Source organism: Candidatus Paralachnospira sp. LCP21S3_A2 (assembly GCF_052118925.1).
Taxonomy (GTDB): Bacteria; Bacillota; Clostridia; order Lachnospirales; family Lachnospiraceae; genus Lientehia.
On record NZ_JBQKGG010000011.1, the window covers coordinates 1 to 55,485 of the forward strand.

Consider the following 55,485-nt stretch of genomic DNA (forward strand, 5'->3'; position numbering starts at 1 on the left):
TTGGATAAAGCATTACGCGAGTAAACTCGCATATTTATTGTGGCTCACTCCGTCTGGACAGGTGGCTCACGTTACACTGGACAGGCGGCTCTGCCGCACAAGAATATTCATGTATTGGGAGTTATTTCTAATATTATTATTGTGGGACATCTGCAAAAGGCAAATAGACAGGCAGTGCATAAAATTGCCAAACTTGAATCAGAGAAAGAGCAGCAGGAGAAAATAGGGGAACTTAATGCGACGACAGTTGCCCTTTCTGATATTTATACAGGGGTATTTCTAATTAACCTTGTAACAGATACTTTTGTACCTATAAAAGCAGAAGATGCAGTTATTAAAATTCTTGATGGTTACTCATCTTCTCAACAGGCTATTTCCATAGCAATAAAAAAGACCGCAAATGTGAAAAATCAGCAAGATATATTAAAATTTGTTGATTTAAATACGCTGCCACAGCGTATGGATTCGCAACGATATTTAAGTAAGGAGTACAGAGGTGTTTTTTCCGGCTGGGTGAGGGGAAGTTTTGTTGAGGTTTCAAGAGATGACAGAGGTAGCTTGACACAAGTACTCTACACATATCAAGTTATTGATGAAGAAAAGAAAAAAGAACTTGAACAGCAAGAAATGCTCCGTAAGGCAGTGATTGCAGCAGATACTGCAAATCGGGCGAAATCTAAATTCCTTCTTAATATGAGTCATGATATTCGCACACCACTCAATGGAATTATTGGTCTATTGAAAATCAATGTGGCACATAGTGATGATGAGAAACTTGTACGTGAAAATTACAAAAAGATGGAAAAGGCGGCAAATCACTTATTGTCCTTGATTAATGATGTTTTACAGATGAGTAAATTAGAGGATGGAAGAGAAGAATTCTCATCAGAATTGGTCTGTTTATCTGATGTTTTTTGTGATATTTAGGCTATTATAGAAGGAAATGCCTCGGATAAGGAAATTTCATGGGATTTTTCAGGAGATGTTGCTTTTGTACATCCGTATGTCATAGCAAGTCCGTTGCATTTGCGACAAATATTCTTGAATATATATGGAAACAGTATTAAATTTACAAATCCTGGTGGAAAAATTTCAACAAAACAGGAATGTATAGAGGAAAAGGATAATGTGATTACTTATCGCTGGACAATTTCTGATACAGGAATTGGCATGAGTGAAGAATTTCTGCAACATATTTTTGAACCTTTTTCACAAGAACAAGCGGATGCCCGCAGCGTTTATCATGGAACCGGACTTGGTATGTCTATTGTGAAAAAACTGGTTGATAAAATGGGTGGTATGATTTCTGTTACCAGTGAAATTGGAAAGGGATCAACCTTTGTAATTGAACTGCCTTTTGAGATAGCATCTGCACCAGAAAAAGCTAAGAAGGAAGAGACTGATAAGAAGAATAATATTCATGGTTTGAATCTTATGTTAGTCGAGGACAATGAGTTGAATGCCGAGATTGCAGAAATGCTTTTGGAAGATGAAGGTGCAATTATTACAATGGCCAATGATGGGCAGCAGGCTGTTGAATTATTCAATAATAATCCAGTGGGAACATTCGATGCAATTCTTATGGATATCATGATGCCGGTAATGGATGGACTAGCAGCTACTAAAGCGATTCGATCATTAAATCGACCAGATGCAGGCACAGTTCCGATCATTGCAATGACCGCCAATGCTTTTGAGGAAGATGTACAGAAATGTTTAGATGTAGGAATGAATGCACATTTAGCAAAACCTTTGGATATTGAAAAAGTGAAAAAAACTATTTGTGAACAGATAAAAATAGATTGTATAAAAAATAATAAATGTCTGTGATTGCTTTGCTATTAAATTGACACAGGTTTGCTGTAGAGTATAATTACTGTTACAGACACTGAAAAATATAAAAACGGAGGTATCGTATGAAGGCACATAAATACTGGTCACTAGGAGCGTTAATTACAATGCTTGGTACTTTTTATACAGGACAAAAAGGTTCAAAATCAAATCATAAATATTTTGCAGTGGGTTCTCTTTTGTGCATGATAATGGCTATATATACAGGGCATAAAATGATTTCCGGAAATAGGAAAGCAAAGGTTAATAAAGAGAAAGCGGCAAAGACGGAGGAGTAAAGAATGCTTGAAGTAGGAATAAAGGCACCAGATTTTGAGTTACCAGATCAGAATGGAAAAATCCATAGATTATCCGATTATGCAGGAAAGAAAGTGATTTTATATTTTTATCCAAAGGACAATACAGCAGGATGTACGAAGCAGGCATGTGGTTTTTCAGAAAGATATCCTCAATTCATGGAAAAGGGGGTGGTCATTCTTGGGGTTAGTAAAGATTCCGTAGCATCTCATAAAAGATTTGAAGAAAAATACGGACTTGCATTTACACTTTTAGCTGATCCGGAACGTAAAGTTATTGAAGCGTATGATGTCTGGAAAGAAAAGAAAAACTATGGAAAAGTTTCTATGGGTGTGGTAAGAACTACATATCTTATTGATGAGTGTGGAATCATTATAAAAGCAAATGATAAAGTCAGGGCGGCGAATGATCCTGAAAACATGCTTAAGGAATTGGCATAATGAAGATTATATTATCACCTGCAAAAAAAATGATTACCGATACAGATAGTATAGCACCAGTTGGACTGCCAGAATTTATTGACAGGACAGCAGAGATATTGAACTGGATGAAAAGCAGATCAAAAGAAGAATTAAAAGCTATCTGGAAATGTAATGACAAGATTGCAGAACAAAATTTCAACAGATTAGAAAATATGGATCTTTATAATATGCTTACACCGGCTGTTTTATCGTATGAGGGAATCGCATTTCAGTATATGGCACCATCTGTGTTTGAAAACCAGCAGTTTGATTATATACAAAATCATTTGAGGATACTGTCTGCGTTTTATGGTGTTCTAAAACCGATGGATGGTGTGACCCCTTATCGCCTGGAGATGCAGGCGAAAGCTGAAATAGAAGATACAAAAAATCTATATGACTATTGGGGTGAAAGATTATATCGTTCAGTGCTTGATGACAGCAGGATTATCATTAATCTTGCATCAAAAGAATACTCGAAATGTATAGAAAAATATTTATCAGATAAAGACAAATATATTACGGTTACGTTTTGTGAACAATCAGGGGATAAACTGGTAACAAAAGGTACATATGCTAAGATGGCTCGTGGTGAGATGGTCAGATATATGGCAGAAAAAGAAATTGAAAATCCTGCAGACGTACAAACGTTTGACAGACTTGGATACAATTTTAGAAGAGATTTATCATCTGAAATGGAATATGTTTTTGAACGAAAAATTATGGAATAAGATTGTGCGAAAAAGGGATATTTACAAAGTGCTATCATCATTTTAAAAATAGTAATTATTACTAATTTAATGTTGACATTTTAAAACTTCTGATATATACTTCTAATTAAGAACAAATCCTAATAAGGAGGACAAATGACTAACAGAAGAAATACAATTCAGAAAGATCTTGTGAAAAATGCCGTATATGAAATGAAAAGGCATGTTACAGCAAATGAAGTATATGAATTTCTAAAGATGGAATATCCTACCATTGGAAAAGGAACGGTATATAGAAATCTTGATATACTGTCAGAAGAAGGGGCTCTGAGAAAGGTTGAAGTGCCAGATGGAGCAAACCGGTTCGATATCACATTGAAAAATCATTATCATGTGAGATGCATAAAATGTGGTGAGGTATCGGATGTAGATATGGAGGAAATACCGGATTTAATGAAAAGAATTCATGATACGCATGGAATTGATTTTTTGGAATATGATATTTCCTTTAAAGGCATTTGTCCGAGATGCAGGGAGAAGATGAAGGAGGAGCAGAATGGATAAAAAAGCAATGTATAAGCTGAGTTATGGATTATTTGTACTGACTGCCAGAGAAGCCCAAAAGGATAATGGCTGTATCATTAACACTGCGATCCAGGCGGCATCGGAACCAAATCAATTAAGTATCTGTGTAAATAAGGCAAATTATACACATGAAATGATCCAAAGGACCGGAAAATTCACAGTGTCAGTATTAAGCCAGAGTGCCCAGTTTGAATTATTTAAACATTTTGGTTTTCAATCCGGGCGGGATATGAATAAGTTTGAAATATTTGAAAAATGTGCAAGGGGCGAAAATGGCATTTACTATATCACAGAAGGAACAAATGCGTATATTTCTGTAAGTGTTAATAAAACAGAAGATCTGGGTTCCCATACGATGTTTATTGGCGAAATAACAGATATGGAAGTCTTAAGTGATATCCCTTCTGTAACATATGAGTATTATCAGAATCACATAAAACCTAAGCCACAGGCAGTAGGAAAAACAGAAGATGGTCAGACAATATGGCGCTGCAGGATCTGTGGATATGAGTATGTAGGAGAAGAATTACCGGATGATTTTGTATGTCCTTTGTGCAAACATCCGGCATCAGATTTTGAAAAAGTGATAAAGAAAGCGGAGGTAAAGGAAATGGCAGTAAACAAATACGCAGGAACACAGACAGAGAAAAATTTACAGGAGGCATTTGCAGGAGAGTCACAGGCAAGAAATAAATATACTTATTTTGCTTCTGTTGCAAAAAAGGAAGGCTATGAGCAGATGTCAGCATTGTTCTTAAAAACAGCCGATAATGAGAAAGAACATGCAAAAATGTGGTTCAAGGAGCTGGCTGGAATTGGTGACACAAAAGAAAATTTAGCTGCTGCTGCAGAAGGTGAAAACTACGAGTGGACAGATATGTATGAAGGATTTGCCAAAACAGCAGAGGAAGAAGGTTTTCCGGAACTTGCTGCAAAATTCAGAGCGGTAGGAGAGATTGAGAAACATCATGAAGAAAGATACCGTGCACTTCTTAAAAATATCGAAACTGCACAGGTATTTGAAAAGAGTGAAGTGAAAGTTTGGGAATGCCGTAACTGCGGACATATTGTAGTAGGAACAAAAGCACCGGAAGTATGCCCGGTATGCAATCACCCGCAGAGTTATTTTGAAGTACATGCAGAAAATTATTAATGTGAATTGCAGATATGAATATGGGTATGTCTGTTATACGATACAATGAGGAACGGAAATGAACAAACTGAAAATATTATCCGGAGCACAATTAAAGTATATCGCATTTACAACTATGCTCATAGATCATGTAAATAAGGCTCTGATTTATCCTAATTTGAATGGAGGAATATTGCTTGTGATAAGTGATATTTTTGACATATTAGGAAGAATAGCTTTCCCGATCTTTATATTTTTATTGATAGAAGGTTATTTCAGAACGACAAACAGGTGGAAATATTTAGGTATGCTTCTTTTGTTTGGAATAATCTCAGAAATTCCATATGACATGTTTACAACGGCATCCTATTTTGAGCCAAATGGAAATAATATTATGTTCACATTGGCTTTGGTACTCGTTATCATTTGGATCATAGATACATTAAAAGAAAAAATAGGAGTACGCTGGCGTATATTATGGTATTTCATTTCCGCTGTAATCGTGGGAGCCGGATGCCTGAGTGCGATGATATTGGGATTGGATTATGAGTATCATGCAGTCTTAATTGGGTATTTTTTATATATTTTTCATGAAAAACCTGTTTGGGCAATTCCATTTTGCTTTTTGGCTATGTATAAAGAACCGTGGGCATTATTGGGATTTGGATTAACCCTTACATATAATGGAGAACGGGGAAGGCAGAATAAGATTGTAAATTATTTGTTTTATCCAGTACATCTCTTCGTTCTGGGTATGATAAAAATGTATTTTGGATTTTAATAATACTTAAGAAAATCAGAATTAGGAGGATTAACTAATGAAATACGTATGTGATGTTTGCGGATGGGAGTATGATGAAGAGGAAGGATATCCAGAAGGTGGTATCGCACCGGGAACAAAATGGGAAGATGTTCTGGAAGATTTTGAATGTCCGTTATGTTCCGTAGGAAAAGATCAGTTCTCAGAAGTATAAATAAATTATGATGGGATTATATCAATGAAAAAAGAGCAACTTGCTATAGATATTGTCGGACTGGCAGGAGCCTGCTCATATGCCTTGGATTGTATTGAAGCAGAACTGGTAAATATCAAAAATAAACATGGGAAAAGAGTTGCATATATAAGTGTGCGTATGGCTGAATACTGGGCAATCCAAAGTGATGCGCTGCAAGATTTAGCCATATGTGCATTGTTACATGATAACGCTCTGACACAATATATTTCTGAAGAATTGAAAAATAATTCGGATATTGATTTATCAGAAGAAAAACGAATCTCCATTGCATTTATGGTGAGAAAAATATTTCAAAAATTCCATTTAAAACAGATGTTTCAAATGTCATATTATATCACCATGAACATGCTGATGGAACGGGTCCATTTCAGAAGACATGGCAGGAAACACCATTATTTGCAAGAATTATTCATCTTGCTGATATGATTGATATCATTGGAAACAGTAAGGATTTTAATGAGCAGAGATGGGACTTTATATGCCAGTATCTTTCAAAAAACAAGGATCGGTTATTTGATTCCGAATGTGTGGATGCTTTTCTTAAAGCATTCTCAAAAGAATCCTTCCAGGATTTAAGGGATGATTCTTTTGAATCAGAGCTATGGAAAATCATCCCAAGGGAAAAACAAGATCTTGACTGGGAAACGTGTAAAAATGTTGCAGATTTCTTTGCAAAGATTGTAGATTATAAATCGCCTTTTACCAGTATGCATTCTATAGGGGTGGCTGAAAAAGCGGCTCTCTTTTCCAAATACATAGGGTTTGATTCAATAAGTGTACAGAAAATGTATCTGGCAGGTGCTTTGCACGATATCGGAAAAATGGCAATTGGTAATGAAATTTTGGAAAAACCGGATAAACTTACGGATGATGAATTTTCAAAAATGAAAAATCATGCTGGTTATACATATCTCATATTGTCGGAAGTTAATGATTTTGAGGAAATACGAGACTGGGCGGCTCTTCATCATGAAAAGTTAAATGGAAAAGGATATCCTTTTGGAAAAACTGCTGATGAATTAAATGAGCCAGAACGTATTATGGCGTGCATTGATATTTATCAGGCACTTACCGAAGACAGACCTTATAAGAAGGGTTTGTCACATGACAAAGCGTGTGGGATACTTGATGATATGGCACAGAAAGGCTTTGTTGATTCTGATATTTCAAACAAGATTAGAGAGTGCTTCAAATAAGCGTGTTAAAGCGTGTGATTTTATTCAATAAAATTGCAATTTATACTTAATCTGACAAATTTGAAATACAATATAAAATAGAGTGTATGGAAAATTTCATATGCTCTATTTTTTTGCCCATTTTTGGGAAAAAGTGATTAAAAAACTATTGACATTTTGTTACTGGAAAAACTGCCAAATCTATCTTAATTAGCTGTGGTGCCAGATTAGCCCCATTTGATATTGCAGAGCTTCGCGAGCTGACACGATACGATGAGATGGAGCTTGACATGCTGGGAGACCAGAAGACAGCCATGTTTGTCATTATCAGTGATACAGATGACACCTTCAACTTTATTGTTGCTATCATGTACACCCAGCTTTTCAATCTGCTTTGCGATAAAGCAGATGATGAGCATGGAGGAAGATTGCCTTATCATGTCCGTCTGTTGTTGGATGAGTTCAGTAATATCGGGCAGATTCCAAAATTCGACAAGCTGATTGCTACGATCCGAAGCCGCGAAATATCGGCTTCTATTATTTTGCAGTCACAGTCCCAGCTAAAAACAATCTATAAGGATGCGGCAGAAACCATCATAGGCAACTGTGATACGGTCTTATTTCTTGGTGGAAAAGAAAGTTCTACCCTAAAGGAGATATCCGAGACACTGGGGAAAGAGACCATTGATCTGTATAACACATCAGATACCAGAGGGAATAACCGCTCCTATGGACTGAATTATCAGAAGACAGGAAAAGATCTGATGAGCCGGGATGAGCTGGCAGTCATGGATGGCAATAAGTGTATCCTGCAGCTTCGGGGTGTTCGTCCGTTTTTCAGTGACAAATATGATATTACGAAGCACAGAAGGTATAAGGAACTTTCTGATTACAACAGGAAAAATGAGTTCGATATCGAAAAGTATCTGGAACACAAGCTGGTTATTTCCAGGGATACAGCATTTGAAATGCATGAATACGAAATAACGAAAGAAGACATTGCAGCCATAGAGGCTGAGGAAGGAGAACGATATGTGGATTAGAACAATGAGACGCAGGGGGAGAAGTGAATCCCTCTTTGTATTTGAATTTACTTCTATTGAAGAGGATTATATTCCGTTTATCTTTCACATGGAGAAGATTGCAGCATTGATCCCCACGGAAAAGTGTAAAGCATATTGCAAAAAAGCAGTATGGTGTTCCTGCTTTATCTTGTGCATGGAGTAGGATAACTGAGTATGATGAATACCTGAATTATGAAAGAAAGCTTATGGAAGTCATTGATGAAGTACCATTGGATTGGGAATTTTCAAAATGGGTTGAATCTGCCAGACAACAGAAATCTTTAAAGGCCAAATGATTATTTTGGAGGAACAATATGCAAATACATTATTTTCAAAGATATCACTCAAAAGAAAATGTTGATACATCCAACACGATGTTGATGCTATCCCGCTTGTATAATTATAATGCGGATAAATTTTTCTCTATGTTAAATTCACTCATTCTTGGAGGCGATGAAAGTCCGGAAATTACTTTTGATCTGCAGGTGGCCGGAGATGAAAGTGTACCAGATGCTGTAATTAGTCAAAAAAGCTTTAAGATAGTTGTAGAGACTAAATTATATAATCAATTTGATAAACAACAACTTTTGAATCATCTGAAACAATTTGGGACAGAGGATATCAAGGTGTTACTAACCATTGATCCCAAACCAATGAAACGACAATTATTTGATGGAATGTCTGTAGAATTGAAAAAATTCAATTGTGAAAACATGGAAAAACTTATTCATCCTATAAAGCACGTGAATCTTACTTTTGAACAGCTTGTGGAAGCAATGGAAGACGTTATTGATGATAGAGATACGGAGATAGTATCTGTCTTGGACGATTTCAAAAAATATTGTTTTGACGAACAACTAATTCCTGACAGTTATAAATGGATGAGGGCAATTGTGGCAGGAACAACTTTTCAGGATAATATGGATTTGAATTTGTTTTATGATCAGGAATCTCGGAAATATTCAGAACATGGATATGTAGGATTATATAAGGACAAAAGTATTCGAGCGATTGGAAAATTAATAAAGACAATTCTTGCGGTAGAGATCGATGGTAATATGGAATATAAATCTGAAAATGATGATCCTGTAACGCAAGATGAAATGGATCGAATTAATGAAGCAATCTATCGGGCGAAAGACTATGGATACAATCTTCGAACAATCTGTCATAGGTATTTTATGGTTGAAAAGTTTTATCCGATAGATTTTAGAAAAAGCAGTAAGAATCCAATTCAGAAAAGTAAATTCTTTAATCTTGCAGATATGTTTGGATATAATATTATGCCTGATACAAAGAAGATTGCAGAAGATTTAAATGGTAGAACCTGGGAAGAATTTTAGTTTATTTATAGAACATATTTCATTTGTGATGAAGTTTTTAAGGAGTTTTATATGATCGCTGAAATTTATCATAAATTTACTACATATCTGGAGGATAAGTTGACAGGAGATTTTTTTGGAACAATGAGATATTTGCCTTTTAACAGAGGGTTGAACCAGATTTTTAAGAATCATGCGGTTAGCGAAGACCCTCAGGTAAATCAAATTCTGGCTGGCCTTTCGGACGAAGAGTTTGATATTGAGTTCTGGAAACGATCAGAAAATGGTTTAGTCGAGATTGATGGATATATACCCTTATCCAGTGTAGGAATTGGGATTGAAGTAAAATATCAAAGTGGATTATCCGGAGAGAATCAATTAGAGAAGATTTGAAGTTTTTGGAGGTGTGGAATGCAAGAATTGTCAAGAGATAAATATATTAGTGAAATTAAGTATTGTTATGAAAATAGTCGTTGGGAATTTTCATTTTATGCAGTGCTATATTTGTTTTTTTGCCAGTTTAGAAATGAGCAAATTAAGTTAGTACATTGTGCGGATTGGAAATCTCGTGGTGCAAATACTAGTCCGTCTATGATTAAGAATCTTGAAAACTGTTCTATAAAGTTTATTGGTAAGGATGGTAAAGAGCATATTGGTGGAATACCAGATTTTCAATTTGTTCCATCGCAATATTCCTACGAAAAACCTTGCAAAGCAAATGCATTTGTAGAATTCAAATGCCCCCTATTTTCTGATGAAGGTGTCTATGTACCTTTGAAGTATAAGAAGACTCCTGAAATTGAACATGAATTTGAGAAATGTGACAAAATAATATTTACTGATGGAATTTCTTGGTATTTTTTAGAAAAACAGCAGATTGATGTTCCAGAGAATCCAGTTATTCTGGTTGATAATTCTGGTAATTGGAATATTCTAAAAGACAAAATTGCAAATTTTATAAATAGGAATTGAGGAACAACAGAAAATTTGTATCAGTTTATTGAGTAGGTGAAACTTCCAGTTTGTTGATTTTTTAAGAAACAATATATGTTCTGTTTTTAATAATTGTATGAATACCTTTACACCTTCGTATGATTCATTTCATACGGAGGTTTCTTTATGCCCTTTTTCTCATCTTGACATTTTTTTACTGAAACATGTTGTATAAGACCCTCTGAAAAGTTGGATAGATAGAAGGAATTTTATTTGACCTTCTATATTAATGAAATGTGAGGTAATGACATATGGCAGAAAAAAGATGTTATACAGTAAAAGAGTTACAGGAGATCCTTGGTGTCAGCAGACCGACAATATACAACCTTCTGAAGAAAAATGAATTCCGGTGGATCCAGCTGGATGGCGGAAAGTACCGTATTTCCAAAAAGAGCTTTGATGACTGGCTGGATAAACTGCCGGAATCCGCCCACTAATCTCCTATCCGGATAAAAATCGACATCCTAAAATTTTTTGAAAAAGTGCGGTATGGTATGGGAAGAAGGAGGAAAGCTTCATGGATGAGAAGGAAAGAATGAATGCCGAGGAATATGAGGAACTGGTAAAAGAAGTGGAAGCAAACAGCCCATACAAAAGGCTGCGTTCTGCGAAAAAGAAATGGATGAGCGTTTCTGAAATGGGGGCGCTCCTGGGTCTTAAGAAAACGGACCGCTATTGGCTGGTACATAAAAATTATTTTGAGACGAAAGAATTGGCTGGAAAGATGCGGGTCAATATTGAGAGCTTTGAAAAGTGGTATGCAAATCAGATTAAATACCATAAAGTCACCGGCGAAGAACCGGGAAAGGAATTGAAAAAATGGTCCTATTCTGTTCCGGAGCTTGCAGAAATGCTGGAGCTTACGGATGGTGTTGTTTATGACCTGATCAAGCGGAATAATATCGAGGTCGTGATTGTGGATTACTGGAAACGCGTGCCAAAATCTGCATTTCAGAAATGGTATGACGGACAGTCCAGATACCGGACGAAGGAAGACAAAAAGAAGGATGCGGAAATGGAAGCTGCAACTCTCACCATGCCGGAAATGGCCAGACAGTTGGGAATCACCAGACATCAGGTATATAGTATCCTGAATAGTCAAAAGTATAAGCATTTCTTTGAGTTCGTCACAATTGCTGACCGAAAAAGGATCACGAAGGAAAGTTTCCAAAAGTTTTTGGATGGGCAGGATGAATATCATCTGGATCCGGCGAACGATTATGAAGAACTGGCACTGGAAGAAAATGCAGCACTGGCGGATTTTCGGAGCAAGAAACTTGTACAGACCGGGGACCGTGGACGGAATGGCAATCTGCAGTATCTTACCATAGATGAAGCTGCCTTTATGGCAAAGGTCAGCCGGTCCATGATAAATCACTGGTGTACCAAAGGATATTTTCCGGTTGTAAAGGTAAGAACCCATGTGCGGATTAAACGAAAAGAATTTGAAGCGTGGCTGGAAAAGAGAAATACAGAAAGGAGCTGTTAGATTATGGCGTCGATCAGAGAACGAAATGGAAAATTTAATGTGATCTATTCCTATACGGATGCAGACGGAAAACGGAAGCAGAAATGGGAGACTTATGCTACAAAGGCAGAAGCAAAGAAACGTAAGAAAGAAATCGAATATAAAGAAGAAATGGGAAGTTAGCAATAAAACATTACGCGAGTAAACTCGCATAAGATGATTTCCACTTCCCAGACATCTGATTTCCAGATTTCCGGAAGTGCGATTTCATCGCACAAGAATATTCAAATTGTTTTTGGAATTAGGCATTCGTTAAAAAAGGCTGCACACAATTTTGTATGCAGCCGAATCTATATGAAGAGGTGCCTTTTTTCCTCCTTGGCAATGTTATTTTTTGTTATATTTTACATCCAGAAGCGATTGGAAAAGCATCCACGCATGACAGATACAATACCCTGTAGGATCAGGAAAAATCCGATTACCCAGGCCATAGCTGCAATACTTGCAAATGGATGTGTGAATGACAGAAAACCAATCACAGTCAGAAGGATTCCAAGTACTGTAAACCAGCCCCAGCCCTTTACTCCCAGTTTTTGAAGGTCAAAGGAATTAACCAGTTTGGTGATACCTGAAAAAATCAGCCACATTCCTAAAATAAAGGAAATAGTCATTGCTGTAAACCATCCATTTCCCAAAATGAATAAAGACATCAGTACGGTTAGAATGCCGTCAGCAAGAAACCAGCCAGATCCTGCCATATAATCATGACCGGCTGCAAATATCACAATATCTATAATGCCGGAAAACATCATGGCAACTCCAAAGATAATGGGAAGACCATAAAGAATTTTTCCGGGATTCCTCAAACATCCGATCCCGGTTATAATCAGAAAGATTCCGGCTAAAATCCATAATACTCTTGATGTCGTTTTACTCATATCAAAAACCTCTTTTCCGATTGCATTTGGCTTTTAAAACAGGCAGGGGTTTTATTCCCTGCCCGTTTGAGATTAACCTTCGATGGAAATATAATGTGAGTTGTTTTCTACTGCCTTCTGCTCTTTTGGAACAGTAAAGGAAAGAATACCATTTTCAAATTTCGGATGGATGTCTTCTCTCTGAACATTATTTCCTACATAAAAGCTTCTGCTTACATTTCCGGTATAACGCTCGCGGCGGATATATTTTCCTTCCTTATCTTTTTCATCTTTATCCAGACCTTTTGCTGCACTTACAGTTACATAACCGTTTTCAAGCTGGATCTGAATCTCGTCTTTCTTAAATCCAGGAAGATCAATTGCCACTTCGTAAGCGTTGTCTTTTTCCTTCACATCAGTCTTCATGATATGGGGAGCATGTTTTCCATACAATTTTTTATCGATGTCCGGAAAAGCAAAATCATCCATAAAATCATCAAATAAATTTTCTCCAAAAATACTAGGCATTAACATAAGTCATATCTCCTTTCATGACATAAACTAAAGTTTGCACTATCGGAGAAACCCGAAGTGTTGATTTATGAATATCAGGAAGAAAAATCATATTCTCTTTCTTTGTTCTATGTGTAATATAACATATGAATTAGCACTCGTCAATAGAGAGTGCTAATAATTGTGTGAAGATTTTGTGAACTTTGCGAAATAAAATAATTACTGATATTAGATTCAGCGGAATAGATTCCAGATGTTAATCATTAATTAAGAGGAAACAAAAAAGTCGTTTAAAATTAAATGGTGACGAATTATTAAACTTGTGATAGAATGAAAAAAACATTGAAAGAAGCTGAACTAAATGGATACACAAATTGATATCATATTGCAGGGAGGACAATTTAAAAAGCTGTTAGAGGAACAGAGCGTTGAATTACGAGAAAAATATGATATGAAAAGAGCAGAACTGGAGATATTATACTTCCTGTCAAAATGCGGAACACATAATACCTCTACGGATATCCACCATCAGTTGATGATGAACCGTGGACATATTTCGCAGGCAGTTGACAGTCTCTGCAGGAGAAATTATCTTATTGCGATACCGGATAAGAATGATAGAAGATATATTCATTATGAAATATCTGATTATGCGAAGGATCTGGTAACAGAAATGACGAAGAGAAGGGAAGCAATGAACGGGATGATTTTAAAAGGTGTGTCGGAAGAAGAATTGAAGGTTTTTCGGGAAGTATCGGAAAAAATCAGGAAAAATATAAGTGAATTAATTTAGATGATCAAAAGATGCAAAGTAATGGTTAAGGTGCTTCGCATCTTTTTTAAATTATTTTGGAAACCTATTGACAAGAGAAATACAGGTGATATAATACTTTAAAAATAAATAATTTAAAAATAAAACATGTTTCGCGAGAAACATATTTTTTGCGAAACACGATGGCACTCAACAAGCAAGAGTGCTAACAAAAGAAAGGCAGGTTATTCATATGAAATTAAAACCATTGGGTGACAAAGTAGTTCTTCAGTATCAGGATGTTGAAGAAAAGACAGAATCAGGAATCATTCTGCCAGACAGCGCAAAAGAGAAACCGCAGGAAGCTGTAGTAATTGCAGTTGGTCCGGGAAAATGTAAAGACGGACAGAGGGTTGCCATGCAGGTAAAAGAAGGAGATAAAGTCATTATTTCTGAATACGGCGGCACAGAAGTAAAAATTGGCGACGAAGAATATAAAATTGTAATCCAGGATGACATTCTGGCAATTGTCGAGTAATAGAAACAGTAGAAAGAAGGAAATTATCATGGCAAAAGAGATTAGTTTTGATATTGATGTTCGAAAAAAAATGGAAGCCGGCGTAGACAGACTGGCAGATACAGTAAAGGTAACATTGGGGCCAAAAGGAAGAAATGTTGTACTGGATAAATCTTACGGTGCACCATTAATTACAAACGATGGTGTGACCATTGCAAAAGAGATCGAACTGGAAGATCGTTTTGAAAATATGGGCGCACAGCTTGTAAAAGAGGTGGCTACCAAGACAAACGACATTGCGGGAGATGGAACAACAACAGCTACAGTTCTGGCACAGGCACTTGTAAAAGAAGGAATGAAAAATATCGCAGCAGGTGCAAATGCCATTGTTTTAAGAAAAGGAATGAAGAAGGCAGCAGATGTGGCTGTACAGGCAATTGAAGAAATGAGCCATCCTGTTACTGGGAAGGATCATATTGCAAAAGTAGCTGCAATCTCTTCCGGTAATGAAGAAGTCGGTGAGATGATTGCCGATGCAATGGAAAAAGTCGGAGAGAACGGCGTTATTACGATTGAAGAATCAAAGACCATGAAGACGGAGATCGACGTAGTCGAAGGTATGCAGTTCGATAATGGATATCTTTCCGGATACATGTGTGATGATAAAGAAAAAATGATCGCCAACATGGAGGATCCTTATATCCTCATGACTGATAAGAAGATTTCAAATATCCAGGACATCCTTCCCATTTTGGAAAATGTGATGAGAGAGAGGAAAGAACTCCTCATCATTGCAGAAGATGTGGAGGGAGAGGCACTTACCACATTGATTGTCAACAGACTGAGAGGTACCCTGAAGGTCGTTGCTGTAAAGGCACCGGGATATGGTGACAGCAGAAAGGCAATGCTTGAAGATATCGCAACACTTACCGGCGGTCAGGTGATCATGGAAGATCTTGGCCTTGAACTTAAAGATACCACGATGGATATGCTTGGCCGTGCAAAATCTGTAAAGGTTACAAAGGAAAATACCACGATCGTAGACGGTGCCGGGAACAAGGAAGACATTGATGCACGCATCGCCAGCCTGAAGAGACAGATGGCTGAAACAACATCCGATTTTGATAAAGATAAACTCATGGACCGTATCGCGAAGATGGGCGGAGGCGTTGCAGTGATCCGTGTCGGCGCGGCAACAGAAACAGAAATGAAAGAGGCTAAATACCGCATGGAAGATGCCATGAACGCAACAAAAGCAGCCGTATCGGAAGGCATTATCTGCGGTGGCGGATCTGCATATATCCATGCACAGAAAAAGGTAGAGGAACTGTTAGCAGCCCTGGAGGGTGATGAGAAGACCGGAGCCAGAATCGTAGCAAAGGCACTGGAAGCACCACTGTATACGATTGTGGAAAATGCAGGTCTGGAAGGCCCGGTTATCGTAGACAAGGTAAAGAAGAGTGAGCCTGGCATGGGATTTGATGCAGCCTCAGAAACCTTTGTGGATATGATGAAACAGGGTATTATTGATCCGGTGAAGGTAACAAAGAATGCATTAATGAATGCGGTAAGTGTGGCAGCTACACTTCTTACTACAGAAGCTGCGGTAGCGGACATTAAGGAAAATACACCTGCGCCGCAGCCACAGCCGGAAATGTATTAAAGAGAACAGGTAAAATCAAATCATTGGCGAGCAACAAAATGGGGAGATGGCTGGTACATCTCCTCTTTTTGTTCGCTTCTGTTTTTATGTGAAATGAGGTCCATTATGAAATATGCAGTTATATATCAGTCAAAAAGTGGCAATACACGTTTAATAGCAGAAAAGATCTATGGTGCTTTAAATACAGAGGATAAAACAATTGTAGATATTGATACAGAGCAGGATATACCTGCGGCGGATGTCTATCTGATCGGGTTTGGAATTCATGGTTATTCCTGCAGCATGGATATCTCAGATGTATTTGAGCAGATTACAGGCGGAAAATATGCAGTGTTCGTTACCTGCGGTTATGTGCCGACAGACCAATATAAAGAAAAGCTTGAAAAAAATCTTGAAGTCTGGTACCCGGACGAGGGAGAGTATCTGGGAATGTTTCTCTGTCAGGGGAATGTGGAGTCTGATAGAAGGAAAATTATGATCAGCCAGATGCCAAGTAAAGAAAAAGAGATGCAGCAGATGTTTCGACTGGGAAATACCCATCCGGATGAAGAAGATCTGGAAAATGCGGTTGATTTTGCCATTAAAATTCAGGCAGAAATTGGGGATTAAATAAGAAAATAACATGTATTGATGTAAATAAAAAGAGAGGAGCGGTTGAAGATGCCAGAGCAGAGAGAAATATTGAATGCAAATGAAATCAGAAAGTTTACAAATGAATTAACCTATCGTCGGTATCTGATGAACAAAGGAAAAATACAGGAACTGTTTCGTAAAATGACACTTCAGGAGTATATTGCTTTGTATACTATAGAATCTGAGAGAGAAAATTCTCCAAATAATAATGGGAGAACGTATTTAAAGGATTTATCAGAAAAGATGCAGCTGACAATACGGCAGACATCAAAAATGGTAGAAAAGCTGAAAGATCGTGGACTGGTACTGTGGTCTTATGAAGGAAGCGGAAGTGAAGGAACATATGTGACTGTTACAGAAACGGGACAGAAACTGTTTAAGGGTCAGGAAATGATTCTGAGAGAATGCTATGGAAAAGTGATCAACAAATTCGGAAAAGATAATTTGATCATGTTATTAAAAATGATGAAACAACTGGATAACCTGATGTGCAGCGAAATAAAAGGGATGGGAGAGGTCGATTCGTATGGGAGAGCTGATGAAGCGGATGAATGATTATGCTGTGCAGAATGAAGCTATCTGCCGGAAAAATGATCATATTGATCCTAGATTGTATGAAGAGTTTGGTGTTAACCGGGGGCTGCGGGATGAAAATGGAAAAGGTGTGCTTACCGGTTTGACTAAGATTTCCCGTATTGTATCATCATGTGTGAAAGATGGAGAAAAAGTACCTTGTGACGGGGAATTGTGGTATCGTGGATATAAGGTAGAAAAATTGATTGGCAATCTTGGAGAAGAACAGCTTGGTTTTGAAAAGATCGCTTATCTTCTGTTGATGGGGGAATTGCCTTCAGAAGATGAAGAAAAAAAGTTCCGGGAAGTGATTGGCACATGCAGAACGCTTCCAACGAACTTTACCAGAGATGTTATTATGAAGGCACCATCTGAGGATATTATGAATTCAATGACAAGAAGTATTCTGACACTGGCTGCTTATGATAAAAAGGCAAAAGACATCAGCGTCAGTAATTCGTTGCGGCAGTGCATCCAACTGATTAGTGAATTTCCACTCCTTGCTGTATATGCATATCATGCCTATAATCATTACGAAAAAAACCAGAGTATGTATATCCATAATCCGGATCCGAAACTGTCTACAGCTGAGAATCTTCTAATGATGCTCAGGCATGATCAGAAATACACACCGGTTGAAGCGAAAGTTCTGGATACTTCATTGATTCTTCATATGGAACATGGCGGCGGAAATAATTCTACTTTTACAACCAGAGTGGTGACCTCTTCCGGTTCAGATACATATTCAACAATTGCTGCCGCTATGTCATCTTTGAAGGGACCGAAGCATGGCGGCGCAAACAAAAAAGTTGTGGAGATGATGGATAATATACGGGAAAATGTAAAGGATTTTTCTGATAAAGAAGAAATATCAGCATATCTTATGAAGATAATTGACAAACAGGTATTTGACAAAAAAGGGTTGATTTACGGAATGGGACATGCGGTGTATACATTGTCGGATCCAAGAGAAAGAGTATTTAAAAAATATGTGGAAGCGCTGGCAAGAGAGAAAGGCCGGGAGAGCGATCTCCAGCTCTATGAGAATGTTGAAGTGATTGCACCTAAACTGATTGCAGAAAACAGAAATACTATAAAACGAGTGAGCCCGAATGTGGACTTTTACAGCGGATTTGTATATGACATGCTAGGCATTCCACGTGAATTATATACTGCGATTTTTGCAGTAGCGAGGGTAGTCGGGTGGAGTGCGCATCGTATGGAAGAACTGATCTGCACAGATAAGATTATCCGTCCGGCTTATATGAGTGTTATGGAGGAAAAAGAAAAATGTTAGAAAAACTGGCAGGACCCATTATAGGGGCATTGATTGGATACTGTACTAATTATATCGCTGTCAAAATGCTGTTTTATCCTAAACAGGAAGTCAGAATCTTTGGACGAAAACTTCCTTTTACTCCGGGGGCAATTCCTAAAGGAAAGCCAAGGCTTGCCAGAGCAATCGGAATTATTGTGGCGGACGATCTTCTAACGGAAGATGATATTAAACAGAAAATGATTTCTTTGGAAACAGAAAATGCTGTTGTGGATCAGATTGTTCAGGGATTATCTGTTGATCTTCATACCTGTGTTTCAAAAGTATGTTCGTCCGAGTTGAATTATGAAGAGATAAAAAACAGATTGATTTCTGAACTGTCCAGCCAGATCCTTGATTCTGTTCAACATATGAATCTGGATAATCTTATTGTTCAGGAAGCCGGAAAAGCTGTTAAAGCCAAAACAAAGGGCTCCATGTTGGAAATGTTTCTGAATGATGAAATGCTTAATTCCCTGATACAGCCTGTTGGAGGAGAAATAGTAAAGTATATTAATGAAAAAGGACCAGATTTTATAAAGGAAGAACTGGAAACTAAAATTGATACGTTAGGAGAACAATCTGTCATAGATCTCTGTAACCATATGAATATTTCGGAAGGAGCTGTTCGAAAAATAGTAGCAGATTTTTATCACAAATCAATTGATTCTGTCATCGGAAAGCCGATCGGTAATTTGAATATTGCAGAAATTATCGAAGATAAAATCAATGCTATGAATGTAGATAGTCTGGAGAAACTGGTGCTGACTGTGATGAAAAAAGAATTGGATACAATTGTAAATCTTGGGGCTTTAGTAGGTGCAGTTTTAGGAGTTTTAAATATTATTATATAATTTCTTATGTAAAGAAGATAATGATTGTAAACTAAGTTTTCATGGATGAATGAAAAGATATATATGATATAGCACAAATAGGACAAGAGGACAACAGGAATTTACTGTGTAGTTGTGATTGTATTGATGAACACTGTTTGGGAAACGAAAGAATGAATATGTATCTACCAGTACCATCAGAGATATCCATAAACTTCTCCGAAGCTGTTTTAAACAGGCTGTCAAATGGGAGCTGATGGAGAAGAATCCTTGTATCTATGCGACCGTACCAAAACATAAAACAAAGAAACGTGAGATTTGGACTGCAGAAACTCTGATGTACGCACTGGAAGTATGTGAGGATGATCGGCTAAAGCTGGCAATGAATCTTTCCTTCTCCTGCTCTCTCCGGATCAGTGAGCTTCTGGGGCTTACCTGGGATTGTGTGGACATCTCGGAGGAAGCAATTGAGGAAAACCGGGCATATCTGTTTATTAATAAGGAATCCCAGCGAGTGAGCAAATCCGCTTTAAAAGAGTTGGATGCAAAAGATGTGCTGCTGATATTTCCGGAAAAAAGCAAGACCAATAAAACAGTCCGTGTTTTGAAAACACCGAAGACAGACAGCAGTGTCCGAAAGGTTTTCCTTCCAAAGTCTGTCGCAAAGATGCTGATCGAGTGGAAAGAAAAACAGGATGAGACAAAGGAAGTTCTTGGAGATGAATACATGGACTATAACCTGGTCATGGCAAGTACGTTTGGTCTTCCTTTGGGGGATGGCGCGATCCGGAAGCCATTAAATCAGTTGATTAAGGACTATGATCTCCCACCGGTTGTTTTCCACAGTCTCAGACACAGCAGTGTTACCTATAAGTTGAAACTGAATGGTGGAGATATTAAGGCTGTCCAGGGAGATTCCGGACATGCCCAGGTCAGCATGGTTACGGATGTATATTCCCACATCCTGGATGATGACCGGAAGAAAAATGCAGAGCTGTTTGAAGAAGCATTTTATGAGAAAAAAGATCTGGATCCGCAGATGCATCCGAATACATCACAAAACACGGTAGCGGTTCCGGAAGGCGTGGATGCAGAACTGCTTGCAAAGGTTCTTAATAATCCTGAGATGGCGGCACTGCTTGCGTCACTGGCGAAGACGATGAAATAAGGGGATAGATAAAGTAAAACAATTTCAATCATATTCAACAAATCTCCTTCATATGAACAAAAAATGATGGAGATAATTATGAAATGAAGGAGATTCTGGGAAAATGGTGCTGGGCCGGCAACTGGATATGTTCGTATTTAAGTTGGCTGTCGTGGTCGAAACACCATAGACAAATTTTCAATAACGGTGTATAGTAATAATAGAAATCTGGTCAATTGAATATTGTTTATCATTCCCGCTTGTAAGGGGATGGTAGCCGGAAGATGATATCTGTCAGTAACAACAGAGCTTTCCCCGGATGTTAGCAGCTGCAAAGAATCTGCTAATTTTCAGGTCTTATCTGGTCTTGACAGAAAGGGTATTCAGATTACCAGAATTTGATTCGAAAATAAAAAAAGTCCTTGATAATAAAAGGCTAAACATATCAGTTCTTGACAGGGATTGACAGAACCACAGAGCTCTCCTAAGCGGAACGCCGGCGGTTCGAGCCCGCCCAGGGACGCCAGTCAACAGCGCGGGAGATGAAAAATCTCCCGCTTTTTTTCTAACCGGATTAGATGTCATCCAAAATCACAGGACATTTTGCTAATCAGAAAAAACGTCACAAAATGACTTTTGGCTAAAAATGGCGCATGTTTTCGTGTTCACCTGTGTATCTGGGTGTAAATCTGTGATAAATCTCCCCTATTGCTGCAGAAATCTGAAATACGATACCTGGAACTGCTATGACGGAAGAAAAGACTTGAGGGCTGATTTCTAAAGACGTTAGAAAATCGGGTGACGAGATTTTAGAATTCTAAAATCAACCACCGAAATTAGAGAAAGCAGCAAACCGGGATTTGGAGGATAGCGTATATGAAATACAAAGGAACGCTTATTGTTGTTAAAGACTGCAACCGTGCTCTAAAGTTTTATCGTGATATGTTTGGGCTTCAACTTCTACAAGACAATGACGGAAATATGGAACTGACGGATCATTTGTATTTGCAGGAGTTGGGTTACTGGGAAGATTTTACGGAAAAACGCATAATTTCAAACAGCAATCAGTCCGAATTATATTTTGAAGAACCCGATATAGAAAAATTTGTGGCACGACTTGAGCTGCTCTACCCCGAAACCGAATATGTCAATCGTCTGATGACACACAGTTGGGGGCAAAAGGTAGTCAGATTTTATGACCCTGACGGAAATCTGATTGAAGTAGGAACACCCGTGTAACACATCTCGACTACTTTCAGTTTGTCGTTCTCCTGAATGACTTAATATCGATATCTTACATAGCCCTGTGGTGACTAATCCTCATCACAGGGCTTTTGTCGTCTCCGGACTTCCCCGGTGACTGATCAAAACTATGGAGGATATCGTGATGAGAAAAAAAGTGAGACGCAAAACCATTCTGATCGATGGGATCAGATACTACGATGACAAGCCGGATACCTGCCGCAAGTGCTTCTTCTGGAAAAACCGCAAGGTCGGCTGTGTGCTTGGTACGCAGAACTGCTACTACCTGGCTGAGGCAGTAAAGACCGAGCAGGAAAAGAAATGTGAGGGCTGCTGTTACGCCAAAGGCCATCCCTGTGTCAGCGCTGTCTGCTACAAGGAATTGGACGCATGGCTCAGAGCAAACCGGGCTAACCGCTCAAAGGAAGAAGGTGCGGCAAATGAGTAAGAAGGATGATGTCTTCCGCAGATATGAGAAGCTGGCGAGGGCTGCAAAGAGAGAAAATCCCGGGAGTGCATCAGAGCATAAACCCGGAAGCTGCGCTCACTGCCTCTACTATCGCCCGGATTTCAAGTATCGCCGGTGCCAGTTCACCAGGTGTCCCTACGGTAAGGATAAGGATGTGTTTCGCAAGAAGCCTCTGAAGCGCGATAAATTCTCCTGAAAGCAGGTGGTGACTATGAGTGTTTGATTATTTCTACGGAGCCCAGGCAGAACAGTTTGCCTTCTACCGGGTTCCCAAGGTGCTTTTTACGAATGACCGGTTCAGATATCTGTCTGCTGAGGCGAAAACTTTATATGGCATCTTACTGGACCGCGTTCCCCTGTCTGCGAAAAACGGATGGATCGATGAACAGGGCCGCGTGTATATCATCTGCACGATTGAAGAAATCATGGCGGACATGAACTGCGGAAACAAAAAAGCGATCCAGTTGTTATCGGATTTGGAGGACAAGGTCGGTTTCATTGAGAGGAAGCGTCAGGGTCTGGGAAAACCAAACCTGATCTATGTAAAGAACTTCATATCGGTGGATAACCCTGTGGAGAGACATTTCTTGAAATGTCAAAATGACACTTCTGGAAGTGTCGAAATCACATGCTGTGGAAATGAAGCCGGGAGACTGCGTGAATATTCCGGTAGGAGTGAAGCATTGGCATGGAGCTGCACCGGATTCATGGTTTAGTCATCTGGCTATCGAAGTACCCGGTAAAGAAAGCTCCAACGAATGGTTGGAGCCGGTTACAGAGGAACAGTACGGAATACTTCAATAGCCCGTAGAATTGATATTTCATCTATGTAAAGAACCAGACAACTTCCGGTTTTGTTGAACCGAATACATTTACATAGCCAGGACTGACTGATCATCAGTTCTGGCTATTTTTCTGCCCTTCTCCGGCTGCAGGTGCACATGCAGCTATTGAGGAGGGCTTTGTTATATCCACATTTTTTTACTGATGGCCCGGTTATCCACCAACCATACTTCGGATCCGGGCAAAGGAGGAAAAATTGATGGCATTTTTCAACAGCGCAGTCGGTGTTCTGCAGACTCTGGTAGTAGCTCTCGGTGCAGGTCTCGGTATCTGGGGTGCAATCAACCTTCTGGAAGGCTACGGCAATGACAACCCCGGTGCAAATGCTCATGTACGGTAAGGAAGCAAGCAACCGAAAACAAGAGATAGACCGCCAGCACTACACTATTCCGAACCAAAGACCAAAAGATAAGCATTGTGGGAAAATCTAAACTTTTGGATTTTCCTACAATGCCAACTACGGCGGAATCCCTCCCACTCCTTATATCTTTCTGTATACATTGAATTTGTATTTAGTAAAATGCAGACAACACCACGGATCGGCTTTTGGCTGGACAATTCCAACCAAACACCACAGCAGACAGCAGAAAACATTCTGAACGCTAGGAAGCCGGTATGATTGTTACATATAAGGGGAAGAAAAATTTCTTTTAGATACTTGTTTTCCTAAAACTGATGTGATATAATAGCCTCATTCCAGAAAAGGAGTAAAAAATATGCGGCAAGGTATTCTTAAATAAAACTATAATCAAATAGTGGGAACAAAGGATTATGGTAGTTCCTTTTGTGGGGGCTTGGTTTTTTGTACCCAATTTAAGAATACTTTTGCCTTATCAATTTTGACATATCCAAAAAAGCAGCAATCACAAACAGGTGTATGCTGTATATGTGTATGTCCGCAAATTATAATCCCCAGTGGTAAAAGTATTTTACTGCTGGGGATTTTTGTGCCCTTTCGGGCTGTAAAAGGAGGACAATCACATGAAAATAATCAATATTGGCATTCTTGCCCATGTAGACGCTGGAAAGACGACCTTGACGGAGAGCCTGCTATATGCCAGCGGAGCCATTTCAGAACCGGGGAGCGTCGAAAAAGGGACAACGAGGACGGACACCATGTTTTTGGAGCGGCAGCGTGGGATTACCATTCAAGCGGCAGTCACTTCCTTCCAGTGGCACAGATGTAAAGTCAACATTGTGGATACGCCCGGCCACATGGATTTTTTGGCGGAGGTGTACCGCTCTTTGGCTGTTTTAGATGGGGCCATCTTGGTGATCTCCGCTAAAGATGGCGTGCAGGCCCAGACCCGTATTCTGTTCCATGCCCTGCGGAAAATGAACATTCCCACCGTTATCTTTATCAACAAGATCGACCAGGCTGGCGTTGATTTGCAGAGCGTGGTTCAGTCTGTTCGGGATAAGCTCTCCGCCGATATTATCATCAAGCAGACGGTGTCGCTGTCCCCGGAAATAGTCCTGGAGGAAAATACCGACATAGAAGCATGGGATGCGGTCATCGAAAATAACGATAAATTATTGGAAAAGTATATCGCAGGAGAACCAATCAGCCGGGAAAAACTTGTGCGGGAGGAACAGCGGCGGGTTCAAGACGCCTCCCTGTTCCCGGTCTATTATGGCAGCGCCAAAAAGGGCCTTGGCATTCAACCGTTGATGGATGCGGTGACAGGGCTGTTCCAACCGATTGGGGAACAGGGGAGCGCCGCCCTATGCGGCAGCGTTTTCAAGGTGGAGTATACAGATTGCGGCCAGCGGCGTGTCTATCTACGGCTATACAGCGGAACGCTGCGCCTGCGGGATACGGTGGCCCTGGCCGGGAGAGAAAAGCTGAAAATCACAGAGATGCGTATTCCATCCAAAGGGGAAATTGTTCGGACAGACACCGCTTATCCGGGTGAAATTGTTATCCTTCCCAGCGACAGCGTGAGGTTAAACGATGTATTAGGGGACCCAACCCGGCTCCCTCGTAAAAGGTGGCGTGAGGCCCCCCTCCCCATGCTGCGGACGTCGATTGCGCCGAAAACGGCAGCGCAAAGAGAACGGCTGCTGGACGCTCTTACGCAACTTGCGGATACTGACCCGCTTTTGCGCTGCGAGGTGGATTCCATCACCCATGAGATCATTCTTTCTTTTTTGGGCCGGGTGCAGTTGGAGGTTGTTTCCGCTTTGCTGTCGGAAAAATACAAGCTTGAAACAGTGGTAAAGGAACCCACCGTCATTTATATGGAGCGGCCGCTCAAAGCAGCCAGCCACACCATCCATATCGAGGTGCCGCCCAACCCGTTTTGGGCATCCATCGGACTGTCTGTTACACCACTCCCGCTTGGCTCCGGTGTACAATACGAGAGCCGGGTTTCGCTGGGATACTTGAACCAGAGTTTTCAAAACGCTGTCAGGGATGGTATCCGTTACGGGCTGGAGCAGGGCTTGTTCGGCTGGAACGTAACGGACTGTAAGATTTGCTTTGAATACGGGCTTTATTACAGTCCGGTCAGCACGCCGGCGGACTTCCGCTCATTGGCCCCGATTGTATTGGAACAGGCATTGAAGGAATCAGGGACGCAACTGCTGGAACCTTATCTCTCCTTCACCCTCTATGCGCCCCGGGAATATCTTTCCAGGGCTTATCATGATGCACCGAAATACTGTGCCACCATCGAAACGGTCCAGGAAAAAAAGGATGAAGTTGTCTTTACTGGCGAGATTCCCGCCCGCTGTATACAGGCATACCGTACTGATCTGGCCTTTTACACCAACGGGCAGAGCGTATGCCTTACAGAACTGAAAGGGTATCAGGCCGCTGTCGGTCAGCCGGTCATCCAGCCCCGCCGTCCAAACAGCCGCCTGGACAAGGTGCGCCATATGTTTCAGAAGGTAATGTAAAGATACATAATCGTCAAGACGGCAACAATCAGAAGTTATGGAGGGTAACAATGGAATATAGTAAGGAAGATTTAATGGAAGCAAAAAAGCAAATTTGGGGAGTGGGAGAGAACATGGGAACAGAGGAAAGTAAAAAAATCTGGGAGGAGAACGCACAATTTTGGGATAATGCAATGGGTGACGAATCTAATGAATTTCACAGAGAGGTAGTGCGTCCCAAAGTAACGGAACTTCTATCTCCTAATCCTGCGGATTACATTTTGGATATTGCGTGTGGCAATGGAAATTATTCTTCGTATCTTGCACAAAGAGGCGCTTCGGTTGTCGCTTTTGATTACAGCAAAAAAATGATAGAATTGGCTAAAAGACGGCAATCACAATATGCAAAACAAATTGAATTTTGTGTGGCGGATGCGACCGATAGAAAAAGTATATTAGAATTAAAAAGAAATCGAGCCTTTACGAAAGCAGTTTCTAATATGGCAATTATGGATATTACGGATATTGAACCACTTCTTATGGCTGTTTATGAACTGTTGCAGGAAAGCGGAATTTTTGTCTTTGCAACGCAACACCCTTGTTTTGTCACGTTGACTGAAAAATATATGACACCGCACAGTTACTATGATATAGCGATTGAAGGGCAACCGAAAGAGCAGATTTATTATCATCGTTCCATACAAGATATTTTTAACCTTTGTTTTAGAGCTGGATTTGTCATTGATGGATTTTATGAAGAATGTTTTAAAACCAACAAAGAAATTCCTATGGTAATGATAGTAAGGCTTAAGAAGGTAAAACGTGATAGCTTAAAATAAATTCAAGTTTGTCGGGTAAATAGCAAACCCAGCCGAGCCAGTCAACGGTCAAGATGAACGGCGCATATGCGCAGCCGTTGACAGCCCCGCCCGCCTTTGCTGGTAGGCAATCAAGGGGCGACAGCAAGAAGTGCCACCGCCCCGCACTATTATTCAGAAAGGGGAATTTCCATGACCGACCAGATAGCCTATCAAGAATATATCCAGCGCAGGTACAACGCCTTTTGCAAGACTGTTATCCGCTGTGCCGCCTTGGACAAGATTTTGAAGCTTAAACGGCAATGGGAACGGCAAGTTTCCCTTGACTATCTGATGAACGAGAAGTTTGTCCAGTTTGCCGCGTCGGAGCCGGACGAGGAATACCCATTTACCGTCTGCGGTCAGACCGTCCTGCTCTGCAACGCCGCCCTTGCCGACGCGATCTCTGTTTTGCCGGAGCAGACGCGGGAAGAAATCCTGCGCTATTACTTTCTGCGCCAGCCGCAGCGCGTGATCGGCGCGTGTATTGGCCGGTCACGCAGCACAGCGGGGCGGCATATCCAGCTTGCCTTGCAGCGGCTACGCGAAGAAATGGGGGTGAGCCGGTATGAGTAGACTTCTCCCCTATGAAACAATCCTCAAAGCCCGTGAGGGCGACCCAGAAGCCGTGAACGCTGTCCTGCTCCACTACGCCGGATATATCCGCTATTTCTCAAAAGTGAACGGGCAGGTCAACGCCGAGGTGGAGGACTATGTAAAGCAGCGGTTAATTGACTGTCAATTCAAGTTCCGGCTTGACGAACCACCGGACAAGTCATAAAAACTGAATACCAGCCGCCACCGACGCGGCCAGCGAAAGCAGTAAGTCTTGAAAAAGATTTACTGCTTTTTTTGTTGTCCGGCTCCGCTCCCGGCCATTTTGCCCCCTGCCGGTTGTAGTAGTAAGCGAGGAGGGAATTTTTCTGCCCTGGTGTTTGGCATTTGGAGCATTTACCCGTAGTAGAGGGCAAAGAGAAAGGATTTCTCCAACACCGGGTAGAAACCACTGCGTCCGGTGTCATTTTAGCGAAAGCGGGCAGGAATGCCCTTTACAGGATTAGTAGTAGCAGAAAAAGAGAAACAAACTTTTGTGGTTGCAGTTTTCCAAAAAAGTGGCGGACGGAAGTGAGAGAAAGTTTGCAGTCACGGAGAGCAAGTTTCTACCACGGTGCCAAAATCCGCAATTCTGCAGTTTTGCCCCTCGCGGGAAACTTGTTGGGGAGTGCCTTCCCCAAACCCTGCTCATGCGCCCTTACGGGCGAGAAAGGAGGTCACACCATGCGAAAGAAATACAACACGCCCCACCGCAGCCGCGTTGTGAAAACCCGGCTGTCCGAAGATGAGTATGCCGACTTCACAGCGCGGCTTGCGCCCTATGGTATCAGCCAGTCCGAATTTCTCCGGCAGGCGATACGGCGGGCGACCATACGCCCGGTTGTCCATGTGTCGTCGGTCAATGACGAGTTGCTTTCCGCTGTCGGGAAGCTGACAGCCGAGTACGGCAGGATCGGCGGCAACCTCAATCAGATTGCCCGGTATCTGAACGAATACGGCGTACCCTACAACACCCTTTCCGGCGAGGTACGCGCCGCCATATCCGACCTTGCCGTCCTCAAGTATGAAGTCCTCAAGAAAGTAGGTGACGCGGTTGGCAACACTCAAGCATATCAACTCTAAAAACGCCGACTACGGAGCCGCCGAGCAATATCTTCTCTTTGAGCATGACGAGTTTACCATGAAGCCCGTCCTTGATGAAACCGGCAGGCTTATCCCCCGCGAGGACTACCGGCTGTCCACGCTGAACTGCGACGGGGAGGATTTTGCCGTTGCGTGTATGCGGGCCAATCTCCGCTATCAGAAAAACCAGCGGCGGGAAGATGTGAAAAGCCACCACTACATCATCAGCTTTGACCCGCGGGACGGGCCGGACAACGGCCTGACCGTAGACCGGGCGCAGGCGTTGGGGGAACAATTCTGTAAAGAGCATTTTCCCGGCCACCAGGCCCTTGTCTGCACCCACCCGGACGGGCATAACCACAGCGGCAACATTCATGTGCATATCGTCATAAACAGCCTGCGGATTGAGGAAGTGCCGTTCCTGCCCTACATGGACAGGCCGGCCGATACGAAAGTCGGCTGCAAGCACCGATGTACCGACGCTGCCCTGCGCTACTTCAAATCCGAAGTCATGGAGATGTGCCACCGGGAGGGGCTTTATCAAATCGACCTCTTGAACGGCAGCAAGAACCGCGTCACCGACCGGGAGTATTGGGCGCAGAAAAAGGGACAGGCCGCGCTGGACAAGCAGAACGCCCCCATGATTGCCGATAGTATCACGCCCCGGCAGACCAAGTTTGAAACGAACAAGGAGAAGCTGCGGCAGACCCTACGGAAAGCCCTTGCCACCGCCGCCAGCTTTGACGAGTTTTCCTCTCTGTTGCTGCAGGAGGGTGTGACCGTCAAGGAGAGCCGGGGGCGGCTTTCCTACCTCACGCCGGACAGGACAAAGCCAATTACCGCCCGGAAGCTGGGCGACGATTTTGACCGCGCCGCTGTCTTTGCCGTTTTAGAGCAAAACGCCGCCAGAGCAGCCGAAGCGCCAGCCAGATCCCCCGATCCCCCACGCACCATAAAAGACCGCTTGCAGGTTGCCAGAGCCGAGATAGCCGCCCCGAAACAGGACGGAGTGCAGCGGCTTGTGGACATTGAGCAGAAAATGGCCGAGGGCAAAGGCCGGGGCTATGAACGCTGGGCGAAGATACACAATCTGAAGCAGGCCGCCAAAACGCTGTCCGTCTACCAGCAATACGGCTTTACTTCCCCGGAGCAGTTAGAAGCCGCCGTTGACACCGCCTATCAGAAAATGCGCCAGACCAGCGGCGAACTGAAAGCACTGGAAACGAAGCTGCAAGGGAAAAAGAAGTTGCAGCGGCAGGTGTTGGCCTACGCCCAGACCAAGGCCGCCCGCGACGGGCTGCGGGCACAGAAATCCGAGAAAGCCCGCGCCGCATACCGGCAGGCCCATGAGAGCGATTTTATCATAGCCGACGCAGCAGCCCGGTATTTCAAGGCGCATGGCATTACCAAGCTGCCCGCCCGGAAAGCGTTGCAGGCCGAGATCGAGCAGCTTATCTCCGAGAAAGACGGCCTGTATAACACCTATCACGAACAGAAACAGCGGTTCAAGGAGTTGCAGACCGTCAAGCGGAACATCGACCAGATTTTGCGCCGGGACGAGCCGCACCGCAGAAAGGAGCAGAGCCATGAGCGATAACCTGCCCCACATGGACTACCGCCAGCACCGGCGGGCGCGGCGGCTGGTACATGAGTGCTGTAACTACGATGAGGGGAACTGCCTGCTATTGGACGACGGGGAGCCTTGCGTGTGCGTCCAGAGCATTTCCTTTTCCCTCATGTGCCACTGGTTCCGTGTGGCTGTCCTGCCCCTTGACGGGGAGCTGGCCGCAGCCCTCTTGTGCCGGGGAAGCCGGAAACGGTGTGCCGTCTGCGGGGCGGCCTTTGTCCCCAAATCCAACCGGGGAAAATACTGCCCCGACTGCGCCGGGCGCATGAAGAAAATCAAAGCCGCCGAGAGAAAGCGGAAACAAAGGCAGAGATGTCACGCTTTAGAGCCTTTCAAACCCGCATAAATCAAGGCTTTTTTCGTGGGTGTCAAAGGGTACGCGATACATTTATCCTTTTCCCCCGGAAACGGCGTTTTAATGCGTGACAATACGCCAAAATCAACCCGAACACAGGGAGGTGATCCTATCGCTGATTATATCAGGGCAGACACGCGGCTGCCCGCCTATCTGCCGTATCCCCGTTTCCTGCTGAAAATGGAGATTTCACAGACCGCCAAGCTGCTGTATTCGCTGCTGTTAGACCGTTCCACCCTCTCCCAGAAAAACAAGTGGCTGGACGACGAGGGCAGGATTTATATTATCTATCCCATCGCGGAGATAGCAGAAATACTGGATAAAGGCAGCACCACCATCAAGGGGGCGCTTAATGAACTGGACACGGCGGGGCTGTTGGAACGGGAACGGGGCGGCTTCTCCGCACCGAACCGGCTTTATGTCAAAGTACCGCCAGTGCCACAGGTACAGTTTTCAGACCAACTGATGGCCGGAAGTCCGCCCCTCATAGAGCCGGAAAACCGTCCTACTGATGGTCAGAAAACCGACCTTATGATGGTCGGAAAACCGTCCCCTAACCAAACTACTATAAACAACCTTACAGAGAGCCAAACAAAGGGAGTGAGTGGGGGGCCGTCCGCGCCCTATGGCCGATATGGAAATATTTTTCTGTCACAGACCGAATACGACGAGTTGCAGGCAGAGTACCCTGACAGGCTGGAACGGTTCATCGAGGAAATGAGCCGCTACCTTGCCGCCAACGGGAAAAGCTACCAGAACTATGCCGCCGCCCTGCGGATATGGGCGGGGAACGACAAAAAGGAAGCCCCTAAAAAGGGCATACCAGACTACTCATGCAAGGAGGGCGAGAGTTTATGAAGAATGAAATCAACGCGGTTTTGGAGAATATGACGACCACCATCCCGGAGCCGGAGGACTACACCGGCGAGGACGGTTTACTGTACTGCGGCAAGTGCCGCAAGCCGAAAGAAGCCTATTTTGCGCCGGATAAGGCCGCTATCTTCGGGCGCGACCGCCACCCGGCAGAGTGCGACTGCCAGAGAACCGCCCGCGAGGAACGGGAAGCCGCCGAAAAGCGGCGCAGACACCTTGACACCGTGGAAGAACTGAAACGCCGGGGCTTTACCGACCCCACCATGCGGGACTGGACTTTCGAGAACGACAACGGCAGGAACCCGCAGACCGGGCTTGCCCGCCGGTATGTGGAGCATTGGGAAGATATGCGGACAGACAATATCGGCTGCCTGTTCTGGGGCGGCGTAGGCACCGGCAAAAGCTACCTTGCAGGCTGTATCGCAAACGCCCTCATGGAGAAAGAAATCCCCGTCCGCATGACGAACTTTGCTCTTATCCTCAATGACCTTGCCGCCAGCTTTGAGGGGCGCAACGAGTACATTTCCCGCCTTTGTCGTTATCCGCTGCTGATCCTTGACGACTTCGGCATGGAACGCGGGACGGAATACGGGCTGGAACAGGTGTTCAATGTGATTGACAGCCGTTACCGCAGCGGCAAGCCGCTGATCGTCACGACCAACCTTACGCTGGACGACCTGCACAACCCGGAGGACACCGCCCATTCCCGGATTTATGACCGCCTGCTTTCCATGTGCGTCCCGGTACGCTTTACCGGCGACAACTTCCGGCAGGAAACCGCCAAGCGGAAAATGGAGAGCATGAAGAAACTGATTACCGACTGAAAGGAGTATTGCCTATGGCAGATAACAAGCAGCACGACACCCGCACCACCCGCCGCCCTGACTGTGTGACGGAAATCCGCATGGGCAATTCCGTCCTTGTCGTGTCCGGCTATTTCAAGAAAGACACCACAACCACAGCCGCCGACAAAATGGCGCGGGTACTGGAAGCGGAAGCCGCTGCTACACAGGAGCCGACTTATCCGGCGTGAACCGGGGCATGGAAAAGCGGCCATGCCAGGGAGCATGACCGCTGGAACGAAAATCGGAAGTGCTTTAGCAATTCTTAATCTCATTCTCTATAAAATAATTTGCAATTTCAAAGGCTTTTATTCTTCTCTTTGCCAATGTGATTTGTGATTTATAACGCTCGGAATTATCCTTTGATTCAAATGTTTTTACTGTTTCTCTTAGCTTGTGCAGAGTTGAATCAATTTGCCTTTTGGCCGCGGTTAATTCATCTATTGTATACTTCATGTTTTCTCCTTTAACTTCTGATTTTTTTGTTAAATCAGAGTATACCACGGAGTTATGAACTTTTCTACTGCAAATATGGGACGACAACCCATACCATAAAAATCGGAAAATTGAAAAGCTGTAAAGAAGCAAATTTAACGCTTTTGCCGCTGTACAGCCCCCGCCGTTCCGTGGTACAATGAAACCACGGAATAGTGGGGCTGGCTGTCGGAAACGGAGGATTTTATGTTAAGACAAGCCACCCAAAACCTCATTACCGCCCTTTATCCGAGATTGTCCCACGAGGATGAATTGCAAGGCGAGAGTAATTCCATATCGAACCAAAAAAGGATACTCGAAACCTACGCAAAACAGAACGGCTTTACCAATCTGCGCTGGTACACCGACGACGGTTTTTCCGGCGCGAACTTCCAGCGGCCCGGATTTCAAGCCATGCTTGCGGACATTGAAGCCGGGAAAGTGGGTACGGTCATCGTCAAGGACATGAGCCGGTTAGGGCGAAACTACTTGCAGGTAGGGTTTTACACGGAAATGCTGTTCCCTCAAAAGGGTGTGCGTTTTATCGCTGTCAACGATAATGTGGACAGTGCCAGCGAGGGCATGGACAACGATTTTACCCCGCTGCGAAATCTGTTCAATGAATGGCTGGTGAGAGATACGAGCAAGAAAATCAAGGCAGTAAAACGAGCAAAAGGCATGAGCGGCAAGCCCGTTACCAGCAAGCCGGTGTATGGCTACCTCATGGACGAGGACGAGAATTATATCGTTGACGAGGAAACCGCGCCGGTAGTCCGGCAGATATACCAGCTTTGCCTTGCCGGGAACGGCCCGACCAAGATTGCCCGTATGCTGACGGAGCAGCAAATCCCCACGCCGGGGACGCTGGAATATCAGCGGACAGGCAGCACCCGCCGTTATCACCCAGGCTATGAGTGCAAATGGGCGACCAACACCGTCGTTCATATCCTCGAAAACCGAGAGTACACCGGATGTCTGGTGAACTTCAAAACGGAAAAGCCTTCTTATAAGGTCAAGCACAGCATAGAGAACCCCGTCGAGAAGCAGGCCATTTTCGAGAACCACCATGAGCCGATCATCGACAAGGAAACATGGGAACGGGTGCAGGAGTTACGCAAACAGCGCAAACGCCCGAACCGCTACGATGAAGTGGGGCTGTTCTCCGGGATTTTGTTCTGCGCCGACTGCGGCCATGTGCTGTATCAGCAGCGGTATCAGAACAAAGACCGCAAACAGGACTGCTACATCTGCGGTAGCTACAAGAAGCGCACCCGCAACTGTACGGCGCACTTTATCCGCACCGATCTGTTGACCGCTGGTGTCCTGGCAAATCTCCGGCAAGTGACCGAATACGCAGCCAAGCATGAGAGCCGGTTTGTGAAACTACTTGTCCAGCAGAACGAGATCGGCGGCAAGCGAAAGACCGCCGCAGCCATCAAGCAGCTTGAACAGGCGCAGGAACGCATTTCTGAAATCAGCCGCATTATCAAGCGGCTGTATGAGGACAATGTAAACGGCAAAATCAGCGATGAGCGTTTCATGGAACTGTCGGCTGACTACGAAGCCGAGCAAGCGGAGCTGAAAAAGAGAGCCGCCGCCCTGCAAGCCGAACTGGACAAGTCACAGGCAGCTACCGTCAACGCCGAGAAATTTATGGGCATTGTCCGCAAGCACCTTGCCTTTGAAGAACTGACCCCCACTCTCTTGCGGGAAATGATCGAGAAAATTGTGGTGCATGAGTGCAGCTATGATGAGAACGGCACCCGCAGGCAGGACATTGAGATTTATTACAGCTTTGTCGGCAAGATTGACTTGCCCGAATAACCGCCCGACCTATCCGACACAATGGCCAAGTGTCGGATAGGAACGGCAAAATTTTTTGCACTTCTATTGCTTCTTTATCACACATAAGCAAAGTCTCAGGGTATGAAGCAGCTCATGGCCGGTGGCGGCGTGGCCCTCATCGGTATCACTCTGGTTCCCCTGCTCTCCGGACTCTTCGGTTAATCCGAATCCAGACTGCTTGCCGGGGCAGAAAATCCGGCCAGGCGGCGCAAGCTGCCTGTTTACATACCTATTGGCTGTTTCAAAAAGGGTATGTGACGAATAAGGCACTGGAAATATGGGAATGCTATCTCTTACTCGCAGTACCTTTCCCTCATTTTTGGGGTATTATAAAGGGTAAATCCACTTGAGATGTTGACTATTCCCTTATAAATAAATATAATATAAGGGAAATAGATGGAGGCTAAGGGAATGAGAACTTTTAATTACTCAGCTATCAGGAACCAGAAATGGGATTCTGAGATCCTCGGGCTTATTGCTGCAATCTATAAAGAAGCCGGAAAACAGGAGCTTTACCTGAAGCTGCGCCCGGATGAATTGGAGAAACTGGTTGAAATCGCAAAGATCCAGAGTACAGAGGCATCCAATGCCATTGAAGGGATTGTTACCACCAATACACGAATCAGGCAGCTGGTAGAGGAGAAAACCACGCCAAGGAACAGAGACGAGCAGGAAATTGCAGGATATCGAGATGTGCTTTCTATTATTCACGAAAGCTACGATGCCATTCCTCTGTCAAAGAACTATATCCTACAGCTTCATAAGATAATGTACAGCCATATGAATAACCCAATGGCCGGACAGACGAAAAATGTACAGAATTATATCAGCGCGACTTTCCCTGACGGTCACACCGAAATACTTTTCACTCCCCTGGCCCCGTTCGAGACGCCGGAAGCACTGGATCGGATCTGTGAGGAGTACAATAAGGTTATCGGCAATATGGAATTGGAGCCCTTAATTGCTATTCCAATCTTCATCCACGATTTTCTGTGTATTCATCCGTTTAACGATGGCAATGGCAGAATGAGTCGCTTGCTGACGACGCTGCTCTTATATCGCAGTGGATTCTATGTTGGCAAATATATCTCCCTGGAGGCGAAGATCGCGAAAAACAAGGATTTGTATTATGACGCCCTGAACCGGGCACAGCATGGCTGGCATGAAGGAACCGAGGATGCAGTTCCGTTTATTAAATATCTGCTTGGTACCATTCTGGCTGCGTATAAAGACTTCGGGGACAGATTTGCCATCGTGGAAGAGAAGCTTCCTGCCATTGATATGGTCCGCAAGGCTGCTCTGAATAAAATCGGTCGTTTCACGAAGCAGGATATCAGGGAGCAGTGTCCTTCGCTGAGTTTGAGTTCTGTAGAAGCTGCGCTGCGGAAAATGGTGGCATCCGGCGAACTGAAGCGTGAAGGAACCGGAAAATCAACCTGCTATATTCGCTTGAAATAGTGTATAAGAGTTATAAAAATAAGAATTTGTTTTGCTAATGCAAAAACTTTTGACCTAAATACAGATGTTGTGGTATAATGGAAACGCAATATTTGTATGCTTACAAACGGGTTTATAGTGTTGCCAATCTATATTTTTAGGAGGATAAACGATGAATCATTTACCTCTACATGTGCGTGTTCCAATCGAGGGAAATAATCCGAGTATTACTCGTTTGGAAGAAAAATGTATTAAATGCGGAATGTGTAAGGACGTATGTACAAATGCCATAGGTGTGCATGGTACATATACATTTGAGCAGACTTGTGGAGAGGCTGTGTGTATAAATTGCGGACAGTGTACAAATGTCTGTCCTGTAGACAGTCTTATAGAAAAGTATGAATATTTGGATGTAAAGAGAGAGGTTAAGAATCCAGAAAAGATTGTCATTGTAAGTACGTCACCATCCGTACGAGCTGCGCTGGGGGAAGAATTCGGTATGCTTGATGGCAGCTTTGTACAAGGAAAAATGGTTTCGTTGCTTAGAAAATTAGGTGTAGATTATGTCCTTGATACCTGTTTTGCAGCTGACCTTACTATTGTTGAGGAAGCCAGTGAGCTTATTGAAAGAGTGACCAAAAAAAATGCTCCCTTACCTCAGTTTACCAGTTGTTGTCCTGCATGGGTTAAGTATGTGGAAACATATTATCCGGAAATGATTCCGAATCTTTCATCAGCGAAAAGCCCTATCGGAATGCAGGGACCTACAATTAAGACCTATTTTGCTGAGAAGAAGGGTATAGATCCAAAATCAATTGTAAATGTGGCACTTACTCCATGTACTGCAAAGAAATTTGAAATTCGCAGAGATGAGATGAACGCTGCTGCTCATTATCTTGGTGTAGAGGGGATGCGTGACATGGATTACGTGATCACGACCAGAGAGCTTGCAAAGTGGGCAAAAGAGGAAGGAATTGATTTTGCCAGTCTTGAAGATGGTGAATATGACAATTTTATGGGAGATGCATCTGGCGCTGGTATTATTTTCGGCAATACCGGAGGTGTTATGGAAGCTGCTCTCAGAACTGCTTACGAATTTATTACAAAAGAAAAATCACCGGAACAGTTATTCAACCTTACACCTGTAAGGGGATATGAGGGCGTCAAAGAAGCTACTTTAAAGGTTGGCGATTTAGATGTGAATATCGCTGTAGTATATGGTACAGCCAATGCCAGAAAAGTAATTGAGAGCATCAAGCAGGGAGAAAAACAGTATCATTTTGTGGAAGTTATGACTTGCCCGGGCGGATGTATCGGTGGAGGCGGCCAACCAAAGGATATCATGAAGGATAAGGACGAGGTACGTAAAGCGAGAATTGCAAGTCTCTATACAAGGGATGAGGCGATGACACTCAGACGCAGTCATGAGAATCCGGAGATTATTCATCTTTATGAGGAGTTTTATGGAAAGCCGTTAAGTGAATTGGCAGAAAAGATGTTACACACTTCTTATGCAGATAAGAGTGAAATATTAAATCGAAAAGGAGATGTAAAAATGAGTAAATGGGTATGTAGTATTTGTGGTTATGTGCATGAAGGAGAGGCAGCACCGGAGCAGTGTCCATTATGTAAGCAGCCTGCATCTGTTTTTAAGAAGGTGGAAGAGTCGCCTGCAAAGAGTAAGTATGCTGGAACAAAGACAGAGAAGAATCTTTGGGAAGCGTTTGCAGGGGAATCTCAGGCCAGAAATAAATACACTTATTTTGCTTCCGTAGCAAAGAAGGCCGGATATGAGCAAATTGCAGCATTATTCCTGCAGACAGCTGACAATGAGAAGGAGCATGCAAAACTCTGGTTTAAGGCACTTGGCGAACTTGGAGATACCGCAGAAAATCTTCTTCACGCTGCAGAAGGCGAAAATGCAGAATGGACAGATATGTATGATAGAATGGCTAATGAAGCGGAAGAAGAAGGTTTCCCGGAATTAGCTGCTCAGTTCAGAGGTGTTGCTGCGATTGAAAAACTTCATGAAGAAAGATATCGTGCACTTCTTAAGAATGTTGAAACTATGGAAGTGTTTAAGAAAAGTGGCGTAACTATGTGGGAATGTCGTAACTGCGGTCATGTAGTAGTCGGTCTTGAAGCACCGGAAGTTTGTCCTGTATGTAAACATCCACAGGCTTACTTTGAGGTAAGAAAAGAGAACTATTAAGATACTGTATTTATTTGTTCAAAGACTATTTACAGTATACAAAAATGTAAATTTACAAAACAGTTAGACATATTCCAATTTATCAAACTGAATACATTTACATAGCCAGGACTGACTGATCATCAGTTCTGGCTATTTTTCTGCCCTTCTCCGGCTGCAGGTGCACATGCAGCTTCGAGGAGGGCTTCGTTATATCCACATTTTTCATTACTGATGGCCCGGTTATCCACCAACTATACTTCGGATCCGGGTAAAGGAGGACAAACTTATGGCATTTTTCAACAGCGCAGTCGGTGTTCTGCAGACTCTGGTAGTAGCTCTCGGTGCAGGTCTCGGTATCTGGGGTGCAATCAACCTTCTGGAAGGCTACGGCAATGACAACCCCGGTGCAAAGTCTCAGGGTATGAAGCAGCTCATGGCTAATTAAAGGGAACAAAAAGAAAGGAAAAGCCAATCCAGACGGTATCAGCGGCAGGCTACAAGAATAAATTGTGATTTCACAAGATTGGTGCTATAATAAGAGAAAAGTTCCTGCCGGGGCAGCCGCTCCGGTGGTATGGATAGAAAGGCAGGAAAACAATATGCACATCAGCTATAAACCACTCTGGCACACACTGTTAGAGCGTGATATGAGAAAAGAGGATTTAAGGCTTGCCGCTGGTATGACAACAAATATGATTGCCAACATGAGCAAAGAGGGAAAGCACATCAGCATGGATACATTAGCCCGTATCTGCGAAACGCTGAATTGTGAGATTACCGATGTGATTGAGTTAGTACCAGACGAGCCTGCTTCCACAGGAGGTAAGGAACATGAGCGAATTGAAACCAAGAATAAAAGAAAACGGAATTGATTATATCCTTGTTGGAGATTACTACATCCCGGACTTGAAGTTGCCGGAGGAACACCGCCCCATCGGAAAGTACGGACGGATGCACCGGGAATATTTAAGAGAAGTCTGCCCAGCCAGATTACACACATTGACCCTGACCGGGGAATTGTGGACATATCTTGCAGACCTGAACGAACAGGCACAGAAACGGTTAGACACCATCATGGAGCAGATGAAAGCTGCCGAGGGCGTGACCGAGGAATTGAAGCGTACCCGTCAAATGGAATGGGTGCAGCGTTGCAATAACATTCACAACCGGGCAGAAGAAATTGTTTTACATGAGATGATTTATTCATAACGGTATGGTAGAATGATTATTACAAATTAGAAGTTGTAAAGGAGACTTTGTATGGGTAGAAAAGAAATAACAACAAAAGAAGATTTAATGAAAGTAATAGAATTATTCGAAAATACTGGAATTACATACTGGTTGGATGGCGGATGGGGTGTAGATATTTTAGCTGGTAAACAAACAAGAATTCATAGAGATATAGATATAAATTTTGATGCTCAACATACGGAAAAATTGTTAAATGTGCTTTTGAATCTGGGCTATAAAATTGATACAGACTGGAAACCGGTTAGAATAGAGTTATATAGTGATGAACTTGGTTACTTAGACATTCACCCGTTCGTTTTAAGTGAGGACGGAACTTCAAAACAAGCTGATTTAGAGGGTGGCTGGTATGAGTTTGAAAAAGATTACTTTGGTAGTGCTTTTTTTGAAGGAAAAACAATTCCTTGTATATCCTTAAAAGGCCAAAGAGTTTTCCATTCAGGTTATGAATTAAGAGATAAAGATAAGCATGATATTTCAATTCTTGAAAGTTTATCAAAATAACATTGCTGTAATTTCTAAGATAAATTCCACTTTATCGCTTTGAAATTTTAACTGAATAAGTATAGCACCAACCGCTGCTACATGGAAGCAAACACAACCATGCAACAGCGGTTTTTCTTTACCGTTTTTTCCTTTGACTGATAGGAGTTCCTGTTTTCTTTGATTTTTGTAGAATCCGAATGAGCCAGCGAAATTCTTCGTCTGACAGATTTTTATAGTTGATGCCGAGCTGCTTGCAGTAAAGGACAACCAGCTTTTCATCCCGACTGCCCTTGAAATTTTCAACCGCTTCCAAATTTTCTTTCAATTCATCGGCAACGGTGGTCTGGGGCGCACTCTCGCTGTCCTTTTTGTGGGCTTCCCGAATATCCCGGATAATGAGATTGAGGTCATCAAGAACCATGTGGCTGAAATATTCATCATCGCTGATATGGGCGGCTTGCAGCACTTTCAAATGCGGGTCGTCTTCGCCGGGGCGATACCGTTCAATGATTTCATGCCGGACAGTATCGACAAGGGCGTTGAGGTTTTGAATCTGCATGGTGGCAATCCCATCTACATAAATCTCAATGTCCGCAAGAAACTTGATAAAGTCCTTATGAGTGGCAAGCTCACAGAGCAGACGGTTGTTAATCCGACCGCCTTTCAGAAGTGCCACCATCTCATCATTCAAATGCAGCTCTGTTAGTGGCGTGTTGATCTGCTCCCGGTTCTCTGTCCGGCACAGCAGATAATCAACGGAAACCCCATAGAAGTCTGCCAGCGTGATAAGGTTGCCATGATTGATTTCCTTATAATCCTCTTTTTCATAACTGCCAAGAGCTGATTTGGAAATGCCCGTCAGCTCTGATAATTCTTCCAGATTTAAGCCTTTGTCCTTGCGGAGTTCCCAAAGGCGTTCCTGTATGCTTGTCGCTCCTTTCATGGGCGCACGCTCCTTTCCGGCGGTTTCATTACTGCCGCTTAACTGGATTATATCATACTTTCCGCAATCGTGGAAATTTCTGATTTTTACCCTTAATTCCTACTTTGTGGACATACGGCACAGGGCACAAAAATGTTCTATGATACAGGTAGTTCATCGATGGATTATTCCAATCGAATGACCAGCCTGTGTGGGATATGCTTCCCCGGCGATGTAGCGCCATGACTTTTGGCAGGGATATGGAGGAACCCTGACCGAAACGAGCGTACCAAAGGGAGCAATACGCCGCTGTGAGATTCAGGGGAGGAACGACACCGGGGAGAACTGGCGAACTGATACCGAAATGATACCGAAACACGACAATCTGATAGGGGGATAGTCTACCCTATTGCTGATACTTCTGGAGATTTTAGACGGCTCTATGACCGTAATTTTGCCGAAAATCGCCCCGAAACTATACACTAAAACGGGAGGAAACGCAATATGCCGAGAATGAGCAAAAAGAGGAAGCATGAGCTTTCTTTTTACCTCAATGACCGGGGGCGTGTCACTTACAACGAATTATGCCGGAAATGCAAGCATGGGTGCAAGCAGAGCTTCCGGGCGGTTGTGGTTGACTGCCCCCGTTATTTATCCAAAAGAGCAAAGAAAAAGGAGGAACACACCGAATGAATTTTGAATTTATGACGATAGGCACACCGTTGCCGCCCTGTATGCCCTTTCCCAGAGCGTTGACAGGATTTCCAGTCAGCAGCACCGCAAAGGTCATGTACTGCCGGATGTTGGACGCTATGCTATCCAACGGACAGGAGGACGAGAACGGAATCCTGTTTATCTGCTTCCCTGTCACAGCCATTGCCGCAGTCTTGTCCCGCAGCCCCATGACGGTCAAGCGTTCTCTGAATGAACTGGAAACCGCCGGACTGATCATGCGAGTGCGTCAGGGCGTTGGAGAACCAAACAGGATTTATGTGCTGATACCGGGAAAGGAGGACGCTGCCCTTGCCTGATACCTCAAAGCTGGAAAAGCTCAACCGAGAGTTGGAAAAGAGTGAAAAGAAACTGCGGAAAGCCATCAATGATGAAAAGGCATTGCAGCACCAGCTAAAGCAGCTTACCCGAAAAGAACGGACACACCGGCTCTGTACTCGTGGCGGTATGCTGGAAAGTTTTCTGCAAGAGCCGGAACGCCTGACAGATGATGATGTCATGCTGTTGTTGACACTCATTTTTCACAGGCAGGACACGCAGGAACTATTGAAGAAACTGCTGGAACGTGAGAAGCCGGAAACCCCTTAGTTTACTAAGGGCGCAATTATACACCACCCAGAGGTTGGTGCATTGCGTTCTCCGAAGGCTCCTCGCCGGGGGGCTGTGATTTTCCGCAGTCATGGTCTGCTCCAAATCAAACAGGGGACGCTACGCTTCCCCTGCGCTGGCTGCCGCCAGCTACCCTTTTGTGGACTTGCCATCTGGGGAGACCTTGCGCTGCAAGCTGTTCCCAGCCGACAAGTTTCATAAAATATGCTATCTTTTCGATAGGCAATAAAGTATAATAAAGTCAGCAATAAATCGGAATTTTACGGTCAGTAAGGAATGCGTAAAGTTATATGATTGTATTATAAGCGATTTGTTAAATTTTTATAACCACTTGTATTTGCCTGCGATTTATGGTATAATATTTTGAAATTTAGAAAGAGGTGGGAAGATGATTAACTTTTCTTGCAAATAAAATCAAAATATGCGGTAGTGCTATACTTTGGCATTATTGTGTCTATTGCAAGAAAGTTATATGTCTATCTTACTCAATATAGTGCTGTTGCCACTTTTGCTTAGTGGTGTTATTTTATGCTATGACGAGCTGCAAGGATAAACTTTCTTGTGGCTCTTATTTTGTTTTGGAGGTGCTTTATGAATAGTGCAGAACAGATAGTTACACATGATTCACTCCGTATAGTGTCGGTTCCTTTTGGTGAAATCTATACGTAGTAAACATTCACCGAACCGACTTTGTATCGTATGACATGCAAAGGAGGATAATATTTATGTCAATGATTAAAATTGAAAACCTTACGTTTTCATATCCGACAAGTTATGATAATGTTTTTGAAAATGTCAGTTTCCAGGTTGATACCGATTGGAAGCTTGGTTTTGTGGGCAGAAACGGACGAGGTAAAACAACCTTTCTGAATCTTCTGCTTGGGAAATATGAGTATAGTGGAAAAATCCTATCATCCGTACAGTTTGATTATTTTCCTTATCCCGTTTCAGATAAGAATCGTATTACAGAGGATATATTGCAGGAGATTTGCCCACTTGCGGAAGAATGGGAACTTATGCGAGAACTTTCTTATCTTGATGTTGATGTCGATGTGCTTTGGCGACCTTTTGAAACACTTTCCAACGGAGAGCAGACAAAGGTTTTGATTGCCGCTCTTTTTCTTAATGAAGGGCATTTCCTACTGATTGATGAACCTACCAACCATTTGGATGCCAAAGCGAGAAAAAGTGTGGCGGCATATCTGAAAAAGAAAAAGGGATTCATCTTAGTTTCTCACGATCGTCGCTTTCTTGACGATTGTGTTGACTATATTCTATCGATTAACCGAGCGAATATCGAAGTGCAAAGAGGAAACTTTTCATCATGGATGTCAAATTTTGAGCGACAGCAAGAATTTGAACTGGCTCAGAACGAACGTTTGCAAAAGGACATCAGACGATTACAGCAGTCGGCAAAACGCGCTGCAGTATGGTCTGAACGTGTAGAAGCTTCCAAAATTGGGGCAGCAGATAAAGGTTATGTCGGTCATAAAGCCGCCAAAATGATGAAGCGTTCAAAATCTATAGAAGCGAGACAACAACAGACAATCGAACAAAAATCAGCATTGCTGAAAAATATGGAAACCGCAGAAGCCCTCAAGATACAACCGCTTAATTACCATACAGATTTGCTTGCATCATTATCGAATGTAGTAGTTTATTATGATGGCATTTCAGTTTGTGAACCCGTTTCGTTTGAAATAAGACAGGGAGAACGCATTGTGCTTGATGGAAAGAACGGCAGTGGCAAAAGTAGCCTGTTAAAGTTGGTAGTCGGGCAGTCCATAGATTATACGGGTACAGTAACACTTGGCTCTGGGCTTGTAATTTCTTATGTGCCACAGGATACATCGTATTTATGTGGAACCCTTTCCGAGTTTGCAGAAGAAAACAACCTTGATGAAAGTTTGTTCAAGGCAATTCTTAGGAAAATGGACTTTGAGCGTGTACAGTTTGAAAAGGATATTAAAGACTTTTCTGGCGGGCAAAAGAAGAAAGTCCTAATTGCGAAAAGCCTTTGTGAAAAGGCACACTTGTATGTATGGGATGAACCGCTCAACTTTATTGATGTGTACTCACGTATGCAGATTGAACAACTCATAACGGAGTTTGCCCCGACCATGCTCCTGGTAGAACATGACAGTGTTTTTCGAGATACTGTGGCAAGTAAAATTGTGAATATCTAAATTGGTTCTTCCGCAATTTTACGTTTTTCGCTTTAATAAAAATGGAGAATGCTGATTTACACTGGCATTCCAGTATTGAAAAATTACAAAATACGGATAATTGCGTAAGAACCTCTAAATTAAAATAATTGTATGGGTTAATTCCAGCTTTACAGAGACTCAAATTCCAGTTTGTAGAATTAAGAAAATCGTAATTTGTGGAGGTAAAATATAGATGAATCAAGGTAGAATTATTGTAATCACAGGTGCGCCGGGGACAGGAAAAACTACAACGGCATCTGCTGTTGCAAAAGAATCAGATTTGGAAAAGTCTGTGCATATGCACACAGATGACTTTTATCATTATTTGAGTAAAGGGGCAATACCACCGCATTTGCCAGAATCAAATGAGCAAAATTTGATTGTCATTGAAGCGTTTTTAGAAGCTGCGAAGCGATATGCTCGTGGTGGATATGATGTAATTGTTGACGGTATTATCGGACCGTGGTTTTTAAAGCCGTGGCAAAGTCTTGTTCGGGAACATTATGAGGTGCATTATATTATTTTAAGGGCAAGTAAGGAAGAAACCTTGAAGCGAGCTGTTGAACGCTCAAAGTTAGACCGAAAGACAAATATCGAATTGGTAGAAACCATGTGGGAGCAATTTTGCAATCTGGGAATATATGAATCGAATGTTATAGATACGACCACTTATTCCATTCAAGAAACTGTTTCCGCAGTACAAGAAAAAATCGCAAGTAGGGCAGCGTTGTTGTCTTAGATTGTTTTGGTGCAATTCCAGTTTGTTAGCTTTACATCGGGTCAACTTGTCCCGAACTTTTACAACTAAATACCCGCCGCTCACACAGTGGCACACCGAGCAGGAAATCTGAAAAAGGTCTCCTGCTTTTTTTCTGCCCAAAATGAGGTGGTAAAACGCCACCCCATCCACCAATTAGCGAAAGGAGGGACACGAAATGCCTTGTCCACACAACGAAATCACGATTGTTCAGCGCAGCCAGCGGCAGTCTGCGGTTGCCGCCGCTGCTTACCAAAGCGGCGAAAAGCTGTTCTGTGAATACGACCAGCAAGTAAAGCACTACCCGGAAAAGCGTGGTATCGTCCACAATGAAATCCTGCTCCCGGCAAATGCTCCACAGGAATATGCAGACCGCAATACTTTATGGAATGCCGCCGAAGCGGTGGAAAAGCAATGGAACTCCCAGCTTGCAAGGCGGTGGGTGCTTACCATTCCCAGAGAGATACCGCCCGACCAGTACGCTGTCCTTGTACGGGAGTTTTGTGAACAGCAGTTTGTTTCCAAAGGCATGATTGCTGATTTTGCCATCCATGACCCCCATCCGCCGGGACACAATCCCCACGCCCATGTCCTGCTGACCATGCGGGCAATGGATGAACATGGAAAATGGCTTCCCAAGAGCCGCAAGGTTTATGACCTTGACGAGAATGGGGAACGGATAAAGCTGCCGTCCGGCAGGTGGAAAAGCCACAAGGAGGATACGGTGGACTGGAACGACCAGAAGTATTGTGAAATCTGGCGGCATGAATGGGAGGTTATCCAGAACCGCTATCTGGACGCCAATGACCGCCCGGAGCGTGTGGACTTGCGTTCCTATGCCAGACAGGGGCTTGATATAGTCCCCACTGTCCATGAGGGGACTGCTGTCCGGCAGATGGAAAAGCGAGGTATCCAGACGAATATCGGCAACCTGAACCGGGAAATCAGAGCCGCCAACCGCCTGATGAAGTCCATCCGGCAGCTTATCCAAAACCTCAAAGGCTGGATTACCGAGCTGGGAGAAAAACGGAAGGAGCTGCTTGCACAAAAGGCGGCGGAGGAAGCGACACTTCTTCCCAATCTGCTGATGAAGTATATGGAGATACGAAAGGAAGAACGGAAGGACTGGACAAGGGCTGGACAGAACCGGGGAACTTCACAGGACTTAAAGGCAGTCAGCGAAGCCCTGTCCTATCTCCGGCAAAAGGGGCTTTCCACTGTGGAGGACTTAGAAGCGTTTCTGGAATCTTCCGGGAAATCAGCCGCAGATTACCGCAATCAGATGAAGCCAAAGGAAGCCCGGAGCAAAGTGATTGACGGGATTCTTGCCAGCCGGACAGACTGCAAGGAATGTAAGGCTGTCTATGAGAAGTACCAGAAGATATTTTTTAAGAAAATAAAGGGGAAATTCAAACAGGAACACCCGGAGGTTGCCCGGTATGAGAAAGCCGCTGACTACCTTGCCAAGCACCCGGACGATAAGGATAAAACGAAAAATGAGTTGCAACAGGAGCAGGAAACGCTTCTCAGCGAAATCGCAGAGCTGAAAGTACCACTGACCGAGGTACAGGAGGATTTGAAGAAGCTGCGGGACATCCGCTACTGGGTACGGAAAGCCACACCCGGCACAGAGGAAAGCAAAGAGCCGCCCAAGAAGCAGCCCATCAAAGAAGTCTTGCAGGATAAGACTGACGAGAAAAAAGCACAAAGAACCGCCCCGGCACAGGAGAAACACAGACAACAGGATATGGAACTTTAACAGGCACTTGCCATTTTCAATTAGAGAATGTCAGGTGCTTTTCTTATTTTCAAGGAGGGATAGATTTGAATGTATTCGAAGCTGTGAAGCAGTCCGTCACAACAAGACAGGCTGCGGAGTATTATGGAATCCATGTAGGTCGGAACGGGATGGCTTGCTGCCCGTTCCATAACGATAAAACCCCAAGCATGAAGCTGGATCGGCGTTACCATTGCTTCGGCTGCGGTGCGGATGGGGATGTGATTGATTTTGCCGCCGCCCTGTATGGGCTGGGAAAGAAAGAAGCCGCCGTACAGCTGGCACAGGACTTCGGGCTTTCCTATGAGGACTGGAAACCGCCGGGAAAGGTAAAAAAGCCCAAGACCCGGCAGAAATCCCCGGAGGAACAGTTTCAGGAAGCAAAGAATCGCTGCTTCCGTATTCTTGCCGATTATCTCCATCTGCTGATGGCATGGAGAACGGACTACGCCCCGCACTCCCCGGAGGAAGCCTTTCATCCCCGGTTTGTGGAAGCCTTACAGAAGCAAGCCCAAGTGGAATATCTGCTGGATGTGCTGCTGTTCGGGGAAACAGAGGAAAAAGCGGATTTGATTACGGACTACGGAAAGGATGTGATACAGCTTGAACAGCGAATGGCAGAACTTGCAGCCGCAGACGCAGCAAGAACTAAAAAACACTATGAACGCCATGCAGCCGCCCCAGAGCGTTGAGGAAATCAAGGCGGGGCTGGAAACCACCGAGAAAGGCGGTGTCCGTCAGAGCATACGGAACTGCCTGACCGTATTCCAACGTGACCCTCTGCTTTCAGGGGCTATCGCATACAACATCCTGACTGACCGCAAGGACATCATAAAGCCCATCGGTTTTCACAGAGAAAGCACCGCCCTGAACGATACGGACATGAAGTATCTGCTTCTTTATCTGGAAGAAACCTACGGGCTTACCAATGAGAAAAAGATTGATAACGCCATCGGGATTGTGGCGAATGAAAACAAGTACCATCCCATCCGGGACTATCTCAATACCCTTGTGTGGGACGGGACAGAGCGAATCCGCTTCTGCCTGCGGCACTTTCTGGGGGCTGACGCAGACGATTACACCTATGAAGCGTTGAAGCTGTTCCTGCTGGGTGCAATCTCACGAGCCTTTCAGCCGGGGTGCAAGTTTGAAATCATGCTCTGTCTGGTAGGCGGTCAGGGGGCTGGAAAGTCCACCTTCTTCCGGCTGCTGGCAGTCCGGGACGAGTGGTTCTCCGATGATTTGCGGAAGCTGGACGATGACAATGTGTACCGCAAGCTGCAAGGTCACTGGATTATTGAAATGTCGGAAATGATGGCAACCGCCAACGCCAAGAGCATTGAGGAAATCAAGTCATTTTTAAGCCGGCAGAAAGAGGTCTACAAGATACCTTATGAAACCCACCCGGCAGACCGCCCCCGTCAGTGCGTGTTTGGCGGCACTTCCAATGCCCTTGACTTCCTGCCCCTTGACCGTTCCGGCAACCGCCGCTTTATCCCGGTCATGGTGTACCCGGAGCAGGCGGAAGTTCACATTTTGGAGGATGAAGCCGCTTCCAGAGCCTATATCGGGCAGATGTGGGCGGAAGCGATGGAGATTTATAAAAGCGGCAGGTTCAAGCTGGCTTTCAGCCCCGCCATGCAGCGGTATCTCAAAGAACACCAGCGGGATTTTATGCCGGAGGACACCAAAGCCGGGATGATACAGGCGTATCTTGATAAATACACCGGGAGCATGGTCTGCTCCAAGCAGCTCTATAAGGAAGCCTTGAACCATGCTTTTGACGAGCCGAAGCAATGGGAAATCCGGGAAATCAACGAGATTATGAACCAGTGCATTTCCAGCTGGCGGTACTTCCCAAACCCAAGAATGTTTTCCGAATATGGCAGACAAAAGGGCTGGGAGCGTGAAAACCCGGCAACGGACTCCGGCAACCCGTCTGAAAAAACGATGGACGGTTTTGTGGAGGTCACAGAACAGATGGAGCTTCCATTCTGAAAAGGACAGCCCGTTGCACCCCCTGTTGTTATCCCGTTGCCGAGCCGGTTGCCGGGAAAAACCCCTTATTTCCGGGCTTTTCTCCCTTATAACAACCAAAACAACAAAAAAATAAAAGAAAAGTATAAATAGTAACCATCGCCAGATTGAGATTGTTTGCAAGGTCTTTTGAAGTCCGTTGCCGGACTTCGTTGCCGACACCCTCTGTCTGGCTATTTTCATGTATGGAGGATAACTGCCTATGGCAAAAAACAAAACAGAGATTCATGTGACCACTGTATTTGACGGGGAGCTTGACGCCACTGATGTGTTCGTCAGCCTGATTTCCCAGAAATACGGAAAGACAAATGCAAAAGAATATCTTGCTAAAAAGAAAGATATAGGCTATAATGAAGATGAGGTTCAAAAGAGCCAGATACCGTCTGGATTGTGTGGGTAAATGGCTATGATGAACGAAATGGAATACAGAACAATCGGTTCGGCACTTGCCGGGGGTTATCGTGCGGCGGTCTATTGCAGGCTGTCAAAGGACGATGACCTGCAAGGCGAAAGTGCCAGTATCGCAAACCAGCGTGATATGCTGGAAAAATACTGCGAAAAGCAGGGATGGGAGGTTGTGGCAGTCTATCAGGACGATGGCTTCACAGGTCTTAACATGGAGCGTCCTGACCTACAGAGAATGTTGAGAGCCATTGAGCGCAGGCAGATCAACCTTGTCATCACGAAAGACCTCAGCCGACTGGGGCGTAATTATCTGCAAACCGGGCATTTGATTGAGGACTTTTTCCCAAGAAACGGTGTCCGCTATATCGCCATGAATGACGGCATCGACACCCTGCGGGATAACAACGACATTGCCCCGTTCAAGAATATCCTGAACGAGATGTACAGCAAGGATATTTCCAAGAAAGTCCATTCCTCTTATCTTCTGAAAGCGCAGAAAGGACAGTTTACCGGGTGTCTTGCCCCGTTTGGGTATCGGAAAGACCCGGAGGACAAAAACCATCTGCTCATTGACGAGGAAACCGCCCCGATTGTGCGGCTGATTTTCGGATATGCCCTGAACGGTCATGGTCCGAACTATATCCGCAGACGGCTGGAGAAAGAAAAAATCCCCTGCCCTACATGGTGGAACCGGGAACGGGGGCTTCGCAATACCCGCACCAAATGGGAAAAGAAAGACCCAGAAAACGGGCGGTATATGTGGGACTTCTCCGTTATCAAAGACCTTTTGATGAATCCCGTCTACACCGGGGCGATTGCTTCCCAGAAAAAGGACTACCGCTTCAAAATCGGCACGATTGGGGAAAAGAAGCCGGAGGACTGGATTGTGGTGGAGGGACAGCATGAACCGCTGATTGACAGCATGAGCTTTGACATTGTGCAGAACAAGCTGAAATCCCGCCAGCGTCCGGGGCAGACCAATGAAATCAGCCTGTTTGCCGGACTGTTAAAATGCGGCGAGTGTGGGAAGTCGCTGACGGTACGCTACACAAACGCTAAACATCCCCAGCGGATTTACTCCTGCAAGACCTACAATGCCTTTGGAAAGAACCACTGCACCCAGCACCGGATTGATTATGACACCCTTTACAGCCATGTGCTGCGGAAAATCCGGGAATGTGCCAGAGCTGCCCTGATGGACGGGGAAGCGGTTGCCGACCGCCTGACCAATACCTGTGAAGCCGAGCAGCGGGAACAGCGGGAAGCAATGGAACGCTCCCTTACAAGGGACGAGGAACGGATTGAGGTTCTGGACAAAATGGTCATGCGGCTTTATGAGGATATGATTGCAGGGCGTATCAGTGAGCAGAATTTCAACACCATGCTGGAAAAGACACAGACCGAGCAGACGGAGCTTAAAACAAAAGTGTCCGAGGGCAGAAAGCGGCTGTCCGATGAAGTCCAGCTTGCCAATGATGCAAAACAATGGGTGGAAGCCATTCAGGAATACGCCAACATCACAGAGCTGGACGCAGCCACCCTCAACCGCTTAATCAAAGAAATCGTTGTGCATGAGCGCATTGACGAAGATAAAACAAGACACATTTCTATCGAAATTCATTTTAATCTCAAACCCATCCCGGAGGTGGAACAGGTCACTGCCTGACCTGTCCCGCCGGGACGGTTCTCTTAACAACACCATATAGATTTTTTGTACGCCGCCGCCCGCCATCGAGCAGAGTTTTTACACCTAATTGGGGATGAAACAGCTGATGGCCGGTGGCGGCGTGGCCCTCATCGGTATCACTCTGGTTCCCCTGCTTTCCGGACTCTTCGGCTAAGAAAGGAGTGTTAATCGTTGGACAGCGTACTCGATCAGATTGGTGAATGGCTGAAGGAACTGCTTGTTTCCGGCATCATGAACCAGCTGACGGGACTGTTTGATTCGGTAAACACTCAGGTTGGCGATATTGCGACGCAGGTGGGGACGACTCCGACGAACTTCTCGCCGGGCGTCTTCGCCATGATCCGGAATGTTTCCGAATCAGTGATTATCCCGGTCGCAGGCTTGATATTGACCTTCATTGCCTGCTACGAGCTGATTCAGATGATCATTGACCACAATAACCTTGCCAACTTTGAAACCTGGATCTTCTTCAAATGGGTCTTCAAGACCTTTGTAGCCGTGACACTCATCACCAACACCTTCAATATTGTGATGGCAGTCTTTGATGTGACGCAGCATGTGATCAATAATGCAGGCGGACTCATTGCCGGGAATACTGCGGTGGATGCTGCAGCTTTAGAGACCATGCAGGATACGCTGGAGGCCATGGAAATCGGACCGCTGTTTGCATTGTTCCTGCAGTGCATGCTCGTTCAGTTTACCATCAAGGCGCTCAGCGTTGTGATCTTCGTTATCGTCTATGGACGAATGATCGAAATCTACCTGATGACCAGTATGGCACCAATCCCGTTCTCGACCTTCGGAAACCGGGAACAGAGCATGGTGGGACAGAACTATCTCAGGTCTCTGTTCGCGCTTGGCTTCCAGGGCTTTCTGATTATGATCTGTGTCGGCATCTATGCCGTGCTGATCCAGAGCGTCTCCGTCTCGGATGACATTATCGGATCCATCTGGGGCATCCCATGACCGTGGATGAAGAGTTCATTTCCATTTTACATGGACTACACCAGCTTGCCCAGAAGTTTAGGACAACGGATTTCCCGATAAAATCCGAAAGATGAACTTCATTTCCATCCAGATCGTAAACTGTAAAATCCGGTGCCAATATCTTTTCTGATTCATTCTCTTGTGTTGTTGGAGTGGAGGCTTCTGTGGATTCGGTTTCCAGCGGTGTTTGTGTAGCAAGCAGATTGGGAGCCAGTTTCTGTCCAAGCTGTTTATATAGAATTCCTGCGCCACCTAAAATGAGAACAAACACAAGAAAGAGTATCATTATTATCTTTTTTTTATTCATAAACCCTCCTCAACTAAGCAGGCTGAGTAGCTGTCCCAGCGTTCCTGTTGCCATCAGGATACCCACCAATATCAGGAAACAGCCGCTGACAGTATTGATGATCCGATAGTGTTTTTTAATCCAGTTGAAGGCTGACTTCAAATAGTCGATCAGAATAGCACTGAGAAGAAAAGGAATGCCAAGTCCCAACGAATAGCAAAGCAGCATCAGCATACCTTCGATTACATGATCCTGCTGAGAGGCCAGCATCAAGGCAGAACCGAGGAATGCGCCCACACAAGGTGTCCAGCCCAAGGAAAATATTATGCCAAAGAGCATAGCGGGGAAGAACCCCATCTCACGACTGTTTAATGTTTTACTGCCGCCTCTGAACAAATTCATTTTGAAAATGCCCAGAAAATTGAGGCCAAAAAGAATTACTATCAATCCGGAAATTAAATTCACTGCACCTTTGTATTCTAGCAGGAAGCTGCCAATGGTGCCTGCCAAAGTGCCCATTGCCACAAAGATTACAGTAAACCCACTAACAAATCCCAACGCTCCCAACAAGGTCTTTTTTGTGCTGCGTTCTCCACTACCTGCAAAATAGGAGATATAGATGGGCAGCATGGGAAGCAGGCAGGGTGATATGAAGGTGATAATGCCCTCCAGGTAAGCTACTGCGTATTGCATAAACCGCTGCACCCCTTTCCGAAAATACCGGACAACAGCCAGCCGATAAAGCCCATATAGGCCATCGTGATGAACGGGTTAGAAGTCAGCGGACAAGCTCCAGTGGGGCATCCCACAAAGTAGTAATATGCAAGGCCAACTAATGCGCCGCCTGCGGTAAAAAGAACTGGCTTCAGCCATTTTTTAATTTTTTCTTTCATCTCACATTCCTCCTGCTAAATATTCCTCTGCATAGTGAACAGCAGTTGCCCCATCGGCTACAGCAGTTACGACCTGCCGTAATGCCTTTGTGCGGACATCCCCAACGGCGAACACACCGGGGATGTTGGTGCGGGTACTCTCATCTGCAATAATGTATCCAGCCGGATCAATCTCAATCTGATCTTTCATCAATTCGGTGGAAGGCTTTCTTCCCACGCTTACAAATACACCATCGCAAGCAAGGGTACTTTCTTCTCCAGTTTTCACGTTCCTAATCTGGATACCGGTCAGCTTTTCGTTATGGAGCAGAGCTATAATCTCACTGTCCCAGACAAATTCTACATTTTCTGTTTTCATCAAAGGTTCATGGTAGATCTTTGTTGCTTTTAGGGTGCCTCTGCGGTGAACGACGATGACCTTTTTGCAGATCCGGGAGAGAATCAGCGCATCCGCTGCAGCGGTATTGCCACCTCCTGCGATGACAACTGTTTTATTCCGATAGAACATTCCGTCACAGGCTGCACAGTAATGGACACCTTTACCGATTAACGCCTGTTCCCCATCAACACCCAGCTCTCTGGGACCGGCTCCTGTAGCCAATACGATGGATTTTGCGTACATAGCGCCTTCGCTGGTCACAGCTTTCTTTACAGAACCTGACAGTTCCAGAGACAGCACCTCAGTCAGCTTGGTTTCCACACCAAACCGCTCCGTTCCTCGCTTCATTTTTTCTCCCAGGGAGAAACCGTCGATGCCATCCTCGAAGCCGGGATAGTTGTCGATTTGCTCGGTCAGAGCCATCTGCCCACCGGCAGACAGCTTTTCTAAAACCACGGTGTCCATTCCTGCTCTTGCAGCATAAAGGGCTGCGGTATACCCGCCGGGACCGCCACCTACAACAATCATGTCATAGATATGCTGCGCATTATTTACTTCCTGAGTCCGGTGCTGTAAGGTTTCCTCAATAAAAGCCACCAGCTGCGCTCTGGATTCTGGAGCGACGATAGAGCCAAGAGTCTGTCCGCTGTGATAGATCAGCAGAGTAGGGACAACTTCAATAGCCTCGGTCTCAGCCAATTCCGGTTCATCATCAATGTTGACAGCAGTGAATATCAGTGTATCCTTATATTCCTCAGCAACGCTTTCCAATGCTGGAGCCAGACGGCGGCAATATACGCACCAAGGGGCTGAAAACTCCACCAGAACAGTCTTTCCGCTATGCACCATTTCTTCAAATTGATTTCTATTAATATTGATAACTGCCATATTACCAGCTCCTTTCCTTTGCTTGATTATAGTATAGCCAATCTAAAATAACATTTCGGTGATGATATCACATAAAATAGTGCGACATTGCTGCCGCACTAAAATTTTTCGTTATTAAGTAACTCGAGGATATGTTCACTGGAACAGATGATTTGAGACTGCTTATCTTTTATGGATGTTTTTTTTGCCTCCTCCAGCGAGAGAGAAGCATATAAATGAACCGTGTATGCTTCCTGCCTGAGAGAATCTTTATACTGTTCAGCTGCAAGATATTGTTTTTCAAGAATACTAATTTTATTTTGGAGATCACCAATCTGCTGTTGAAGCGACATCACTTTTTTCTTTTGAATATAGAGAAAAAAAGTAAGAAGAAGTAGTAGTAATATGATTGGTAGGATAATAATAATCATTCTTATTACTTTCCCTCCTTTATCAAAAGATAAGTCTTAACTGCATTACGGAGCGTTTCTGGTAGAACGGGAACAGGCAAGATGATCACCTTACCCGTATTCTTTTCAATCGTTATTTCTGATTCCGGTTGATTGGACAGAAGAATTACGGGTGTTCTTTTATCCGCCCGCCATGGCTGATCCGGCTGTTTTGTCAGAGCTTCTGTAACAACCCAAAGCATAGG

The 55,485-nt window shown here is 44.0% G+C and carries 62 protein-coding genes and 10 pseudogenes (1 of these 72 only partly in view); 61 read left to right on the plus strand and 11 right to left on the minus strand.

Annotated features, from left to right (window positions below):
- The first annotated feature begins 114 nt into the window (after positions 1–114).
- The 17 genes and pseudogenes from ACTQ3K_RS08700 to ACTQ3K_RS08780 all read left to right on the plus strand — a co-directional run bounded on the left by ACTQ3K_RS08700 (position 115) and on the right by ACTQ3K_RS08780 (position 12,257).
- Positions 115–927 (plus strand): sensor histidine kinase, encoded by an 813-nt coding sequence (locus ACTQ3K_RS08700; protein WP_441567181.1) that lies wholly within the window; start codon positions 115–117, stop codon positions 925–927.
- Between the two features lie 99 nt (positions 928–1,026).
- Positions 1,027–1,830, plus strand: a complete 804-nt coding sequence (locus ACTQ3K_RS08705; protein WP_441567183.1) for an ATP-binding protein — start codon at positions 1,027–1,029, stop codon at positions 1,828–1,830.
- An 86-nt stretch (positions 1,831–1,916) separates the two neighbouring features.
- Positions 1,917–2,129: a DUF6219 family protein gene (locus tag ACTQ3K_RS08710; RefSeq protein ID WP_279207536.1), complete on the plus strand. Its 213-nt coding sequence runs from the start codon at positions 1,917–1,919 to the stop codon at positions 2,127–2,129.
- Positions 2,130–2,132: 3 nt separating this feature from the next.
- A complete protein-coding gene (locus ACTQ3K_RS08715) occupies positions 2,133–2,588 on the plus strand; it encodes a peroxiredoxin (protein ID WP_441047713.1) in 456 nt (151 codons plus the stop codon).
- Positions 2,588–3,340 (plus strand): peroxide stress protein YaaA, encoded by a 753-nt coding sequence (gene yaaA / locus ACTQ3K_RS08720; protein WP_441053828.1) that lies wholly within the window; start codon positions 2,588–2,590, stop codon positions 3,338–3,340. The genes ACTQ3K_RS08715 and yaaA overlap by 1 nt, the downstream gene beginning before the upstream one ends.
- A gap of 135 nt (positions 3,341–3,475) precedes the next feature.
- On the plus strand, positions 3,476–3,883 hold the full coding sequence (locus tag ACTQ3K_RS08725) for a Fur family transcriptional regulator (RefSeq protein ID WP_441567186.1): 408 nt from the start codon (positions 3,476–3,478) through the stop codon (positions 3,881–3,883).
- Complete coding sequence (gene rbr / locus ACTQ3K_RS08730) at positions 3,876–5,057, plus strand: rubrerythrin (RefSeq protein ID WP_441567188.1); 1,182 nt, start codon at positions 3,876–3,878, stop codon at positions 5,055–5,057. Before ACTQ3K_RS08725 ends, rbr (ACTQ3K_RS08730) begins: the two co-directional genes overlap by 8 nt.
- A 58-nt stretch (positions 5,058–5,115) precedes the next feature.
- Positions 5,116–5,817, plus strand: coding sequence for a TraX family protein (locus tag ACTQ3K_RS08735; protein WP_441567190.1), 702 nt, complete (start codon positions 5,116–5,118; stop codon positions 5,815–5,817).
- 37 nt (positions 5,818–5,854) lie between these two features.
- On the plus strand, positions 5,855–6,010 hold the full coding sequence (locus tag ACTQ3K_RS08740; RefSeq protein ID WP_441567192.1) for a rubredoxin: 156 nt from the start codon (positions 5,855–5,857) through the stop codon (positions 6,008–6,010).
- A 24-nt stretch (positions 6,011–6,034) separates the two neighbouring features.
- Positions 6,035–7,248, plus strand: a pseudogene (locus tag ACTQ3K_RS08745) (HD-GYP domain-containing protein).
- Between the two features lie 164 nt (positions 7,249–7,412).
- Positions 7,413–8,270, plus strand: a pseudogene (locus ACTQ3K_RS08750) (VirD4-like conjugal transfer protein, CD1115 family); the annotation flags it as partial.
- Between the two features lie 335 nt (positions 8,271–8,605).
- Positions 8,606–9,634, plus strand: coding sequence for a hypothetical protein (locus ACTQ3K_RS08755; protein WP_441567194.1), 1,029 nt, complete (start codon positions 8,606–8,608; stop codon positions 9,632–9,634).
- Between the two features lie 51 nt (positions 9,635–9,685).
- Entirely contained in the window at positions 9,686–10,006 is a 321-nt protein-coding gene (locus tag ACTQ3K_RS08760) for a hypothetical protein (RefSeq protein WP_441567195.1), read from the plus strand.
- A gap of 18 nt (positions 10,007–10,024) precedes the next feature.
- A complete protein-coding gene (locus ACTQ3K_RS08765; RefSeq protein ID WP_441567197.1) occupies positions 10,025–10,585 on the plus strand; it encodes a hypothetical protein in 561 nt (186 codons plus the stop codon).
- 272 nt (positions 10,586–10,857) lie between these two features.
- A complete protein-coding gene (locus ACTQ3K_RS08770) occupies positions 10,858–11,043 on the plus strand; it encodes a helix-turn-helix domain-containing protein (RefSeq protein WP_441567199.1) in 186 nt (61 codons plus the stop codon).
- A gap of 80 nt (positions 11,044–11,123) precedes the next feature.
- A complete protein-coding gene (locus tag ACTQ3K_RS08775) occupies positions 11,124–12,095 on the plus strand; it encodes a helix-turn-helix domain-containing protein (RefSeq protein WP_441567201.1) in 972 nt (323 codons plus the stop codon).
- Between the two features lie 3 nt (positions 12,096–12,098).
- On the plus strand, positions 12,099–12,257 hold the full coding sequence (locus tag ACTQ3K_RS08780; protein ID WP_441567203.1) for a hypothetical protein: 159 nt from the start codon (positions 12,099–12,101) through the stop codon (positions 12,255–12,257).
- Positions 12,258–12,478: 221 nt separating this feature from the next.
- Here ACTQ3K_RS08780 and ACTQ3K_RS08785 read toward each other — a convergent pair whose 3' ends face one another.
- Entirely contained in the window at positions 12,479–13,012 is a 534-nt protein-coding gene (locus ACTQ3K_RS08785) for an HdeD family acid-resistance protein (protein ID WP_154433055.1), read from the minus strand.
- A 72-nt stretch (positions 13,013–13,084) separates the two neighbouring features.
- Entirely contained in the window at positions 13,085–13,525 is a 441-nt protein-coding gene (locus ACTQ3K_RS08790) for an Hsp20/alpha crystallin family protein (RefSeq protein ID WP_262655201.1), read from the minus strand.
- Positions 13,526–13,865: 340 nt separating this feature from the next.
- Here ACTQ3K_RS08790 and ACTQ3K_RS08795 point away from each other — a divergent pair, with 340 nt between their 5' ends.
- The 24 genes and pseudogenes from ACTQ3K_RS08795 (at position 13,866) to ACTQ3K_RS08910 (ending at position 32,792) form a co-directional block, all read left to right on the plus strand.
- Entirely contained in the window at positions 13,866–14,297 is a 432-nt protein-coding gene (locus ACTQ3K_RS08795; protein WP_283231170.1) for a MarR family winged helix-turn-helix transcriptional regulator, read from the plus strand.
- Positions 14,298–14,508: 211 nt separating this feature from the next.
- Positions 14,509–14,793: a co-chaperone GroES gene (locus ACTQ3K_RS08800; RefSeq protein ID WP_154433058.1), complete on the plus strand. Its 285-nt coding sequence runs from the start codon at positions 14,509–14,511 to the stop codon at positions 14,791–14,793.
- Positions 14,794–14,821: 28 nt separating this feature from the next.
- Positions 14,822–16,435: a chaperonin GroEL gene (gene groL / locus ACTQ3K_RS08805; RefSeq protein ID WP_283231171.1), complete on the plus strand. Its 1,614-nt coding sequence runs from the start codon at positions 14,822–14,824 to the stop codon at positions 16,433–16,435.
- 105 nt (positions 16,436–16,540) lie between these two features.
- Complete coding sequence (locus tag ACTQ3K_RS08810; protein WP_441567207.1) at positions 16,541–17,044, plus strand: flavodoxin family protein; 504 nt, start codon at positions 16,541–16,543, stop codon at positions 17,042–17,044.
- A gap of 51 nt (positions 17,045–17,095) precedes the next feature.
- On the plus strand, positions 17,096–17,623 hold the full coding sequence (locus ACTQ3K_RS08815) for a MarR family winged helix-turn-helix transcriptional regulator (protein WP_154433061.1): 528 nt from the start codon (positions 17,096–17,098) through the stop codon (positions 17,621–17,623).
- A complete protein-coding gene (locus ACTQ3K_RS08820; RefSeq protein ID WP_441567209.1) occupies positions 17,595–18,938 on the plus strand; it encodes a citrate/2-methylcitrate synthase in 1,344 nt (447 codons plus the stop codon). Before ACTQ3K_RS08815 ends, ACTQ3K_RS08820 begins: the two co-directional genes overlap by 29 nt.
- On the plus strand, positions 18,932–19,810 hold the full coding sequence (locus tag ACTQ3K_RS08825) for a DUF445 domain-containing protein (RefSeq protein WP_441567211.1): 879 nt from the start codon (positions 18,932–18,934) through the stop codon (positions 19,808–19,810). The genes ACTQ3K_RS08820 and ACTQ3K_RS08825 overlap by 7 nt, the downstream gene beginning before the upstream one ends.
- 139 nt (positions 19,811–19,949) lie before the next feature.
- Positions 19,950–20,957, plus strand: a pseudogene (locus ACTQ3K_RS08830) (site-specific integrase); the annotation flags it as partial.
- Between the two features lie 855 nt (positions 20,958–21,812).
- Positions 21,813–22,175 carry a VOC family protein gene (locus ACTQ3K_RS08835; RefSeq protein ID WP_349141970.1) on the plus strand — a complete coding sequence of 121 codons (363 nt, stop codon included), beginning with the start codon at positions 21,813–21,815 and terminating at the stop codon, positions 22,173–22,175.
- Between the two features lie 148 nt (positions 22,176–22,323).
- The gene (locus ACTQ3K_RS08840; RefSeq protein WP_349141971.1) at positions 22,324–22,626 is read left to right on the plus strand and encodes a hypothetical protein; all 303 of its coding nucleotides are present in this window, start codon (positions 22,324–22,326) and stop codon (positions 22,624–22,626) included.
- A complete protein-coding gene (locus ACTQ3K_RS08845) occupies positions 22,619–22,843 on the plus strand; it encodes a hypothetical protein (protein ID WP_441567213.1) in 225 nt (74 codons plus the stop codon). The genes ACTQ3K_RS08840 and ACTQ3K_RS08845 overlap by 8 nt, the downstream gene beginning before the upstream one ends.
- 19 nt (positions 22,844–22,862) lie before the next feature.
- Positions 22,863–23,276, plus strand: a pseudogene (locus tag ACTQ3K_RS08850) (replication initiator protein A); the annotation flags it as partial.
- 1 nt (position 23,277) lies between these two features.
- A pseudogene (locus ACTQ3K_RS08855) lies at positions 23,278–23,451 on the plus strand (carboxymuconolactone decarboxylase family protein); the annotation flags it as partial.
- Positions 23,452–23,689: 238 nt separating this feature from the next.
- Positions 23,690–23,818: pseudogene (locus ACTQ3K_RS08860) on the plus strand (Maff2 family mobile element protein); the annotation flags it as partial.
- Between the two features lie 653 nt (positions 23,819–24,471).
- A complete protein-coding gene (gene tet(W), locus ACTQ3K_RS08865; protein ID WP_441567215.1) occupies positions 24,472–26,391 on the plus strand; it encodes a tetracycline resistance ribosomal protection protein Tet(W) in 1,920 nt (639 codons plus the stop codon).
- A 50-nt stretch (positions 26,392–26,441) separates the two neighbouring features.
- Positions 26,442–27,209 carry a class I SAM-dependent methyltransferase gene (locus ACTQ3K_RS08870; RefSeq protein ID WP_002586626.1) on the plus strand — a complete coding sequence of 256 codons (768 nt, stop codon included), beginning with the start codon at positions 26,442–26,444 and terminating at the stop codon, positions 27,207–27,209.
- 171 nt (positions 27,210–27,380) lie between these two features.
- On the plus strand, positions 27,381–27,803 hold the full coding sequence (locus ACTQ3K_RS08875; protein ID WP_002586616.1) for a sigma-70 family RNA polymerase sigma factor: 423 nt from the start codon (positions 27,381–27,383) through the stop codon (positions 27,801–27,803).
- Positions 27,796–28,008: a helix-turn-helix domain-containing protein gene (locus tag ACTQ3K_RS08880; protein WP_002586615.1), complete on the plus strand. Its 213-nt coding sequence runs from the start codon at positions 27,796–27,798 to the stop codon at positions 28,006–28,008. Before ACTQ3K_RS08875 ends, ACTQ3K_RS08880 begins: the two co-directional genes overlap by 8 nt.
- Positions 28,009–28,505: 497 nt before the next feature.
- Positions 28,506–28,904: a plasmid mobilization protein gene (locus tag ACTQ3K_RS08885; protein ID WP_002596229.1), complete on the plus strand. Its 399-nt coding sequence runs from the start codon at positions 28,506–28,508 to the stop codon at positions 28,902–28,904.
- Entirely contained in the window at positions 28,876–30,501 is a 1,626-nt protein-coding gene (locus ACTQ3K_RS08890; protein ID WP_002596230.1) for a relaxase/mobilization nuclease domain-containing protein, read from the plus strand. The genes ACTQ3K_RS08885 and ACTQ3K_RS08890 overlap by 29 nt, the downstream gene beginning before the upstream one ends.
- Positions 30,491–30,877, plus strand: coding sequence for a cysteine-rich VLP domain-containing protein (locus ACTQ3K_RS08895; protein ID WP_002596231.1), 387 nt, complete (start codon positions 30,491–30,493; stop codon positions 30,875–30,877). Before ACTQ3K_RS08890 ends, ACTQ3K_RS08895 begins: the two co-directional genes overlap by 11 nt.
- 72 nt (positions 30,878–30,949) lie before the next feature.
- Positions 30,950–31,744, plus strand: a complete 795-nt coding sequence (locus ACTQ3K_RS08900; RefSeq protein ID WP_006356266.1) for a replication initiator protein A — start codon at positions 30,950–30,952, stop codon at positions 31,742–31,744.
- Positions 31,741–32,583, plus strand: a complete 843-nt coding sequence (locus ACTQ3K_RS08905) for an ATP-binding protein (protein WP_002596233.1) — start codon at positions 31,741–31,743, stop codon at positions 32,581–32,583. The genes ACTQ3K_RS08900 and ACTQ3K_RS08905 overlap by 4 nt, the downstream gene beginning before the upstream one ends.
- 14 nt (positions 32,584–32,597) lie before the next feature.
- Complete coding sequence (locus tag ACTQ3K_RS08910) at positions 32,598–32,792, plus strand: transposon-encoded TnpW family protein (protein WP_002596234.1); 195 nt, start codon at positions 32,598–32,600, stop codon at positions 32,790–32,792.
- Between the two features lie 64 nt (positions 32,793–32,856).
- Here the strand turns inward: ACTQ3K_RS08910 and ACTQ3K_RS08915 are convergent, their stop codons facing one another.
- Positions 32,857–33,057 carry a hypothetical protein gene (locus tag ACTQ3K_RS08915; RefSeq protein WP_002596235.1) on the minus strand — a complete coding sequence of 67 codons (201 nt, stop codon included), beginning with the start codon at positions 33,055–33,057 and terminating at the stop codon, positions 32,857–32,859.
- A 225-nt stretch (positions 33,058–33,282) separates the two neighbouring features.
- Here ACTQ3K_RS08915 and ACTQ3K_RS08920 point away from each other — a divergent pair, with 225 nt between their 5' ends.
- The 8 genes and pseudogenes from ACTQ3K_RS08920 to ACTQ3K_RS08955 all read left to right on the plus strand — a co-directional run bounded on the left by ACTQ3K_RS08920 (position 33,283) and on the right by ACTQ3K_RS08955 (position 40,303).
- The gene (locus ACTQ3K_RS08920) at positions 33,283–34,899 is read left to right on the plus strand and encodes a recombinase family protein (RefSeq protein WP_441567221.1); all 1,617 of its coding nucleotides are present in this window, start codon (positions 33,283–33,285) and stop codon (positions 34,897–34,899) included.
- An 87-nt stretch (positions 34,900–34,986) separates the two neighbouring features.
- Positions 34,987–35,082 (plus strand): annotated as a pseudogene (locus tag ACTQ3K_RS08925) (Maff2 family mobile element protein); the annotation flags it as partial.
- A gap of 249 nt (positions 35,083–35,331) precedes the next feature.
- Positions 35,332–36,378 carry a Fic family protein gene (locus tag ACTQ3K_RS08930; protein WP_441567223.1) on the plus strand — a complete coding sequence of 349 codons (1,047 nt, stop codon included), beginning with the start codon at positions 35,332–35,334 and terminating at the stop codon, positions 36,376–36,378.
- A 151-nt stretch (positions 36,379–36,529) separates the two neighbouring features.
- Positions 36,530–38,569: a rubrerythrin gene (gene rbr, locus ACTQ3K_RS08935; protein WP_441567225.1), complete on the plus strand. Its 2,040-nt coding sequence runs from the start codon at positions 36,530–36,532 to the stop codon at positions 38,567–38,569.
- A gap of 268 nt (positions 38,570–38,837) precedes the next feature.
- Positions 38,838–38,990: pseudogene (locus ACTQ3K_RS08940) on the plus strand (Maff2 family mobile element protein); the annotation flags it as partial.
- Between the two features lie 70 nt (positions 38,991–39,060).
- Positions 39,061–39,423, plus strand: a complete 363-nt coding sequence (locus tag ACTQ3K_RS08945; RefSeq protein WP_007887891.1) for a helix-turn-helix domain-containing protein — start codon at positions 39,061–39,063, stop codon at positions 39,421–39,423.
- Positions 39,383–39,760, plus strand: a complete 378-nt coding sequence (locus ACTQ3K_RS08950; protein WP_002584333.1) for a TnpV protein — start codon at positions 39,383–39,385, stop codon at positions 39,758–39,760. Before ACTQ3K_RS08945 ends, ACTQ3K_RS08950 begins: the two co-directional genes overlap by 41 nt.
- Positions 39,761–39,811: 51 nt before the next feature.
- The gene (locus ACTQ3K_RS08955; protein ID WP_002584332.1) at positions 39,812–40,303 is read left to right on the plus strand and encodes a nucleotidyltransferase domain-containing protein; all 492 of its coding nucleotides are present in this window, start codon (positions 39,812–39,814) and stop codon (positions 40,301–40,303) included.
- A 118-nt stretch (positions 40,304–40,421) separates the two neighbouring features.
- Here the strand turns inward: ACTQ3K_RS08955 and ACTQ3K_RS08960 are convergent, their stop codons facing one another.
- A complete protein-coding gene (locus tag ACTQ3K_RS08960; RefSeq protein WP_002584331.1) occupies positions 40,422–41,228 on the minus strand; it encodes a helix-turn-helix domain-containing protein in 807 nt (268 codons plus the stop codon).
- Between the two features lie 483 nt (positions 41,229–41,711).
- Here ACTQ3K_RS08960 and ACTQ3K_RS08965 point away from each other — a divergent pair, with 483 nt between their 5' ends.
- From ACTQ3K_RS08965 to ACTQ3K_RS09020, 12 genes and pseudogenes are all read left to right on the plus strand, one after another.
- On the plus strand, positions 41,712–41,900 hold the full coding sequence (locus ACTQ3K_RS08965; protein ID WP_002584330.1) for a hypothetical protein: 189 nt from the start codon (positions 41,712–41,714) through the stop codon (positions 41,898–41,900).
- Positions 41,897–42,238 carry a DeoR family transcriptional regulator gene (locus tag ACTQ3K_RS08970; RefSeq protein ID WP_002584329.1) on the plus strand — a complete coding sequence of 114 codons (342 nt, stop codon included), beginning with the start codon at positions 41,897–41,899 and terminating at the stop codon, positions 42,236–42,238. Before ACTQ3K_RS08965 ends, ACTQ3K_RS08970 begins: the two co-directional genes overlap by 4 nt.
- Complete coding sequence (locus ACTQ3K_RS08975; protein ID WP_002584328.1) at positions 42,231–42,527, plus strand: DUF3847 domain-containing protein; 297 nt, start codon at positions 42,231–42,233, stop codon at positions 42,525–42,527. Before ACTQ3K_RS08970 ends, ACTQ3K_RS08975 begins: the two co-directional genes overlap by 8 nt.
- A 746-nt stretch (positions 42,528–43,273) precedes the next feature.
- Positions 43,274–44,734: an Lsa family ABC-F type ribosomal protection protein gene (locus ACTQ3K_RS08980; RefSeq protein ID WP_002584327.1), complete on the plus strand. Its 1,461-nt coding sequence runs from the start codon at positions 43,274–43,276 to the stop codon at positions 44,732–44,734.
- A 214-nt stretch (positions 44,735–44,948) separates the two neighbouring features.
- Positions 44,949–45,494 carry an AAA family ATPase gene (locus ACTQ3K_RS08985; RefSeq protein ID WP_002584326.1) on the plus strand — a complete coding sequence of 182 codons (546 nt, stop codon included), beginning with the start codon at positions 44,949–44,951 and terminating at the stop codon, positions 45,492–45,494.
- Positions 45,495–45,690: 196 nt separating this feature from the next.
- Positions 45,691–47,271 (plus strand): MobQ family relaxase, encoded by a 1,581-nt coding sequence (gene mobQ, locus ACTQ3K_RS08990; protein WP_002584325.1) that lies wholly within the window; start codon positions 45,691–45,693, stop codon positions 47,269–47,271.
- Between the two features lie 65 nt (positions 47,272–47,336).
- A complete protein-coding gene (locus ACTQ3K_RS08995) occupies positions 47,337–47,981 on the plus strand; it encodes a CHC2 zinc finger domain-containing protein (protein ID WP_002584324.1) in 645 nt (214 codons plus the stop codon).
- Complete coding sequence (locus ACTQ3K_RS09000) at positions 47,950–49,287, plus strand: virulence-associated E family protein (RefSeq protein WP_002584323.1); 1,338 nt, start codon at positions 47,950–47,952, stop codon at positions 49,285–49,287. Before ACTQ3K_RS08995 ends, ACTQ3K_RS09000 begins: the two co-directional genes overlap by 32 nt.
- A gap of 241 nt (positions 49,288–49,528) precedes the next feature.
- On the plus strand, positions 49,529–49,726 hold the full coding sequence (locus ACTQ3K_RS09005) for a hypothetical protein (protein WP_002592708.1): 198 nt from the start codon (positions 49,529–49,531) through the stop codon (positions 49,724–49,726).
- Positions 49,727–51,397, plus strand: a complete 1,671-nt coding sequence (locus tag ACTQ3K_RS09010) for a recombinase family protein (protein WP_002584321.1) — start codon at positions 49,727–49,729, stop codon at positions 51,395–51,397.
- Between the two features lie 91 nt (positions 51,398–51,488).
- A pseudogene (locus tag ACTQ3K_RS09015) lies at positions 51,489–51,572 on the plus strand (Maff2 family mobile element protein); the annotation flags it as partial.
- Between the two features lie 17 nt (positions 51,573–51,589).
- Positions 51,590–52,384, plus strand: coding sequence for a VirB6/TrbL-like conjugal transfer protein, CD1112 family (locus ACTQ3K_RS09020; protein WP_441567230.1), 795 nt, complete (start codon positions 51,590–51,592; stop codon positions 52,382–52,384).
- On the opposite strand, the gene ACTQ3K_RS09025 is transcribed toward ACTQ3K_RS09020, so the two are convergent.
- The 7 genes and pseudogenes from ACTQ3K_RS09025 to ACTQ3K_RS09055 all read right to left on the minus strand — a co-directional run.
- Positions 52,356–52,712, minus strand: coding sequence for a redoxin domain-containing protein (locus ACTQ3K_RS09025; RefSeq protein WP_441567232.1), 357 nt, complete (start codon positions 52,710–52,712; stop codon positions 52,356–52,358). The two genes, ACTQ3K_RS09020 and ACTQ3K_RS09025, sit on opposite strands and share 29 nt — an antisense overlap.
- A gap of 9 nt (positions 52,713–52,721) precedes the next feature.
- The gene (locus tag ACTQ3K_RS09030) at positions 52,722–53,384 is read right to left on the minus strand and encodes a cytochrome c biogenesis CcdA family protein (RefSeq protein ID WP_441567234.1); all 663 of its coding nucleotides are present in this window, start codon (positions 53,382–53,384) and stop codon (positions 52,722–52,724) included.
- A complete protein-coding gene (locus ACTQ3K_RS09035) occupies positions 53,369–53,584 on the minus strand; it encodes a hypothetical protein (protein ID WP_441567236.1) in 216 nt (71 codons plus the stop codon). Before ACTQ3K_RS09035 ends, ACTQ3K_RS09030 begins: the two co-directional genes overlap by 16 nt.
- 1 nt (position 53,585) lies before the next feature.
- Positions 53,586–54,491 (minus strand): thioredoxin-disulfide reductase, encoded by a 906-nt coding sequence (gene trxB / locus ACTQ3K_RS09040; RefSeq protein WP_279201343.1) that lies wholly within the window; start codon positions 54,489–54,491, stop codon positions 53,586–53,588.
- Between the two features lie 63 nt (positions 54,492–54,554).
- A pseudogene (locus ACTQ3K_RS09045) lies at positions 54,555–54,851 on the minus strand (thioredoxin family protein); the annotation flags it as partial.
- Positions 54,852–54,949: 98 nt separating this feature from the next.
- The gene (locus ACTQ3K_RS09050) at positions 54,950–55,261 is read right to left on the minus strand and encodes a hypothetical protein (RefSeq protein WP_441567238.1); all 312 of its coding nucleotides are present in this window, start codon (positions 55,259–55,261) and stop codon (positions 54,950–54,952) included.
- Between the two features lie 5 nt (positions 55,262–55,266).
- A protein-coding gene (locus ACTQ3K_RS09055) for a hypothetical protein (protein WP_441019082.1) crosses the window boundary here: on the minus strand, positions 55,267–55,485 show its 3' end. The gene runs 729 nt beyond the window's last position; 219 of the gene's 948 nt are visible here — the last part of the coding sequence; its start codon lies beyond the right edge, outside the window; the stop codon is at positions 55,267–55,269.

Excerpts from the sequence above, each read along its gene's own strand:
- ACTQ3K_RS09030 (WP_441567234.1), bottom strand. The coding sequence starts at position 53,384 with ATGCAATACGCAGTAGCTTACCTGGAGGGCATTATCACCTTCATATCA.
- rbr (WP_441567225.1), top strand. The coding sequence starts at position 36,530 with ATGAATCATTTACCTCTACATGTGCGTGTTCCAATCGAGGGAAATAAT.
- rbr (WP_441567188.1), top strand. The coding sequence starts at position 3,876 with ATGGATAAAAAAGCAATGTATAAGCTGAGTTATGGATTATTTGTACTG.
- ACTQ3K_RS09000 (WP_002584323.1), top strand. The coding sequence starts at position 47,950 with ATGAACGCCATGCAGCCGCCCCAGAGCGTTGAGGAAATCAAGGCGGGG.
- ACTQ3K_RS08755 (WP_441567194.1), top strand. The coding sequence starts at position 8,606 with ATGCAAATACATTATTTTCAAAGATATCACTCAAAAGAAAATGTTGAT.
- ACTQ3K_RS08710 (WP_279207536.1), top strand. The coding sequence starts at position 1,917 with ATGAAGGCACATAAATACTGGTCACTAGGAGCGTTAATTACAATGCTT.
- ACTQ3K_RS08980 (WP_002584327.1), top strand. The coding sequence starts at position 43,274 with ATGTCAATGATTAAAATTGAAAACCTTACGTTTTCATATCCGACAAGT.
- ACTQ3K_RS08930 (WP_441567223.1), top strand. The coding sequence starts at position 35,332 with ATGAGAACTTTTAATTACTCAGCTATCAGGAACCAGAAATGGGATTCT.
- ACTQ3K_RS08835 (WP_349141970.1), top strand. The coding sequence starts at position 21,813 with ATGAAATACAAAGGAACGCTTATTGTTGTTAAAGACTGCAACCGTGCT.
- ACTQ3K_RS09025 (WP_441567232.1), bottom strand. The coding sequence starts at position 52,712 with ATGAATAAAAAAAAGATAATAATGATACTCTTTCTTGTGTTTGTTCTC.
- ACTQ3K_RS08825 (WP_441567211.1), top strand. The coding sequence starts at position 18,932 with ATGTTAGAAAAACTGGCAGGACCCATTATAGGGGCATTGATTGGATAC.
- ACTQ3K_RS08915 (WP_002596235.1), bottom strand. The coding sequence starts at position 33,057 with ATGAAGTATACAATAGATGAATTAACCGCGGCCAAAAGGCAAATTGAT.
- ACTQ3K_RS08910 (WP_002596234.1), top strand. The coding sequence starts at position 32,598 with ATGGCAGATAACAAGCAGCACGACACCCGCACCACCCGCCGCCCTGAC.
- ACTQ3K_RS08740 (WP_441567192.1), top strand. The coding sequence starts at position 5,855 with ATGAAATACGTATGTGATGTTTGCGGATGGGAGTATGATGAAGAGGAA.
- ACTQ3K_RS08800 (WP_154433058.1), top strand. The coding sequence starts at position 14,509 with ATGAAATTAAAACCATTGGGTGACAAAGTAGTTCTTCAGTATCAGGAT.
- ACTQ3K_RS08715 (WP_441047713.1), top strand. The coding sequence starts at position 2,133 with ATGCTTGAAGTAGGAATAAAGGCACCAGATTTTGAGTTACCAGATCAG.
- ACTQ3K_RS08775 (WP_441567201.1), top strand. The coding sequence starts at position 11,124 with ATGGATGAGAAGGAAAGAATGAATGCCGAGGAATATGAGGAACTGGTA.
- ACTQ3K_RS08885 (WP_002596229.1), top strand. The coding sequence starts at position 28,506 with ATGCGAAAGAAATACAACACGCCCCACCGCAGCCGCGTTGTGAAAACC.
- ACTQ3K_RS08820 (WP_441567209.1), top strand. The coding sequence starts at position 17,595 with ATGGGAGAGCTGATGAAGCGGATGAATGATTATGCTGTGCAGAATGAA.
- ACTQ3K_RS08900 (WP_006356266.1), top strand. The coding sequence starts at position 30,950 with ATGCGTGACAATACGCCAAAATCAACCCGAACACAGGGAGGTGATCCT.
- ACTQ3K_RS08840 (WP_349141971.1), top strand. The coding sequence starts at position 22,324 with ATGAGAAAAAAAGTGAGACGCAAAACCATTCTGATCGATGGGATCAGA.
- ACTQ3K_RS08920 (WP_441567221.1), top strand. The coding sequence starts at position 33,283 with ATGTTAAGACAAGCCACCCAAAACCTCATTACCGCCCTTTATCCGAGA.
- ACTQ3K_RS08960 (WP_002584331.1), bottom strand. The coding sequence starts at position 41,228 with ATGAAAGGAGCGACAAGCATACAGGAACGCCTTTGGGAACTCCGCAAG.
- ACTQ3K_RS09010 (WP_002584321.1), top strand. The coding sequence starts at position 49,727 with ATGGCTATGATGAACGAAATGGAATACAGAACAATCGGTTCGGCACTT.
- ACTQ3K_RS08770 (WP_441567199.1), top strand. The coding sequence starts at position 10,858 with ATGGCAGAAAAAAGATGTTATACAGTAAAAGAGTTACAGGAGATCCTT.
- ACTQ3K_RS08765 (WP_441567197.1), top strand. The coding sequence starts at position 10,025 with ATGCAAGAATTGTCAAGAGATAAATATATTAGTGAAATTAAGTATTGT.
- ACTQ3K_RS08845 (WP_441567213.1), top strand. The coding sequence starts at position 22,619 with ATGAGTAAGAAGGATGATGTCTTCCGCAGATATGAGAAGCTGGCGAGG.
- ACTQ3K_RS08790 (WP_262655201.1), bottom strand. The coding sequence starts at position 13,525 with ATGTTAATGCCTAGTATTTTTGGAGAAAATTTATTTGATGATTTTATG.
- ACTQ3K_RS08955 (WP_002584332.1), top strand. The coding sequence starts at position 39,812 with ATGGGTAGAAAAGAAATAACAACAAAAGAAGATTTAATGAAAGTAATA.
- ACTQ3K_RS09035 (WP_441567236.1), bottom strand. The coding sequence starts at position 53,584 with ATGAAAGAAAAAATTAAAAAATGGCTGAAGCCAGTTCTTTTTACCGCA.
- ACTQ3K_RS08970 (WP_002584329.1), top strand. The coding sequence starts at position 41,897 with ATGAATTTTGAATTTATGACGATAGGCACACCGTTGCCGCCCTGTATG.
- ACTQ3K_RS08870 (WP_002586626.1), top strand. The coding sequence starts at position 26,442 with ATGGAATATAGTAAGGAAGATTTAATGGAAGCAAAAAAGCAAATTTGG.
- ACTQ3K_RS08810 (WP_441567207.1), top strand. The coding sequence starts at position 16,541 with ATGAAATATGCAGTTATATATCAGTCAAAAAGTGGCAATACACGTTTA.
- ACTQ3K_RS08895 (WP_002596231.1), top strand. The coding sequence starts at position 30,491 with ATGAGCGATAACCTGCCCCACATGGACTACCGCCAGCACCGGCGGGCG.
- ACTQ3K_RS08905 (WP_002596233.1), top strand. The coding sequence starts at position 31,741 with ATGAAGAATGAAATCAACGCGGTTTTGGAGAATATGACGACCACCATC.
- ACTQ3K_RS08985 (WP_002584326.1), top strand. The coding sequence starts at position 44,949 with ATGAATCAAGGTAGAATTATTGTAATCACAGGTGCGCCGGGGACAGGA.
- ACTQ3K_RS08950 (WP_002584333.1), top strand. The coding sequence starts at position 39,383 with ATGAGCGAATTGAAACCAAGAATAAAAGAAAACGGAATTGATTATATC.
- ACTQ3K_RS08795 (WP_283231170.1), top strand. The coding sequence starts at position 13,866 with ATGGATACACAAATTGATATCATATTGCAGGGAGGACAATTTAAAAAG.
- groL (WP_283231171.1), top strand. The coding sequence starts at position 14,822 with ATGGCAAAAGAGATTAGTTTTGATATTGATGTTCGAAAAAAAATGGAA.
- ACTQ3K_RS08780 (WP_441567203.1), top strand. The coding sequence starts at position 12,099 with ATGGCGTCGATCAGAGAACGAAATGGAAAATTTAATGTGATCTATTCC.
- ACTQ3K_RS08880 (WP_002586615.1), top strand. The coding sequence starts at position 27,796 with ATGAGTAGACTTCTCCCCTATGAAACAATCCTCAAAGCCCGTGAGGGC.
- ACTQ3K_RS08815 (WP_154433061.1), top strand. The coding sequence starts at position 17,096 with ATGCCAGAGCAGAGAGAAATATTGAATGCAAATGAAATCAGAAAGTTT.
- ACTQ3K_RS09050 (WP_441567238.1), bottom strand. The coding sequence starts at position 55,261 with ATGATTATTATTATCCTACCAATCATATTACTACTACTTCTTCTTACT.
- ACTQ3K_RS09005 (WP_002592708.1), top strand. The coding sequence starts at position 49,529 with ATGGCAAAAAACAAAACAGAGATTCATGTGACCACTGTATTTGACGGG.
- ACTQ3K_RS08735 (WP_441567190.1), top strand. The coding sequence starts at position 5,116 with ATGAACAAACTGAAAATATTATCCGGAGCACAATTAAAGTATATCGCA.
- ACTQ3K_RS08760 (WP_441567195.1), top strand. The coding sequence starts at position 9,686 with ATGATCGCTGAAATTTATCATAAATTTACTACATATCTGGAGGATAAG.
- ACTQ3K_RS08965 (WP_002584330.1), top strand. The coding sequence starts at position 41,712 with ATGCCGAGAATGAGCAAAAAGAGGAAGCATGAGCTTTCTTTTTACCTC.
- ACTQ3K_RS08725 (WP_441567186.1), top strand. The coding sequence starts at position 3,476 with ATGACTAACAGAAGAAATACAATTCAGAAAGATCTTGTGAAAAATGCC.
- yaaA (WP_441053828.1), top strand. The coding sequence starts at position 2,588 with ATGAAGATTATATTATCACCTGCAAAAAAAATGATTACCGATACAGAT.
- mobQ (WP_002584325.1), top strand. The coding sequence starts at position 45,691 with ATGCCTTGTCCACACAACGAAATCACGATTGTTCAGCGCAGCCAGCGG.
- trxB (WP_279201343.1), bottom strand. The coding sequence starts at position 54,491 with ATGATTGTTGTAGGTGGCGGTCCCGGCGGGTATACCGCAGCCCTTTAT.
- ACTQ3K_RS08875 (WP_002586616.1), top strand. The coding sequence starts at position 27,381 with ATGACCGACCAGATAGCCTATCAAGAATATATCCAGCGCAGGTACAAC.
- ACTQ3K_RS08785 (WP_154433055.1), bottom strand. The coding sequence starts at position 13,012 with ATGAGTAAAACGACATCAAGAGTATTATGGATTTTAGCCGGAATCTTT.